The sequence below is a fragment of the Silanimonas sp. genome (assembly GCF_044377035.1).
GTDB lineage: Bacteria > Pseudomonadota > Gammaproteobacteria > Xanthomonadales > Xanthomonadaceae > Silanimonas.
This window is the reverse complement of sequence record NZ_JBILJW010000015.1, coordinates 1-57671: the sequence shown is the minus strand read 5'-3', so window position 1 is coordinate 57671 and position 57671 is coordinate 1. Positions and strand designations below refer to the sequence as shown.

At 70.5% G+C, this 57671-nt stretch carries 42 protein-coding genes and 1 pseudogene (1 of these 43 running past the window's edge); 24 read left to right on the top strand and 19 right to left on the bottom strand.

Annotation, left to right across the window (positions count from 1 at the left end; all coding sequences use genetic code 11):
* Nucleotides 1-911, bottom strand: partial view of an alpha/beta hydrolase gene (locus ACIQ6S_RS09800; RefSeq protein ID WP_397608200.1) — the 5' portion only. Its footprint begins 322 nt before the window's first position; the window shows 911 of its 1233 coding nt (coding positions 1-911); the start codon lies at nt 909-911; its stop codon lies off the left edge, out of view.
* Between the two features lie 304 nt (nt 912-1215).
* Here ACIQ6S_RS09800 and ACIQ6S_RS09795 point away from each other — a divergent pair, with 304 nt between their 5' ends.
* The 3 genes from ACIQ6S_RS09795 (at nt 1216) to ACIQ6S_RS09785 (ending at nt 4037) form a co-directional block, all read left to right on the top strand.
* A complete protein-coding gene (locus tag ACIQ6S_RS09795) occupies nt 1216-2118 on the top strand; it encodes a LysR family transcriptional regulator (RefSeq protein WP_297876652.1) in 903 nt (300 codons plus the stop codon).
* A 158-nt stretch (nt 2119-2276) separates the two neighbouring features.
* Complete coding sequence (locus ACIQ6S_RS09790; protein ID WP_397608199.1) at nt 2277-3050, top strand: DUF3313 family protein; 774 nt, start codon at nt 2277-2279, stop codon at nt 3048-3050.
* Nucleotides 3051-3161: 111 nt separating this feature from the next.
* A complete protein-coding gene (locus ACIQ6S_RS09785) occupies nt 3162-4037 on the top strand; it encodes a LytTR family DNA-binding domain-containing protein (protein ID WP_397608198.1) in 876 nt (291 codons plus the stop codon).
* Nucleotides 4038-4070: 33 nt separating this feature from the next.
* Here the strand turns inward: ACIQ6S_RS09785 and ACIQ6S_RS09780 are convergent, their stop codons facing one another.
* Nucleotides 4071-5852: a CocE/NonD family hydrolase gene (locus tag ACIQ6S_RS09780; RefSeq protein WP_397608197.1), complete on the bottom strand. Its 1782-nt coding sequence runs from the start codon at nt 5850-5852 to the stop codon at nt 4071-4073.
* A gap of 240 nt (nt 5853-6092) precedes the next feature.
* On the opposite strand from ACIQ6S_RS09780, the gene hrpA reads away from it, so the two are divergent.
* Complete coding sequence (hrpA, locus tag ACIQ6S_RS09775) at nt 6093-10052, top strand: ATP-dependent RNA helicase HrpA (protein WP_397608196.1); 3960 nt, start codon at nt 6093-6095, stop codon at nt 10050-10052.
* A 3-nt stretch (nt 10053-10055) separates the two neighbouring features.
* On the opposite strand, the gene ACIQ6S_RS09770 is transcribed toward hrpA, so the two are convergent.
* Together ACIQ6S_RS09770 and ACIQ6S_RS09765 are read right to left on the bottom strand one after the other, a co-directional pair.
* On the bottom strand, nt 10056-10526 hold the full coding sequence (locus ACIQ6S_RS09770; protein WP_397608195.1) for a hypothetical protein: 471 nt from the start codon (nt 10524-10526) through the stop codon (nt 10056-10058).
* A 41-nt stretch (nt 10527-10567) separates the two neighbouring features.
* On the bottom strand, nt 10568-11068 hold the full coding sequence (locus ACIQ6S_RS09765) for a hypothetical protein (RefSeq protein ID WP_397608194.1): 501 nt from the start codon (nt 11066-11068) through the stop codon (nt 10568-10570).
* Between the two features lie 81 nt (nt 11069-11149).
* Here ACIQ6S_RS09765 and ACIQ6S_RS09760 point away from each other — a divergent pair, with 81 nt between their 5' ends.
* Together ACIQ6S_RS09760 and ACIQ6S_RS09755 are read left to right on the top strand one after the other, a co-directional pair.
* Complete coding sequence (locus tag ACIQ6S_RS09760; protein ID WP_397608193.1) at nt 11150-13228, top strand: RelA/SpoT family protein; 2079 nt, start codon at nt 11150-11152, stop codon at nt 13226-13228.
* Nucleotides 13228-14127 carry a hypothetical protein gene (locus ACIQ6S_RS09755; protein ID WP_397608192.1) on the top strand — a complete coding sequence of 300 codons (900 nt, stop codon included), beginning with the start codon at nt 13228-13230 and terminating at the stop codon, nt 14125-14127. The genes ACIQ6S_RS09760 and ACIQ6S_RS09755 overlap by 1 nt, the downstream gene beginning before the upstream one ends.
* 5 nt (nt 14128-14132) lie before the next feature.
* On the opposite strand, the gene ACIQ6S_RS09750 is transcribed toward ACIQ6S_RS09755, so the two are convergent.
* Together ACIQ6S_RS09750 and ACIQ6S_RS09745 are read right to left on the bottom strand one after the other, a co-directional pair.
* Entirely contained in the window at nt 14133-16211 is a 2079-nt protein-coding gene (locus ACIQ6S_RS09750; protein WP_397608221.1) for a glycosyltransferase, read from the bottom strand.
* Nucleotides 16212-16832: 621 nt separating this feature from the next.
* Nucleotides 16833-17336 (bottom strand): annotated as a pseudogene (locus ACIQ6S_RS09745) (glycosyltransferase); the annotation flags it as partial.
* Between the two features lie 1184 nt (nt 17337-18520).
* On the opposite strand from ACIQ6S_RS09745, the gene mrcB reads away from it, so the two are divergent.
* Genes mrcB through tsaB form a run of 4 tightly spaced genes read left to right on the top strand, consistent with a single transcriptional unit; the run spans nt 18521 to nt 24166 of the window.
* On the top strand, nt 18521-20821 hold the full coding sequence (mrcB, locus tag ACIQ6S_RS09740) for a penicillin-binding protein 1B (protein WP_397608191.1): 2301 nt from the start codon (nt 18521-18523) through the stop codon (nt 20819-20821).
* A gap of 8 nt (nt 20822-20829) precedes the next feature.
* Nucleotides 20830-21366: a tetratricopeptide repeat protein gene (locus ACIQ6S_RS09735; protein ID WP_397608190.1), complete on the top strand. Its 537-nt coding sequence runs from the start codon at nt 20830-20832 to the stop codon at nt 21364-21366.
* A 41-nt stretch (nt 21367-21407) separates the two neighbouring features.
* Complete coding sequence (locus ACIQ6S_RS09730; protein WP_397608189.1) at nt 21408-23432, top strand: ATP-dependent DNA helicase; 2025 nt, start codon at nt 21408-21410, stop codon at nt 23430-23432.
* Entirely contained in the window at nt 23429-24166 is a 738-nt protein-coding gene (gene tsaB / locus ACIQ6S_RS09725) for a tRNA (adenosine(37)-N6)-threonylcarbamoyltransferase complex dimerization subunit type 1 TsaB (RefSeq protein WP_397608188.1), read from the top strand. Before ACIQ6S_RS09730 ends, tsaB begins: the two co-directional genes overlap by 4 nt.
* Here the strand turns inward: tsaB and ACIQ6S_RS09720 are convergent.
* Both ACIQ6S_RS09720 and gshB read right to left on the bottom strand, forming a co-directional pair.
* Nucleotides 24163-25071 carry an energy transducer TonB gene (locus ACIQ6S_RS09720; RefSeq protein ID WP_397608187.1) on the bottom strand — a complete coding sequence of 303 codons (909 nt, stop codon included), beginning with the start codon at nt 25069-25071 and terminating at the stop codon, nt 24163-24165. The two genes, tsaB and ACIQ6S_RS09720, sit on opposite strands and share 4 nt — an antisense overlap.
* Nucleotides 25068-26015 (bottom strand): glutathione synthase, encoded by a 948-nt coding sequence (gshB, locus tag ACIQ6S_RS09715; RefSeq protein ID WP_397608186.1) that lies wholly within the window; start codon nt 26013-26015, stop codon nt 25068-25070. The genes ACIQ6S_RS09720 and gshB overlap by 4 nt, the downstream gene beginning before the upstream one ends.
* A 183-nt stretch (nt 26016-26198) precedes the next feature.
* Here gshB and pilG point away from each other — a divergent pair, with 183 nt between their 5' ends.
* The 6 genes from pilG to ACIQ6S_RS09685 all read left to right on the top strand — a co-directional run bounded on the left by pilG (nt 26199) and on the right by ACIQ6S_RS09685 (nt 38224).
* On the top strand, nt 26199-26600 hold the full coding sequence (pilG, locus tag ACIQ6S_RS09710; RefSeq protein WP_297876667.1) for a twitching motility response regulator PilG: 402 nt from the start codon (nt 26199-26201) through the stop codon (nt 26598-26600).
* Complete coding sequence (locus tag ACIQ6S_RS09705; protein ID WP_397608185.1) at nt 26597-27124, top strand: chemotaxis protein CheW; 528 nt, start codon at nt 26597-26599, stop codon at nt 27122-27124. Before pilG ends, ACIQ6S_RS09705 begins: the two co-directional genes overlap by 4 nt.
* Nucleotides 27125-27189: 65 nt before the next feature.
* The gene (locus ACIQ6S_RS09700; RefSeq protein ID WP_397608184.1) at nt 27190-29223 is read left to right on the top strand and encodes a methyl-accepting chemotaxis protein; all 2034 of its coding nucleotides are present in this window, start codon (nt 27190-27192) and stop codon (nt 29221-29223) included.
* Between the two features lie 56 nt (nt 29224-29279).
* Complete coding sequence (locus ACIQ6S_RS09695; RefSeq protein WP_397608183.1) at nt 29280-35705, top strand: response regulator; 6426 nt, start codon at nt 29280-29282, stop codon at nt 35703-35705.
* A complete protein-coding gene (locus ACIQ6S_RS09690) occupies nt 35698-37725 on the top strand; it encodes a chemotaxis protein CheB (RefSeq protein ID WP_397608182.1) in 2028 nt (675 codons plus the stop codon). The genes ACIQ6S_RS09695 and ACIQ6S_RS09690 overlap by 8 nt, the downstream gene beginning before the upstream one ends.
* Before the next feature lie 25 nt (nt 37726-37750).
* The gene (locus ACIQ6S_RS09685; RefSeq protein ID WP_297865845.1) at nt 37751-38224 is read left to right on the top strand and encodes a chemotaxis protein CheW; all 474 of its coding nucleotides are present in this window, start codon (nt 37751-37753) and stop codon (nt 38222-38224) included.
* Between the two features lie 44 nt (nt 38225-38268).
* Here the strand turns inward: ACIQ6S_RS09685 and rlmM are convergent, their stop codons facing one another.
* The 5 genes from rlmM to ACIQ6S_RS09660 all read right to left on the bottom strand — a co-directional run bounded on the left by rlmM (nt 38269) and on the right by ACIQ6S_RS09660 (nt 42533).
* Nucleotides 38269-39360 carry a 23S rRNA (cytidine(2498)-2'-O)-methyltransferase RlmM gene (gene rlmM / locus ACIQ6S_RS09680; RefSeq protein WP_397608181.1) on the bottom strand — a complete coding sequence of 364 codons (1092 nt, stop codon included), beginning with the start codon at nt 39358-39360 and terminating at the stop codon, nt 38269-38271.
* Nucleotides 39361-39364: 4 nt separating this feature from the next.
* Nucleotides 39365-39922 carry a nucleoside deaminase gene (locus ACIQ6S_RS09675; protein ID WP_397608180.1) on the bottom strand — a complete coding sequence of 186 codons (558 nt, stop codon included), beginning with the start codon at nt 39920-39922 and terminating at the stop codon, nt 39365-39367.
* Complete coding sequence (locus ACIQ6S_RS09670) at nt 39922-40356, bottom strand: hypothetical protein (protein WP_397608179.1); 435 nt, start codon at nt 40354-40356, stop codon at nt 39922-39924. The genes ACIQ6S_RS09675 and ACIQ6S_RS09670 overlap by 1 nt, the downstream gene beginning before the upstream one ends.
* A gap of 1 nt (nt 40357) precedes the next feature.
* Nucleotides 40358-42100 carry a glutamine--tRNA ligase/YqeY domain fusion protein gene (locus ACIQ6S_RS09665; protein ID WP_397608178.1) on the bottom strand — a complete coding sequence of 581 codons (1743 nt, stop codon included), beginning with the start codon at nt 42098-42100 and terminating at the stop codon, nt 40358-40360.
* A gap of 82 nt (nt 42101-42182) precedes the next feature.
* A complete protein-coding gene (locus tag ACIQ6S_RS09660) occupies nt 42183-42533 on the bottom strand; it encodes a hypothetical protein (protein ID WP_397608177.1) in 351 nt (116 codons plus the stop codon).
* A gap of 182 nt (nt 42534-42715) precedes the next feature.
* Here ACIQ6S_RS09660 and ACIQ6S_RS09655 point away from each other — a divergent pair, with 182 nt between their 5' ends.
* Genes ACIQ6S_RS09655 through ACIQ6S_RS09645 form a run of 3 tightly spaced genes read left to right on the top strand, consistent with a single transcriptional unit; the run spans nt 42716 to nt 46457 of the window.
* Nucleotides 42716-44920 carry a hypothetical protein gene (locus ACIQ6S_RS09655; protein WP_397608176.1) on the top strand — a complete coding sequence of 735 codons (2205 nt, stop codon included), beginning with the start codon at nt 42716-42718 and terminating at the stop codon, nt 44918-44920.
* Between the two features lie 3 nt (nt 44921-44923).
* A complete protein-coding gene (locus ACIQ6S_RS09650) occupies nt 44924-45565 on the top strand; it encodes a glutathione S-transferase family protein (protein ID WP_397608175.1) in 642 nt (213 codons plus the stop codon).
* Nucleotides 45555-46457: a DMT family transporter gene (locus ACIQ6S_RS09645; protein WP_397608174.1), complete on the top strand. Its 903-nt coding sequence runs from the start codon at nt 45555-45557 to the stop codon at nt 46455-46457. Before ACIQ6S_RS09650 ends, ACIQ6S_RS09645 begins: the two co-directional genes overlap by 11 nt.
* Here ACIQ6S_RS09645 and ACIQ6S_RS09640 read toward each other — a convergent pair.
* Nucleotides 46427-47098 (bottom strand): hypothetical protein, encoded by a 672-nt coding sequence (locus ACIQ6S_RS09640; RefSeq protein WP_397608173.1) that lies wholly within the window; start codon nt 47096-47098, stop codon nt 46427-46429. The genes ACIQ6S_RS09645 and ACIQ6S_RS09640 overlap by 31 nt on opposite strands.
* A complete protein-coding gene (locus ACIQ6S_RS09635; protein WP_397608172.1) occupies nt 47095-48024 on the bottom strand; it encodes a LysR substrate-binding domain-containing protein in 930 nt (309 codons plus the stop codon). The genes ACIQ6S_RS09640 and ACIQ6S_RS09635 overlap by 4 nt, the downstream gene beginning before the upstream one ends.
* A gap of 170 nt (nt 48025-48194) precedes the next feature.
* On the opposite strand from ACIQ6S_RS09635, the gene ahpC reads away from it, so the two are divergent.
* The 4 genes from ahpC to prmC all read left to right on the top strand — a co-directional run bounded on the left by ahpC (nt 48195) and on the right by prmC (nt 51929).
* Nucleotides 48195-48758 carry an alkyl hydroperoxide reductase subunit C gene (gene ahpC, locus ACIQ6S_RS09630; RefSeq protein WP_297865856.1) on the top strand — a complete coding sequence of 188 codons (564 nt, stop codon included), beginning with the start codon at nt 48195-48197 and terminating at the stop codon, nt 48756-48758.
* A gap of 99 nt (nt 48759-48857) precedes the next feature.
* Nucleotides 48858-50453, top strand: a complete 1596-nt coding sequence (gene ahpF / locus ACIQ6S_RS09625) for an alkyl hydroperoxide reductase subunit F (protein WP_397608171.1) — start codon at nt 48858-48860, stop codon at nt 50451-50453.
* Nucleotides 50454-50511: 58 nt separating this feature from the next.
* Nucleotides 50512-51075, top strand: a complete 564-nt coding sequence (locus tag ACIQ6S_RS09620) for a Pycsar system effector family protein (protein WP_397608170.1) — start codon at nt 50512-50514, stop codon at nt 51073-51075.
* Nucleotides 51066-51929, top strand: a complete 864-nt coding sequence (gene prmC / locus ACIQ6S_RS09615) for a peptide chain release factor N(5)-glutamine methyltransferase (protein WP_397608169.1) — start codon at nt 51066-51068, stop codon at nt 51927-51929. The genes ACIQ6S_RS09620 and prmC overlap by 10 nt, the downstream gene beginning before the upstream one ends.
* A 30-nt stretch (nt 51930-51959) precedes the next feature.
* Here the strand turns inward: prmC and ACIQ6S_RS09610 are convergent, their stop codons facing one another.
* The 4 genes from ACIQ6S_RS09610 to ACIQ6S_RS09595 form a co-directional block, all read right to left on the bottom strand.
* Nucleotides 51960-52793, bottom strand: a complete 834-nt coding sequence (locus tag ACIQ6S_RS09610; protein ID WP_397608168.1) for an HDOD domain-containing protein — start codon at nt 52791-52793, stop codon at nt 51960-51962.
* 32 nt (nt 52794-52825) lie between these two features.
* Nucleotides 52826-54208 (bottom strand): leucyl aminopeptidase family protein, encoded by a 1383-nt coding sequence (locus ACIQ6S_RS09605; protein WP_397608167.1) that lies wholly within the window; start codon nt 54206-54208, stop codon nt 52826-52828.
* Between the two features lie 32 nt (nt 54209-54240).
* On the bottom strand, nt 54241-54984 hold the full coding sequence (locus ACIQ6S_RS09600) for an HAD family hydrolase (protein WP_397608166.1): 744 nt from the start codon (nt 54982-54984) through the stop codon (nt 54241-54243).
* Between the two features lie 71 nt (nt 54985-55055).
* Complete coding sequence (locus ACIQ6S_RS09595; protein WP_397608165.1) at nt 55056-56513, bottom strand: Do family serine endopeptidase; 1458 nt, start codon at nt 56511-56513, stop codon at nt 55056-55058.
* 437 nt (nt 56514-56950) lie between these two features.
* Here ACIQ6S_RS09595 and ACIQ6S_RS09590 point away from each other — a divergent pair.
* On the top strand, nt 56951-57671 hold a 721-nt coding region (locus ACIQ6S_RS09590), incomplete at its 3' end, for a ribonucleotide reductase N-terminal alpha domain-containing protein (protein ID WP_397608164.1).

The window sequence follows — 57671 nt, the reverse complement described above, 5'->3', positions numbered from 1 at the left end:
AGGTGCGAGAGTCCCGCCACCCGCGACGCGACGTCGGCCGCGGGAAGCCAGATCACGCGCTCGTCCGTTCGGTCCTCCGGCTCCGCGGAGAAGTAGTTCAGGAACACGCTCCGGGGATCGACGGCCCTGGCTGCGAAGATGCGCCTATTCCCGGCGACATCGATCACCTCGTCGTCCTCGCTCTGGACCACCATCCAGGGGGACTGGAACGCCCCTTTCCCCTTCAGGCCGGACTCCATTCTGCTGAGGAGCGCCATGGTGGAGGCGATGCCGCGCGTCGGCATCGCCTCGTACCTCGCGAATTCTTCCCGTGGGCCTGAGTCGAGCCATGGGCGGAAGGCGGAGAGCCATCGCGCTTGACGGGCGAGGAGGGACGAACTGATGCGGTAGGCGGGCGAGACCCCGATCACTGCATCGACACTCCCGGGGGATTCGGTGGCGACGGTGACCGCAAGCGCCGCGCCGAGCGAAAAGCCGGCCACCACGACGACATCGTTTTCCCGCCCTGCTTGCAGCACGGCGGCTTGGACGTGCCCGACCCAGTCCTTTTCGTCGACGACCATCAGGTCTGCGGGGCGGGTCCCATGCCCGGGCAGCAGAAGGACGCGTGCCTCGAAGCATTGGCGGGACAGCGACTCGGCGAGATCGCGCATGGCGAACGCGGTGTCGGACAACCCGTGGACGAGGATCGCGATGCCTCGTGGTGTCGCGGCCCCGCATCCCGGGGCGGGTGGCCTGCGGAAGGGCGCCACCGACGCGAGTTCAGCCTCGGCCATCGACGGGTCGAAGGGCACTCGATGGGCGCGAAGTTCTGTTCTGACCGCCGCCACGTAGGCATCGAAATCGCCGACGGGCGCCAGGGCGGCGGGGTCGCTCCATCCGCTGGTGACGAGTTCCGATGCCGGCGCCATCGGGCCGTTCGATGCACATCCGCACAACAACGTGGCGAGAAGGATGCCGGCGGCGGTCCTCGGTCGGCGCCCGCGGCCGTTGTCTGTGGGAAACATGGACACACCTCATCCCTTGCAGCTTCGAGGGCATCGAGCCTCGCTTGGGCTATCGAGGGGGATCAAGCCAAAAACGTGCATGGCTGGATTGCAGGACTGCCGAAGTGGCCGACGAGGCGAGCACCCGACGGGATCCGCTCGCGTGAAGGTGAACAGCGCAGCGGATCATCTATGCTCGATGCATGGCAGTGCGTCGAGGCATCGTCCAGTGAGTGAGCCGGATTTCGATTGGACCCTGATCCGGTCCTTCCTTGCCGTGATGGAGGCCGGGAGCCTCCTGGGGGCGTCGAGGCGTCTTCATGCGTCCCAGCCCACGATCGGGAGGCATGTCGCGCAGTTGGAAGCACAGCTGGGATGTGCGCTGTTCGAGCGTACCGGCCGTGGCCTTGCGCCCACTCGGGTGGCGTACCGGATCGCCGAGGACGCGCAGCGGATGGCGGAGGGTGCGCACGGCGTCGCCCGCGCGATTGCCGGCACCCGCCAGAATGTCTCCGGGTCGGTGCGGATCAGCGCCAGCCAGACCATGGCTTTCGTCGTCCTGCCCGAGATCATCGGCAGGTTGAGGGCCGCGAACCCGCAGATCCAGGTGGAGCTCCAGGCCACCGACACGGTGGCGAACCTGCTCCGCCGGGAGGCGGACATCGCGGTCCGGATGGTGATGCCCGAGCAGGGCAGCTTGATCGCCCGCAAGCTGGGGACGTCCAAGATCGGCGCCTATGCGTCCCGTGACTACGTCCTGCGTCGCGGCCAGCCGGTCGCGCCGCCGGAGCTGCTCCAGCACGACCTCATCGGGCTGATCGATGACGATGTGATCCTGCGGGGATTCGCGGCGGGTGGCATCCCGGCCACGCGCGAGAGCTTTGCGGTGAGGACCGACGATCCCCTGGTGGTGTGGCAACTGGTCCGGGCGGGGCTGGGGATCGGGTTCCTCGCCGACAAGGTCGCCAAGAGGGATCCGTCGCTGGTTCAACTGATTCCCGAGGTGGGGCCGACGATGCCGGTCTGGCTCGTCGTCCACAACGAGATCCGCGGCAACCCTGCGATCAAGGTGGTCTTCGATTTCCTTGCCGCCGAGTTGGAGCGCGAATTGGCGCCGGTGCGGGTCGGCTGACGCGGCCTCCCTCCCCAAGGCAAGGTCGCATAGCTGGGTTGCAGCGCTTGGCAATAGCGCATCAAGCAGGAGCCGATGAAGCTTCGGCGACCCCCAGCGAGGCCATTGCCATGAGCCATTCTTCCTTGTTCCGCGTGACTCCCCTGATCCTCCTCTCGATGGCTGCGATCCTTTCCGGCTGCGCCACGGCCCCGAAAGGGGGGGCGGGAAGCCTGATCGCCTCGGACGTTCGACTGGAGGTCGAGCGGGACCGCCCCCAGTCGTCGCGGCAGCAACGTATCGACCGCGCCGCGATCGCCCAAGCGAAGACCCTCCATGTCGCGCCGCCTCGCTTCGCGGACGGCGCCGACACGGCCTTGTCCCCCCGCGAGCGCGAGGTGATCCTGGCGGGCGTGGGGCGCGCCCTGTGCACGACGACCTCGGAATTCTTCGAGGTCGTCGCCGCGGAGCAGCCGGCGGACATCGTGCTCAGGAGCGAAGTCACCGGCGTCGGCTTGACGAACCGTGGCGTGGCGGGAGCATCGTTGGTTGTAGGGGCGCTCTCCCCGATCCCGTTCACCCCGAGGCTGCCCGCGGGCATGGGCGGACTCAGCGCGGATGTCGTCGCCAGCGCGGCGGATGGGGCCCGCGTTCTCGAGTTCCGCTGGGCGCAGGGTGCCAATGCCTTCACCACCGATGCAACGCCATCGCGGCTCGGTGATGCCTATGCGCTCACCGACGTGCTCGCACGCGACGTGAGGCGCCTCCTCCGTGACGAGGGCGACGGACGGCGCCGCGAGCGCGTCGATGCGCCCGTACGCCGCCGAAGCAAGGAGGCCTGTCTCGCCTCCTTCGGTCGCATCGAGGCCGGTAAGCGGTTGGCGCGTCTTGCGTTGCCGCTCACCCCGGAGTTCGTCGAAGCCAAGGCCGGCGGGGGCGACTCGGGAAGGTGAGATCCTCCGGTTCGTGGACGTCGTGCCGAGGCCCACGGAACAAGGGACGAGGACCGGTGCCCGCTCCGCGTGCGCCTATACTTCCGCCCCTGCGATGCGAGGGGGTTCGACATGCCGCGATTGAAGGTCTGGGTCTGGTGGATCGCGGTGTCCTGCGTTCTCGCCCTTCTGCTCATGCGGACCGACTCGGACGTCGCCCTGGGCCTTCCGCCGGTCGCGGCGTTCCTGGTGTGGTTCGTGCAAGTCGCACTGGGTCTGGGCGTCGCCATCGCCGCCACGTGGTGGCTGGGCGGTTTCCGCGCGATCGCCGCCCGCCCGCCGCTGTTCCAGCTGTTTGTCGGGGGGCTCATCGGCAGCCTGGTGTTCGCGCCCTTGTCGCTGGGGCTGGAGGCGGTTTTCCCGTCGCCCGGTGAAGATCCCGCGGACGGATGGCTGGATGCCCTCGAGCAGAGCGGTGGCGTGTTCGCGCTCGTTGCCGAGTGGCTGCAGCTCGCGCCGGCCTATCTGACGAGCTGGGCGATCCTCAATGTGCCACCGACCTTCGCCGCCGTCGGTGCGCGGGACACGGTCGCCGATTCCCCGCCCGCATCCGCTGTGTCCGAGCCGGAGCCGCAGCCCGAGGCCACGTCCGGCACGCTGTCGGCCCTTTCGAAACCGCTGCTGGCGCGGATTCCTGCCGCAATCGGGACCGATCTGGTCTTCGCGCGGTCCGACCTGCACTACCTCCAGCTGCGGACCACGCTCGGCAGCACCACCCTGCTCGGCACGATCGCCGAAATCGAAGCCGAAATGGGCGACCGCGGCCTTCGCGTGCACCGCTCGTTCTGGGTCGCCCTGAGTCACGTCCGGCGCGTGCGGCGTTCGGCCAGCGGTTGGTACTGCCTGATGTCCGACCAGACCAAGGTGCCGATCAGCCGGCGACGGCTGTCGGTCGTGAAAGACAAGCTCGGGGTTGATTTCGTGCGGGATAGCCCGTCCGGCGATTGACGGGCGGCCATCGCCGCCCGTCGTTCGCGTTGTTCAGGGCGTCGGACAGCCCGCGTCGCGTTGCTCGCGAGCACGCTGTTCATCGCCCGTCACCGTCTCGCAGCGCCGCTGCGGGCGCGGAAGGCGTGCCAACGAGGCATCCGGCATGACCAGCCGTGCTCCGGCGACGTCCACGGTCCCGGTGGCGGGTCGCTCGAAGATCCATGCGGGGAAGCTGCTTCCCGCGATCATCAGGCCGGGCCTGCTGCCGGCGTCGAAACGATAGGCGATCGGCGAGAAGCGCACGTCGATGACCCGCCCGTGGGCCCGTGTGACCGGCGTTTCGCGCACCAGCCGGACCTCGCCGTCGGGCCGAACGTCGACGAGTTTCACCACCAGTGGCCCGCTGTAGATGCTCTTGAGGCGGATCGTGGCCTGGATCGGCCCGGCGATCGGCAGCGTCCTGGACAGGGGGGCGCCCTGCAGCAGGCCGATGTCCGTTCGATCGAGCAGCGGTGACTGGTCCAGCATCCCGGCCGGGGCGATGAGGTGGTTGCCGCCGAGTGTCGGCACCGGCTTCGCCGGGTCGATCTGGATCGTGGCCGTCGGCGCCTGCAGTTCCGCGATGATGGGCCGCGCCGGGATCGGCCAAAGCGCGCTTCCCACCACCGACTCCGCACCTTCACCGGCCCAGGCGAACTGCACCTTCGGCCACCGCGTCACGTCGTTCCAGCGCTGCTTCAGCCAGAAGTCGAACCAGGTGAACATCGGGCGGATCGGCCAGAGTTCCGGCTCGTCCACGTCGTAGTGGGTCCCGTCGAGCATGATCAGCCGATCATTCCGGCCCAGGCCCGAGATGCCGCGCTGGTTCCACGCCTCGATCGCGCTGTCGTGGAAGAAGTCGTGCCACAGCCCGACCTGGAGCACCGGCGCTCGAAGCCGACGGGTGACATTCCCCGCCTCCAGAAGCGGCGTCCTGGTGCGAGCGGCCAGCAAGTCCGGCCAGCGTGGCTGGAGGTCGCTGACGATCGGGAAATCGGCGACGGGCGGCGTGGTCCACCACTCAGAGGTGGAGGCATCGCCCTCCTCGAGCGCCTCGAACAGGTCCTCAAGGCCCTCGCCCGCCATCTCTTTCAGCGCCTCGAGTTCGGTGTCGTCGATGCCCAAGCGAGCCTCATGGTCCTCGCTGCTGTCGAGCGACTGCGACAGGACGAACGGAAGCAGCGCCTCCCATTTGATGGCGCGATCCGGGAAGATCACGCCGCCGAGGAAGTCCGGGCTGGTCGCCTGCGCATAGATGGCACGGACCGACGGCCTGCCGCTGGCGGCGGCTTGCAGCGCGGCCACGCCGCTCGCCGAGTCGCCGAAGACCCCGAGCCGGTCGTTGGACCACGGTTGGGCCTCGACCCAGCGCAGCAGGGCATCGCCATCGGCGCGCTCGTCAAGGAAGAGGCTGAACGTGCCATCGGATTCGTTGCGGCCGCGGACGAACTGGATCACGAGGGCGTAGCCCCGGTCGGTGGCTTCCGTCCAGCCGACGTCCTTCTCGTCGGCCTCGATGTCCGCGTTCGGGTGCTCTTCCGGAAAGCCGCTTACCGGCGTGAGCGGCAGGTCGTAGGGACTGCGGGTGACCAGGGTCGGCCATGGGCCGGGCCCTGTGCCGGGCAGATAGACCAGCGTCTGCAAGGTGGTTCCGTCAGGCGCGGGGACCCGGAATTCACCCACCAGGTGGCCCGCCGCGGCGCGGTGAAAGCCTGGGGGCAGGGCCATGGCCGCCGAGGCGGGAAGGTAGGCCAGGAGAAGGGCGGTGACCGCCCTTCGGATCGTGAGGTTCATCGTTGTTGTCCTCGTTGTGCACCCGCCGTGGGTGCTGACGTCCCGGTGGAGGTCGCCGGGCGGGGGAATGCTCGGCGGCTGGCCCGACCGCTGGTGCAGGCCGGAGCGCCGTTCTGAATGTGCGGTGCGGTTGGAGCAGCAGCGGTCGTTGACGATGTTTCCGCACGGCGTCGACGCCGTGGGCCGCGTTCCGTCAGTGGCCCGGTCCGATCGGAATGCAGGCGCTACACTGCGCGCCCCATGCGCGAGCCCGCCGAAACTCCAGCCGCGCCCGCGCCCCGCGCCGTGCGCCCCGACCCGCTGGACCGCGTCCTCGCCAAGGACCGCGGCGCGCTGCTGCGCCTGCAGAAGCGGCTGGCGGAATCGAAAGGCGAGGCGAGGGCGGCGGCGCAGCAGGCGCTGGAACAGGCGCTAGCCCGCTCGCGCGAGGCCTTCGCCGCTCGCGAGGCCCGCTTGCCCGAGCCGCGCATCGACACCGAACTGCCGATCGGCCGCGAGGCCGACGCGATCGTCGAACTGATCCAGAAGCACCAGGTCGTCGTCATCGCCGGCGAAACCGGTTCGGGCAAGACCACTCAGCTGCCCAAGCTCTGCCTCGCCGCCGGCCGCGGCGCCGCCGGCCTGATCGGCTGCACGCAGCCGCGCCGCATCGCCGCGCGCGCGGTGGCCAAGCGCGTGGCCGAGGAACTGCAGGTGCCGCTGGGCAAGGAGGTCGGCTGGCAGGTGCGCTTCACCGAGCAGGTGGGCGAGGACACGCTGGTCAAGTTCATGACCGACGGCATCCTGCTGGCCGAGATCCAGAAGGACCGCTACCTCTCGGCCTACGACACGATCATCGTCGACGAAGCGCACGAGCGCTCGCTGAACATCGACTTTCTCTTGGGGTATCTGAAGGGCCTGCTGCGCAAGCGCCGCGACCTCAAGCTGATCGTGACCTCGGCGACGATCGACACCGAGCGCTTCGCGATGCACTTCGACGGCGCGCCGGTGATCAGCGTCGAAGGCCGCAGCTACCCGGTGGAAGTGCGCTACCGGCCGCTCGAGGACACCAACGCCGACGTCGCCTCGAAGCCCGATGCCGAGAAGTCGCTTTACGAGGGCCTGCTGGCCGCTTGCGATGAGATCACGCGGGAGGATGCGCGCGGCGACGTGCTGCTGTTCCTGCCGGGCGAGCGCGAGATCCGCGAGGTGCACCACCTGTTGGAGCGTCGCAAGTACCGCGAAACCGAAGTGCTGCCGCTGTATGCGCGGCTTTCGGCCAAGGACCAGGACCGCGTGTTCAATCCGGGGCCGAAGCGGCGGATCGTTCTGGCTACGAACGTGGCCGAGACCTCGCTGACGGTGCCGCGCATCCGCTACGTGGTCGACCCGGGCACGGCGCGCGTGAAGCGCTACAGCCCGCGCATGAAGCTCGACCGCCTGCACATCGAGGACATCGCCCAGGCCAGCGCCGACCAGCGCAAGGGCCGCTGTGGGCGCGTGTCGTCGGGCATCTGCTACCGGCTCTTCAGCGAGCAGGACTTCAACAGTCGGCCGCGCTACACCGACCCGGAGCTGCTGCGCTCCTCGCTGGCGGGCGTGATCCTGCGGATGCTCTCGCTGGGCCTCGGCCGGGTGGAGGACTTCCCCTTCATCGACGCCCCGGACCCGCGCGCGGTGGCCGACGGCTGGCAGCAGCTCACCGAGCTTGGCGCGGTCGACAAGCACCGCCAGCTGACGCCGGTGGGCAAGCAGATGGCGGCCTTCGCGGTCGACGTGAAGCTGGCGCGCATGCTGATCGCGGCCAAGGAGCGCGGCGCGCTGCGCGAGATGATCATCATCGCCAGCTTCCTCGGGCTGCAGGACCCGCGCGAACGCCCGCAGGAAGCCCGCGAGGCCGCCGACCGTGCACACGCCGCCTTCGCCGACGAACGCTCGGAGTTCGTCAGCATCCTTAAGCTCTGGGATGCCTACCGCGCTGCGCACGAAGACCTCTCGCAGTCGAAGCTGCGCGACTGGTGCAGTTCGCGATTCCTCAACTTCCTGCGCCTGCGCGAATGGCGCGAGCTGCACCGGCAGCTGATCCTCAACTGCGAGGCCTTGGGATGGGCGCAGAACGAGGCGCCGGCCGACTACGCCGACCTGCACCGTGCGCTTCTGGCGGGCTTGGCCCTCCAGACCGGGCATCGCTCGGAGAAGGGGCTCTACGAGGCCCCGCGCAGTCGCAAGTTCGGCCTCTTCCCCGCCTCCACGCTGGCGCAGAAGCCGCCGCCGTGGTTGCTGTGCGCGACGCTGCTCGACACTGCCAAGGTCTGGGGCATCACCGCCGCGAAGATCGAGCCGGAGTGGGTGATCGACGCCGTGCCGCACCTGCTCTCGCACCGGCATTTCGATCCGCACTGGTCGCGGCGGCAGGGCCGGGTGCAGGGTTCCGAGCAGATCGGCCTGTTCGGGCTGGTACTGCTGCCGAAGAAGCCGGTGCACTACGGCGGTCTGTACCCCGACGAAGCCCGCGAGATTTTTGTTCGACAGGGGTTGGCGACGGGCGAGATCGACACCCGCATCCCGCTGGTCAAGCGCAACCTCGCCACGCTCGAACGCGCGCAGGAGGAAGAGGCGAAGCAACGCCGCGCTGGGCTCGTCGTCGACGAGGACTGGCAGGTGCGTTGGTACCTCGACCGCCTGCCGTCCGACGTGCACAACACCGCGGCTCTAGAGAGCTGGTACGGCAAGCTCGACCCGGCCGCGAAGAAGGCGCTGGAGTGGTCGCTGGCCGACCTGATGTCAGTCGAGGGCAGCGGCGTCGAGCGCTTCCCGAAATTCCTGCCGCTCGGCGACGCGCGACTCGCCCTGAATTACCGCTTCGAGCCCGGCCACGCCGAAGACGGCGTGACGCTGGACGTGCCGCTGCACCTGCTGCCCGCGCTCGACGCCGCGCGACTCTCGTGGCTGGTGCCGGGGCTGGTGGAAGAGAAGGCCACGGAAATGATCCGCGGCCTGCCGAAGGCCCTTCGCCGCAACTTCGTGCCCGCGCCGGATTTCGCCCGCGCCTTTGCGCTGGCCTATCCGAACGGCGACGCCGACAGCCTGCCCGGCGCGCTCGGCCGCTTCCTCGCCAAGGCCACGGGCGTCGAGGTGGGGGCGCTCGACTTCGACGAGGGCGCACTGGAGCCGCATCTGCGGATGAACCTGCGCCTTGGCGAGGTGGAGGGCCGCGATGGCGCGTCATCGGAGGCGGGTTCTCGCGGCACCCGCTTCCGCGTGCTGGGCCAATCGCGCTCGCTCGACGAGCTGAAGGCCCGCTTCGGCGCGGAGGCCGAAAAGGCGTTCGCCGCGCGCGCCGGTGAGCGTCTTGCCCGCGAGGGCCTGCGCGAGTTCCCGGCCGAGCCGATCCCGGTCGAAATCAGCGGTGCGGGCGGTTTGCCGGCCTTCCCGGCGCTGGTGCTCGATGGCGATGACGTGGCCCTGCGCGTGCTGGCCGACCGCGAGGCGGCGGCGCAGGCCCATGGCGGTGGCGTGGTTCGGCTGGCGGAAATCGCGCTGGCCGACGCGGTGAAGTCGGCCCGCAAGCAGCTGCCGCTGAATCCGAAGACCGCGATGGTCTACACCGCGGTGGCGACGGCAGAGCAGCTGCGCGCCGACCTCGTCGCCAAGGCGCTGGCGGCGCTGCTGGATGGCGGTCAGGGCGGCGTGACGCTCGCCGCGATCCGCGACCGCGAGGCCTTCAACAAAGCGATCGGCGCGGTGAAACAGAAACTGTTCGGCGAGGCGATGGCGCGCTTGAAGATCGCCGAGGCCGCGCTCAGCCAGTACGCCGAGATCCGCCCGAAGCTGGAGGCGCCGGTGATGGGGTGGGCGAAAGCGAATCTTGATGATCTCCGGGCCCAGTTGGCGGGGCTCGTGCATCCCGGCTTCGTCCGCGAGACGCCGCCGGAAGCCTTCAACGAACTGCCGCGCTACCTGAAGGCGCTGGCCCTGCGCGCCGAGCGCGCCCTGCGCGACCCGACCCGCGACCAGCAGCGCATGCTCGAGGTGCAGCCCTTCGCGAAGGCCATCGATGACGCGCGCCGCCGAGGCACCGCGCTGGAACCGGGTTGGCAGACCTTGCGCTGGGATCTGGAAGAGTTGCGCGTCTCGCTGTTCGCGCAGGAGCTGGGCACGAAGCGGCCGGTGTCCGCGAAGCGCCTCGCCAAGCAGCTCGAGGCGCTGAACACGCGTTGAGGCTTACTCGACGCGCTCGACCTTCACCGACGCGTTGTAGCCCTCGACCTTCAGGCGCCACGCGCCGAACAGGCCTTTGCTGATGGTGACGCGCGGGTTCGTCAGGTTCACGCCGCGCAGCGCGCTGCCGGGGTCGATCGCGCGCCACACTTGGCCGTTCGCGAGGGTGAAGACCTCGCCGCCCTGCCAGCCGGTGAACGCGCCGGGCAGGGTCGAGATGATGTCGGCCTCGTCGTCCAGCGCCTCGGGGCGAAGGCCACGGGAATCCATCGCCGCATCCGCGGCCACGCAGCGCCGGTCGCGCTGCAGCCAGGCATTGAGCGCCTGCAGTTGCGCTTCCGAAAGCGTGTCGAGGCCGGCTTCGCGGAACTCGGTGGCACTCATGCGCTCTTCGACCGTCGAAAAGCCCTGCGCCGCAGCGGCTCCGGTGACGGTGAACAGTGCGAGGGCGAGAAGGGGGGCGGAGTGGCGCATGGGGATTCCTTGTCGAAGTCGAAGAGAACGGAGGCGGCGGTTCAGCGGACGCGTTCGACTTTCGCCATGCCGCGATAGTCGGTGAGGCGCAGGCGCCAGCCTCCGAACGTGCCCTTGGTGATCTCGACGGCCGGCGATTCCGCCGTGATGCCGCGGAACACCGCGGTGCTGTCGACCGAGCGCCAGACCTGGCCGTTCTCGAGGCGGATCTGCGCGCGCGGCGCCAGGCCGCGGAAGGTGCCGACGATGCGTGACTCGACCCTCGGTTCCTCGGCCTCCGGGTCGGGCGTGTTGAATCCGATGCGGTCCGCCACGGGCGCCGGGGCAGGCGCCGGTGCAGCGGCCGGCGCAGGCATCGCGGCCGGTTCGGTGGCGAGCCAGGCGTTGAGCGCGGCCAGTTCCTCGGGCGTCAGCCGGGCGATGCCCGTGCGCTGCTTCGTTGCGTCGTCCATCCGCGTTTCGATGGCCGGCGGCGGGGTGTCGGCGGCCTGTGCCGCGAGCGGTGCGGCGAGAAGGAGCAGGGCGATCGCGAAATGGCGCATGACGAAATCCGTTGGGCCGAGTTGTGGGGGATCGTTGCGGAAGTCTACCCTCGGGGCATCGTGAAGCCCGCATCCCCCGCCATGCCCAACGCTGCGCACGCCCTGGCCGAATGGCCGGCCCTGGCGTCGGCGGCGGCGGGTGATTCGCCGGGCGCTGTGTTCTGCCGCCGCGCGCTCGAGGTGCTGGCCGCGCTGTCGCCGGACCGCGAGATGATCTGGGCGACCGCTTTGGTGGCCCTCGGGCCCGAGGCGCCCGACGTCACGGGCGCACCGACGCCCGGCCGGCTGCCGGCCATGCTGGACGGCGTGCGCGCCGCGGAGCAGGTGTGGGCGCTGCATGCGCGGGCGGAGGGACGTGCCGATGCCGAAGGCCTGAGGCGGCTGCTGCTCGCCATCGTCCGCGACCTGCGCGTGGTGCCGGTGCTGCTGGCCCTGCAGCTGGCCCGGCTTCGCCACGCCTCGGCCCTGCCCGAAGCCGAGCGCACCGAACTCGCGCGGCTTGCTGCCGACATTCTCGCGCCGCTGGCGAACCGGCTGGGCATCTGGCAACTGAAGTGGGAGATCGAGGACCTCGCGTTCCGCTTCCAGCAGCCCGAGACCTATCAGCGCATCGCCCGCCTGCTCGACGAGAAGCGCGGTGCGCGCGAGCAGTACATCGAGGACGTCAAGTCGCAGCTGCGCGCGGCGTTGCAGGAGTCCGGCATCGACGGCGACGTGGCCGGCCGGCCGAAGCACATCTACAGCATCTGGAAGAAGATGCAGCGCAAGGACGTGCCCTTCGGCGAGCTCTACGACATCCGCGCCGTGCGCGTGCTGGTCGGCGATGTCGCCGCCTGCTACGCGGCGCTCGGCGTCGTGCACCAGGTGTGGACGCCGATCGCGAAGGAGTTCGACGACTACATTGCCCGCCCGAAAGCGAACGGCTATCGCAGCCTGCACACGGCCGTGGTCGGCCCCGAGGGCCGCGCGCTCGAGGTGCAGATCCGCACGCGCGAAATGCACGAGCAGGCCGAACTCGGCGTCGCCGCGCACTGGCGCTACAAGGAGGGCGGCGGTGCCGATGCGAGCTTCGAACGCAAGATCGCGTGGATGCGCCAGCTGCTCGATTCGAGCGAGGGCGACGAGCAGAAGCTGCAGGAAGGGCTGAAGGCCGATCTCGTCGAGGACCGCGTCTACGTGCTGACGCCTCAGGGCAAGGTGGTCGACCTGCCGCGCGGCGCGACCGTGCTCGATTTCGCCTATGCCGTGCACACGGAAGTGGGGCACCGCTGCCGCGGCGCGAAGATCAACGGCCGCATCGTCACCCTCGATTCGAAGCCGGCCACTGGCGACGCCGTGGAGATCCTGACGGCCAAGGTCGGTGCGCCGCGCCGCGACTGGCTGCAGCCGGCGAGCGGTTTCCTCGTGACCGGTCGCGCCCGCGACAAGGTGCGCGCGTGGTTCCACAAGCTTGATCGTGCGCACAACCTCGCTGAAGGGCGCGAGTTGCTCGACAAGGAACTCCGTCGCCTCGGCCTGCTCGGCGCCGACCTCGCGCCGGTGCTGCCGCGATTGCGGCTCGCGACGCAGGACGACCTGCTGGTCGCGCTGTCGCTCGGTGATGTCAGCCCGGCGCAGGTGAGCCGCGCGCTGCATGAGGCGCAGCAGCCGAAGGAGGCCCCGGCGCTGCCGCCCATCCCGGCCGCGGCGTCGCGCGACAAGGTCGGTGCGCGCAGCGACAGCTTCGTGGTCGATGGCGTGGGCAACCTGCTGATGCAGCTCGCACGCTGCTGCCAGCCGGTGCCGGGCGACGCCATCGCCGGCTATCTGACGCGGGGCCGAGGCATCAGCGTGCATCGCGCCGACTGCGTGGCGCTCTCGCGCCTGGTCGCGCGCGATCCGGACCGCGCCATGCCTGTCTCCTGGGGCCGCGCCGGCGGCACCTATGCCGTCGATGTCGCCATCCACGGGCTCGACCGCAAGTCCTTGCTGAAGGACATCACCACGCTGATCGCGCAGGAGGGCATCCACATCAATGCCGTCGCCTCGCGCAGTGACGACAGCCGCGGCCTCGCCGACCTCAAGCTCACCTTGAAGGTCAGCGATTTCGAACAACTCTCCAAGCTGCTGGCCCGCCTGACCGCCGTGCCGGGCGTGCGCGACGCGCGGCGGGTCGGCTGATGACCGTTCGGCCCTCGCGCTGGGCGGTGGTCGCCGCGCTCTTGGCATCGCTGCTGGTCGGCGTGTTGCTGCTGCGCGAGCCGATCGGCCGCGCCGTGTTCCCCGACGCCGCCCTGGCCGGTCTCGTCTCACAGGCCGAGCAGGCGCTGGCGACGGGTGATCTCGACACCGCGGCGTCACGTTTCGAAGCGGCGCAGGCGCGTGCACCAGACCATCCGCGCATCGTCGAGGGCTTGGCCGCGACGGGCGAACGGTCCTTGGCGCAGGCGGCGACGGCTGTCGCGGCAGGCGACTCGGCGCAGGCGGAACAGGCGCTGGCGCGGGCGGTTCGTCTCGGCATGCCGGGTGAGCGCATCGAGACGCTGCGGCAGTCCCTGCTGGCGCGTGCGGAGCCTTCGGTGGAGGCGGTGCTTCAGCGGGCGACGGTCCTGGAGGGCGCCGATCCCACGGCGGCCCTCGCGCTCTACCGGCAGGTGCTGCAGCGGGAACCGGACAATGCGTTGGCGCGTGACGGCCGCAGTCGCCTGCTGGCCGCGACGCTGGCGCACGCCATGGTGGCGCTCGACCGCGGCGAAGCGGACACGGCGAACTCGCTGGTGGCCGAAGTGCGGGCCATCGACCCGGCGCACCTGCAATTGCCCGAACTCGAAGCCCGCCTCGGCGCGTCCGGCGTGGGCCGCGTTGGAGGCCCAGTTTCGCCAGCCACGCCCTCGTCGACCGACAGCGCCGAAGCCATCCGCTGGCGTGGGCTCGCCGACGAAGCGATCGGCCGCGGGGCCTTTGTCGAGGCCCGCCGCGCGCTCGCGGAAGCGCAGCGCCTCGCCCCGCAGGCGCCGGAGTTGGCAATGCTTTCGCAGCGGCTGCAGCGCGCCGAGACGGCGCGCCCGGAAGGGCGCTGAGGCGGTCAGCGCAGCTGGTTGAAGATGGTGCGCAGCGTGGTGCGGGCGCGCTCGGGAGAGAACTCGCGCTCGGTGTTGGCGAGGCCGCCGTCGACCAGCCGCTGCCACAGCGTCGCGTCGTCGTAGGCGGCGAGAATCGTCGCGGCGAGTGATTCCGCGTCGTCCGCCACCAGGGCGTCGATGCCATGGGTCAGGCCCATGCCTTCGACGGCGCAACGCGTTGCCACCACCGGCAGGCCATGCGCCAAGGCCTGGTTGATCTTGCCCTTCACGCCGGCGCCGTAGCGCAGCGGCGCGACCGAGAAGCGATGCGTGTCGATCAGCGGCTCGAGATCGGGCACATGGCCATGCACGGTGATGCCCGGGCGTTCGCCGAGGGCGAGCACGGAGGCCGGCGCGTCGCTCCCGACCAGTGAGAGCGTGATCTCCGGCCGCTGCGCGCGGATGCGCGGAAGGATCTCGTCGGCAAGCCACTGCGCAGCGTCCACGTTCGGCGGGTGGCGGAAGCCACCGACGAAGAGCAGGCCTTGCCGAGCGGCCATCGACGGGCCGGCGCCGCGCACGCGATGGATGTTCGACACGACATCCACCACCGCACCGGGTGCGCTCTCCGCCAACAGGGCCTTCTCTACCGGGCTCACCACCCAGGTGCGGTCGACGCTGCCGATCAGCGCCAGCTCGTCGGCGCGGGTTCGCGCCGCGGCGCGCAGCAGGGTGGCGTCGTTGCGTTCTTCCGCTTCGCGCTGCTCGCGAAGGTGGTGCAGATCGACGGTGTCGAAGACGATGCGCGCCTGCGGCGCATGGCGGCGCAGCAGCGGCAGCAGGGGCGAGAGGATGTAGTGGCGGCTGACGATGACGAGCTGGAAGCGCGGCCCGTGTTTCGCCAGCCAGTCGGGGATCGCGCCGAGCCACGGATGCGTCCAGGCCTCGACGCCGAGATCGCGAAGCGACTGCGTGTAGCGCCCGTCGTCCAGCCCGTTCTCCGGGAAGAAGGTCACGGCACAGCCCTCGTCGACCAGCAGGCGCAGCAGTTCGAACAGGCGCACCGAGCCGGAGTCGCGATCCGGCATCGGCGTCGTGGCGTCGATGACGAGCACGCGGGCACGGGCGCGATGCTGCGCCGCGTAGTGCACGGCCTGCGTCGGCGCTGGATGGCGGCGCAGGAGCGTGTCGCGCCAGCGCTCGAGGAAACGCTGCTGGTTGCGCACCTGGTAGGCCTTCACCCCGCTGCTGGTGTCGGTGCCGGCGGTGATGCCCTCGTGGTGGACCACCATCGACGCCGGCTGCACGCGCACCTTGAGCCCCGCCTCACGAACCTTCATCGCGAGGTCGGTGTCTTCGTAATAGGCGGGGGCGTACCGCTCATCGAATCCGCCGAGGCGCTTGAACAGCGCGCTCGGCAGGGCGATCGCGGCCCCGGAGCAGTAGTCGGCCTCGCGGACGAAGGTGTACGCCGGGTGCTTCGGGTCTTCGAAACGCCCGAAGTTCCAGCCCGAACCATCGGAGAAGACGATGCCGCCGGATTCCTGCAGGCGCCCATCCGGGTAGACCAGCTTCGCGCCGGCGAGTCCGGTGTCCGGGTGTGTCTCAAACGTGCGAAGCAGGGCCTCGAGCCAGCCGGGCGTCAGCGTGGTGTCGTTGTTGAGGAACACCACGAACTCGCCCCGCGCCATGGCTGCGCCTGCATTGCAGCTGCCGACGAAGCCGAGGTTGGCGGCGTTGCGGTGGTAGCGCAGGCCGGGGATGGCGGAAAGCACCTTGCCCGATTCGTCTGGAGATGCGTCGTCGACGACGATCACTTCGACATCGGACGACAGGCGGGTTTGGACGAGGCTGCGCAGGCAGGCCAGCGTGTAGTCCAGCTTGCCGTGCACCGGGATGACCACGCTGGCGCGCACCGTCGCCGGCGTTGCGAAGGCGAGCGGTGCGTCGGGGGCCTCGTCAGCACCCGGTGCCGCGGCCGTCGTCGTCGCGAATCGGCGCACCACCGCCGCCCACGTGGCCCCGGCGCCGCGCGTGTGCAGGCTTCGCAACCCGCGAAGGGCGAGGTCGATGCCGCGGCGGGTTCGATAGCGCGCCGCCACCCAGCCGTCGCCGACATGCCGGCGCAAGCGCAGGACGATGCGCAGCAGCGGGTGGGCGAGGGTGCGTCGCGCTTCGGCGAGCTGGTCCATGGCGGCGTCGCGCTGGCTGAGGGCGATATCGCGCTGGCGGATCAGGTCGGCGGTGTCGCGCTCGTAGTAGTGGTAGGCCGAGTCGCGCTCGCCTTTCAGCTCGAGCGTCGATTCGCGGAGCGATGCCGCCTCGCTCTCGAGGCGGTCCATTTCGGCTTGAAGGGCGAGAGTCTGTGCGCGATCCCTTGCACCGTCGGCCTCCAGCGCAGCGATGTGTTCCGCGACGCGATCCCGCTCTTGCGCCTGCTCGCGCAGGAGTTCATCGGTCTGATCCATCGCGGCGCTGCGCTGGCTGATCAGATCCGCGGTGTCGCGGTCGTAGGCCCGGTAGGCGTCGTCACGTTCCTGCACCAGGGCGTCGGAAGCGGCGCGCAGCAGGCCGGCGACGTGCTGCGTTGTGGCGGCCACGGCGGCCTCGCCGGTGCCGAGCAGGCGAGGGCGGGCTGTTCGCAGCGGATGGAGCATGCGCCAGCCGGCGCGCGATTCCGCCATCGACGTCGGCACAGGGCGCGGGCGCGGTTGGCGTTCCGGCTGCGCCACGCGCTCGGCGAGGGCCGCGGCGATCGCGGCCGCCGTGCCGGGTACGACCGTCACGCCGGGTTCGCCGGCGGCCGCACGCTCCGCGTACGCGCCGAGTTGTGCCGCGAGCACGGGCACGCCGAGCGCCTGCATTTCGGAAAGGACGTAGCCGAAGGTCTCGGGCAGGGTGGAGGGCAGCAGGGCGAGGTCCGGGTCGAATGCCTCGACCAGTCGCGGCAGCTCGTCCGTTGCGTAGTCGTCGATCGCCCGGCCGCCCAGCGCCTGCGCGTAGCGCGCCGCCAGCGCGCCGCCGCCGGCGAAGCACCAGTCGATGCCGGCGGGGCTGAGCGGAACAAGCGCCTCCAGCAGCCATTCGCCCTTGCCGCCCTTCAGCCGTCCGGGAACCAGCACGCGAAGCGGGCCGGGGCGACGCCTCGTCTCGCGTGACGGAACCTCGCCCGCAAAGGGAGGCAGGCCGTGCGGCAGGACCGTCGCGTTGGACAGCGTCGGCGCCATGCCCCGCAGCCGCTCCGCGGCGAACGTCGAGGGCGCGACGATGCGCACGTGTTCCGCATCCAGCGCCGCGACGGCGGCGGCGGCGCGCGCTTGCCAGACCTCGGGACGGCGCTCGCCGAAAGCGAAACCCGGCCGTTCGGCGAACTCGGCGAGGCGGGCCGCGTCCCACCGCGGCCGGGGTTCGACGTCGTCGAGCACCGGCCAGAAGGGAAAGAGGTCGTGCACGACGAACGTGGTCGGCAAGCCGGTGCGCAGCACGTCGAGCGTGGTGCCGATCAGCGAGGAGACACGCACCGCCGAGACGCCGAAGCTGGCGATGCTTTCGGCGAGGGCCGCGCGCACGGCGGGGTGGGTATCGCCGGTGTCGCCAACCGCCGGGGTGCAGGCCCAGGCGCGGATCGGGCAGGTGTCGAGGCCGAGATGCAAGGCGATCCGTTGGCCGTGGCCGCGGCGCTCGTCGCCGTGGCTGACGAGGGCGAGGTGGTCGGCGTCCGGGTCGTCGCGCATCTGGTCGGCGACGAAGCGAGCGACGCCGCCGCCCCAGTCGTGGAGCACATGCAGCACGACCGGCCGGCCGCGGCGTCCCGCAGCGGTGGGGGCCGGACGCCGCAGCGCGAGGCGGTTCGGACGCCACTCGGGGTCGATCCGGAACGGCACTCCGTCGTGGGCTTCGGCGGTGGTGTCGCCCAGTGCCACGGCGAGGTGGGGCAGGCGGGCGCCGTGGATCGCTGGCGTGGTGGCAGGGCTGGTGCGCAGCGCGCGCTCGGCCGCTTCGCGGCGCCACAGCGCGCAACGCGCATCCGGCGCCGCGGGCAGCGCCACGTGCGGGGCCCAGGTCCAGGCCTCCAGCACGGCGTCGTCGTGGTCGTCGAGGGCCCATGCGGCCGCGATGTCGCGCACGCCTACGGGGCTAACGGCATCGAGGCCGGGCGACTCGGCCAAGGCCCCGGCCATCTGCGCGAGCGTGAAGGCGTCCGGTGCCACGCCGGGCGCCACCAGAAGGAGCAGGGCGGCATCGCTCGCCGCCAGCGCGGCGCGCAGGCGTCCGTCCCAACCCTGCCCCGGATCGCCTTCGATCGTCCCGATCGGGTCATGTCGTGCCGTCGGCAACGTCGCGGTGTTCAAGCGGGGGTCAAGGGGGGCTGCGCTAGACTGCGGGACCCGGATTATCGCTTGGTTGACGCTTGGTTTCGCGCCCATCCCCTAATGCCACCGCCCGCTTCAAGCCGCTGCTGCGCTACGGGCTGTGGGGCGCCCTGTTCCTGCTGGCCCTCGGCCTTGGCTTCGGCATCCCGGTCGGGGTGGTACTCGACCGCGAGGTGCGGGCCGAATTCGAGGCCCTGACCTGGCAGATCCCGACGCGGGTCTTCGCCCGCCCGCTGGCCCTCGTCGAAGGGGAGCCGATGAGCGTGCCGGCGCTGCAGCAGGAGCTGGAGGCGGCGGCCTTCAGTGAAGGCGATGGCCGCACGCCGGGCACCTTCAGCCGCGAGGGCGGCGTGTTCCGCATCGCCACCCGCGGCTTCCGCGATGTCGACGGCGCGGTCGACCCGGCGCGCGCCGAGGTGCGCCTCGCCAACGGCCGCGTCGCCGGCCTGCGCCGCAACGACGGTGGCGGCCCCGGCTTCATGCTGGATCCGGCGCGCATCGCCACGCTGTACGGGGCGAAGCAGGAAGAACGCGAGCTGATCCGCCTCGATGATGCGCCGCCGCTGCTGGTGGCCGGCCTGCAGGCCGTCGAGGACCGCAACTTCAAGCACCACATCGGCATCGACCCGTGGGGCGTGCTGCGCGCGATGTTCGTCAACATCAAGGAAGGCGAACTCGAACAGGGCGGCAGCACGCTGACCCAGCAGCTCGTGCGCAGCCTGTTCCTGAGCAATGCCAAGACCGCGACCCGCAAGGCCAAGGAAGCGGCTTACGCGCTGATCATCGAGGCGCGCTTCGACAAGCGCCGCATCCTCGAGACCTACCTCAACCAGGTTTATCTCGGGCAGCAGGGTGGGCAGAGCATCCACGGCGTCGGCGCCGCCTCGCGCTTCTGGTTCGGTCGCGACGTCGCCGACCTAAAGGCCCACGAGATCGCGCTGCTGGTGGCCATGGTGCAGGGCCCCTCGCACCATGACCCGCGCCGCCATCCGGAGCGCGCGAAGACCCGTCGCGACCTCGTGCTCGGTGTCTTCCACGACACCGGCCTGCTCACCGAGGTCCAGCGCGATGCCGCGCGGCGCCAGCCGCTGGGCGTGCTCGCGCGCCCCGGTCTCGCGCGCAATCGTTATCCCGGCTTCCTCGACCTCGTGCGCCGCCAGCTGGCGAGCGATTACGACGCGGATGCGCTCACCGGCGCCGGGCTCACCGTGCACACCACACTCGCGCCCTCCGCGCAGCGCGATGCGGAAGCCTCCGTCGCCCGTTCGCTGGGTGCGCTGGACAAGGCCGACCGACCGGCGCTGCAGGCTGCACTGGTGCTCACTGATGCGCAGACCGGCGACGTGCGTGCCATCGTCGGTGACCGCAACGCCAACCAGCCGGCCTTCAACCGTGCGCTCGATGCGCGGCGTCCGGTCGGCTCGCTGCTCAAGCCGATGGTGTACCTGCTGGCCCTCGCGCAGCCGGGCCGCTGGTCGCTGGCTTCGCCGATCGACGATGGCCCGGTGTCGATGCGCCTGCCCAACGGGCAGGAGTGGGCGCCGAAGAATTCCGATGGCCGCAGCCATGGCGTGTTGCCGCTCGAAGACGCGCTGATCTACAGCTACAACCAGGCCACGGTTCGGCTGGGCATGGATGTTGGACCGGAGCGGCTGGTCGCGCTGCTCAAGGCGCTCGCCGAGATCGATGCCGAACCGAACCCCTCCCTGATCCTCGGCAGCGTCGATCTCTCGCCGTATGCCATGGCGCAGGCTTACCAGTTCCTCGCCTCCGGCGGTCGCATCCAGCCGCTGCGTGCGGTGCGCGGCGTGCTTTCGCCGGAAGGCGAACCAGTGGCCCGCTACGACGGCCGCAAGGACGAGGCGCAGGAGGGCGATGCCGTCGCGGCGCGCCTCGTCACCCTCGTGCTGCAGGACGCCGCCCGCCGCGGCACCGCCCGCGCGCTGGCCAGCGGCGAAACGGCGGGCCTCGCCGCCGCGGGCAAGACCGGCACCAGCAACGACGGCCGCGATTCGTGGTTCGCGGGCTACACCGGCAGCCACCTCGCCGTGGTGTGGGTGGGCAACGACCGCAACGAGGCCACGGGCCTGTACGGCGCCACCGGCGCGATGCGCGTCTGGCAGGGCCTGTTCTCGACCCTGCCCAGCGCGCCGCTGCAGCCGGGCGAGCAGGGTATCGAATGGGCTTACGTCGCGCAGGGGCAATTTGCCACGACGGAATCCGAATGCACCGGTGCCCGTCGCTATCCTTTTGTCGCAGGCTTCCTGCCTGCCGAGCACCTGAGCTGCGTCGAACGCGGCCTGCTCGATTTCTTCGGTTTTGGAGCGGACGGCGAGTGAAGGACAGGATGAACCCGATGCATGCCGCGGCGCTTCGTGGCCTGGCGATCTTGGGCGGCGCGCTGCTGCTGGCCAGTTGCGCCACCCCGCCGCCGGCCCCCGTGGTGCCGGCCGGCCCGCCGCCGCTCACCGACGCGCAGATCGTCGAAGCCACGCAGGCGGCCGGCCGCGATGGCGTCGAGCTGGTTGTCACGCCGCTGGTCGATCCGCATGTCGAGGACCTGCGCGAGCGCGCCGAAAAGGCCCAAGCGGCGAATCGCCCGCAGCGCGCCGATCGCGAGCTGTTGAAGGCGCTCGCCATCACGCCCGACGACCCGGACCTGCTGCAGTGGCGCGCCGAGCTCGCCGTGCTGCGCAAGGCCCGCGATGAAGCCGAGGCCCTCGCCAAGCAGAGCATCGCCTTGGGCCCGAAATCCGGCCCGCTGTGCCGCCGCAACTGGACGCTGGTGAAGCTGCTGCGCGAATCGCGTGGCGAAGCCGAGAACGCCGCCTCCGCCGCGGCCATGCTCGAACGCTGCACCATCGCGCCGCCGGTGCGGATGTGACGGCCGAGGCCGCCACGTCCGGCGGCCGCGGGGTGCTGCCGATGCTGACCGCCCGCGCGCTCGACGAGGGCGGCGCGCTGGCGAACGCGATTACCGGCTACGCGCCGCGGCCGGCGCAGCAGCGCTTGGGCGTGGCCATCGCCGAGACCATGGCCGAGCGCGGTGCGCTGGTGGCCGAGGCCGGCACCGGCACCGGCAAGACCTATGCCTACCTCGTGCCGGCGCTGCTGTCTGGTCAGCGCGTCATCGTCTCGACCGGCACCAAGGCGCTGCAGGACCAGCTCTACCACCGCGACCTGCCGAAAGTGCGCGAAGCGCTCGGCCTCGGCCTGCGCACCGCGCTGCTGAAGGGCCGCAGCAACTACCTGTGCCTGCAGCGCACCGAGCTCGCCAAGGGCGCGCCGGTGTTCAGCGGCCGCGAACAGATCGCCCAGTTCGAGCGCATCGTGCAGTGGAGCAAGCGCACGCGCCGCGGCGACCTCGCCGAGATCGAAGACCTGCCGGAAGACTCGCCGCTGCGCGGCCTCGTCACCTCCACGGTCGAGAACTGCCTCGGCAGCGAGTGCCCGTTCTGGCAGGACTGCTTCGTCGTCAAGGCGCGCGCCGAGGCGCAGGCCGCCGATCTCGTGGTCATCAACCACCACCTGTTGCTGGCCGACCTCGCCATCAAGGAGGAGGGCTTCGGCGAAATCCTCCCCGGGGCGTCGGCCTTCGTCCTCGACGAAGCCCACCAGCTGCCCGACCTCGCCTCGCAGTTCTTCGGCGAATCGGTCTCGGCGCGCATGCTCATCGACCTGACGCGCGACGCCATCGGCGCCTGCGGCAAGGTTGCGGGCAGCCTCGCGGCCGTCTCGCCGGCGGTGCGCGAGCTTGAAGCGGCGATCCGTCTGCTGCGCGCGCAGTGCGAAGGCCTGCCGCAGCGCGGCACGCTGGCCCTTCTGCTCGACCACCACGCCGACATGCCGGCACTGGTGCGCACGCTCGACGCCGCGATGGCCGGGCTGGCCGCCGCGGTCGCGCCGATGAAGGAGGCCGCGCCCGAGTTCGCCGCCGTGCTCACGCGCCTCGAACTGTTCCAGACGCGGCTGCGCACTTGGGCGGAAGGCGCGCCGGGCTTGCTCGAAACGGACGATGGCGATGAAGCGTCGAACGAGCACGCCGGCCCGACTGATGGCGCGGAGGACGAGGATCGCGCCGACACCGCCTCGCACGGCGAGGTCCGCTGGTTCGAACTCACGCAGCGCGGCTTCGCTTTCTCGATCACGCCGCTCGACGTCGCCGGTCCGCTGCGCCGCTACCGCGAGCAGAGCAAGGCGGCGTGGATCTTCACCTCGGCCACGTTGGCCGTCGGTGGCGACCTCAAGCACATCGCGTGGAAGCTTGGTCTGCACGAGCCACGCACCCTGCTCGAGCAGAGCCCCTTCGACTGGAAGACGCAGTCGCTGGCCTATTTCCCGCCCGGCCTGCCCGAGCCTTCGTCGCGCGACTACACCGAGCGCGTCGTCGCGGCGGTGCGGCCGGTGCTCGAGGCCTCGAAGGGCCGAGCGTTCCTGCTGTTCACTTCGCACCGCGCGCTGCGCGAGGCTGCAGCGCTGTTGGCCGGAGGGCCGTGGCCGCTGTTCGTGCAGGGCACGGCGCCGCGCTTGCAGCTGATTGAGCAGTTCCGCGCCAGCGGCAACGGCGTGCTGCTCGGTGCCGCGAGTTTCTGGGAAGGCGTCGATGTCGCTGGCGATGCGTTGTCCGTCGTCGTCATCGACAAGCTGCCCTTCGCCGCACCGGATGATCCGGTCCTCGAAGCGCGGCTGGAGGCCGTGCGCCGCCGCGGTGGAAATCCCTTCCTCGCCGAGCAGGTGCCCACCGCTGCCATCGCGCTCAAGCAGGGGGTGGGACGCCTGATCCGCCGCCACGACGACCGCGGTGTGCTGGTGCTCTGCGACCCGCGCCTCGTCAGCAAGCCCTATGGCCGCGTGTTCATGGCCAGCCTGCCGCCGCTCACGCGGACCAAGGCCCTGGCCGACGTGCAGGCCTTCTTCGATCCCTCGCTGGTCCCGGAGCCCGCGCCTTGATCTTGCTCGCCTTCGAGCTCGCCACTGAAGCCTGCTCGGTCGCGCTCTGGCACGACGGCCGTCTGCTCGCGCGCCATGAGGTCGCGCCGCGGCGGCATGCGGAACTTGCCTTGCCTTGGGCGGAAGCCCTGCTGTCCGAGGCGGGTCTCGCGAAGTCGCAGCTGGATGCGCTGGCGGTCGGCGTCGGCCCGGGCGCCTTCACCGGTGTGCGCTTGGCCATCAGCCTCGTGCAGGGCATCGCCCTCGGGCTGGACCGGCCGGTCGTGCCGGTGTCCACGCTGGCCGCGCTGGCCGAGCCCTACCTCGCCGAGGGCCCGGTGTTGGCCGCCATCGACGCCCGGATGGGGGAGCTCTACATCGGCGAGTTCGCCGCCGATGCCGACGGTTTGCCCAAGGCATTGGCGGAGGAGGCCCTGCTGCCGGTCGGCGAGGCCGCTGCGGCGCTTCCGGCCCGTTGGCCCGTGACCGATCTTGGGCGAGTCGGCGTCGGTACCGGCTTCGCCGCGGGTGGCGGTGTGTGGTGCGCCGAACTCGCCGGTCGACTGGTGCGGGTCGAGGCCGAGGCCCTGCCCACGGCCGCGGCCGTGGCCCGGATCGCGGCCGGGGCGTTCGCCCGTGGGCATGCCGTGGCGCCGGAGCGCCTCGAGCCCACCTACCTCCGCGACAAGGTTGCCCTGACGTCGGCCGAACAGGCCGCGGCCCGCGCGGCGAAGGCCGGCGCTGGCGGAGCCTAGTCCTCGCTGCTCACCGCGCCGTTGCGGAAGTGCCAGGTGCGGGTGATGTGCAGCACGTCGACGGGTTCCCCGTTCTGCGGCACGGGCGGGTAGGGGCCGGCCAGTTCCACGATGCGCCGGGCCGCCTGGTTCAGCACCTCGTAGCGGCTGGGCGTGTTCAACACCACCGATTCGACGCTGCCGTTGCGGCGCACGGCCACCGTCATCACCAGCCGGCCGTCCAGCCGGTCGGCGCGGGCGCGCTCGGGGTAGTTGGCGTTGCCGACCCGTTCGACCCGCTCCACCCAGGCCTTCAGGTACTGCGCATAGGCGTACTCCTGCGTGCTCGCCGAGACGAACTTGCGCTTCGGTCGCCGCGCGTACTGCGCCTCGCGGCGCTCCACCTCGGCCGCCAGCCGGGCCATTTCCAGCTGCTGCTCCAGCAGCTGCTCTCCCAAGGGCAGGGGTGTCGGCGGGGTTTCCGGGGTCGGGCGTTCGCGCGGCGCGGGCTCGGCGCCCGTGGCCACGGTGGTCACCACGGGCATCGGCGTCGCGTCCTGCGGGCGCGGCGACTGCGCGCGGATCGGGATCGGCGCGATGCCATCGTCGAGCTTGGGCACCGGTGCGCTCACCGCGTCGCGCGGGCGTTGGCTCTCTTCGCTGTCGCCGCCGCCCTGGTGGCTGGCCTGGGCGAGGAAGTCGGCCTTTTCCGGCGCCGTGCGGCTGGCCGTCTCGGTGAGGATCACGTCCAGCGTCGGGGTCACCGGGGCCGCGTCGTCGCGGCCGAAGCTGATGCCCAGCACGACGATCCCGATCACGACCGTTGCGAGCAGGGTGGTCGCGGTCAGGCGCTGGGCCGGGCCGACGCCGTCCAGCGGGGGCGCGGCGTCGCGCTCCTCGGCAGGCAGGGTGCTGCGGGCGCTCACGCCGGGCCGCGCTCCAGCGCGTCGAACAGGGTGCCTGCGATGTTCAGGCCGGCGCCGGCGTCGATCTCGCGGATGCAGGTCGGGCTAGTCACGTTCACTTCGGTGAGGTGCCTGCCGATCACGTCGAGGCCGACGAAGCGCATGCCGCGACGCTTCATCTCCGGCCCGACGATGGCGGCGATCTCGCGGTCGCGCTCGGTCAGCGGCCGCACTTCGCCACGCCCGCCCGCCGCGAGGTTGCCGCGGAACTCGGTGCCCTGCGGGATGCGCGCCAGGCAGTGCGAGACCGGTTCGCCGTCCACCAGCAGCACCCGCTTGTCGCCGTCGGCGATCTCCGGAAGGAAACGCTGGGCCATGGCGAGATGCTGGCCGTCGGCGGTCAGGGTCTCGAGGATCACGTTGAAATTGGGGTCGCCGTGGCGGCTGCGGAAGATCGAGCGCCCGCCCATGCCGTCCAGTGTCTTCAGCACCACCTCGCCGTGTTCTGCAGCGAACGCCTTGAATTCGGCGGCTTCGCGGCTCACCAGGGTGGGCGGGATACAGGCGGGGAACATCAGTGCCGCCAGCTTCTCGTTGAGCTCCAGCAGGCCGGCCGGGTCGTTGGTGACCGCCGCCCCCTGCCGCTGGGCCGCCGACAGCACCTGGGTGTCGTGAAGGAAGTCGGCATCCACCGGTGGATCTTTGCGCATCAGCACCTGGTCCATCTCGGCCAAGGGGCGCCAGACGGCCTCGCCGCGCTCGAACCAGCCGGCCTTGTCGTCCTTCACCGACAGGGCGGCGAGCCGTCCCCCCGCCACGCCGCCGCGGAACCCGAGGCTGCCCGGAACGACGTAATGCAACGCCCACCCGCGACGCTGGGCCTCCAGCAGCATCGCAAATGTGGAGTCCTTCACGATTTTGATGGACTCGATCGGGTCCATCACCACGGCCAGCCGACGCTGCATCCGGAACCGCCCTTCGGTGCGAGAATGTGAAACAGGGTATCAGGGGGCCGCAGGCACCGCTGAGCGTGGAATCATGAAGCGGGGCGCGGGCTTGACACGTTTTGTTGACACTGGGATATAGGTTGCGTTGCGGCGCGCCATGGCCTGCCCGGGCCTCCGCCGACGTCATTTCTGGGGATAGCGATGAGTGAAAGCAACGAGTCCGGCGCACTGGCGGGCCTGAGGGTCATGGTCATCGATGACTCGAAGACCATCCGCCGTACGGCGGAAACCCTCCTGAAGAAGGAAGGTTGCGATGTCGTGACCGCGAATGACGGCTTCGAGGCGCTCGGCCGCATCGCCGAGGTGCAGCCGCAGGTGATCTTCGTGGACATCATGATGCCGCGCCTCGATGGCTATCAGACCTGCGCCCTCATCAAGTCCAACCAGCTCTTCAAGAACACGCCGGTGATCATGCTGTCGTCGAAGGACGGCCTGTTCGACAAGGCGCGCGGCCGCATCGTCGGTTCCGAGCAATACCTCACCAAGCCGTTCACCCGCGACGAACTGCTCGACGTCGTCCGCCGCTACGCGCCCGCCGCATGAGCGCCTTCGACCTCCTGCTCGACTACGAGCGCCGCTCGCTGGCCCACCAGCCGGGCCGCCCCGAGCTCGTCGAGGCGCCGGGCCACTGGCGTGGCGTGGGTTTCCGCATCGGCAAGCACCGCCTCGTCGGCGCCTTCGGCGACGTGGTCGAAATCATCAGCCTGCCTGCGATCACCGCCGTGCCCGGCTCGCAGCCCTGGATGCTCGGCCTCGCCAACGTCCGCGGCAGCCTCTACGGCGTGGTCGACCTCAAGCAGTTCCTCGAAGGCGAGCGCAGCGCCGTCAACGAGGGGCAGCGCTGCCTGCTGGTCAGGCAGCCCGGCGGCAACGTCATCCTGCTGACCGACGAGCTGTACGGCCAGCGTTCGTTCAACGACTCCCAACTCATCGAACGCCCGGAATCGCTGGAGGGCCGCTATGCCGCCGTCATCGCCCGCGCCTATCGCGTCGCCGAGGTGACGTGGGGAGTCCTCGATATCCCGCTGCTGTCCCGCACCCCCGAATTCCGACAGGCCGCCGCCTGACCGCCACACCCCCTTGAGCCGCGCCCCAGCTTGAGTCAACCCGTTCCAATCCGAGGTCCGATGTAATGAGCGCTTCGAAAGTCACCTTCCAAGACCGCCTGACCAAGGTCGGCCTGCGCGTCTGGGCCTTCCTGCTCGCGGTGTCGCTGCTGATCTTCGCGGCGAACTTCTTGGCCGCGACGTGGTTCGCCGGGCAGATCAACAGCGCTTCGGCACTGTCCTTCGGTCTGCAGGTGGACGCGCAGAAGCTCGGTCGATATGCGACGGAAGCCATCGCCGGCCGTGAAGAGGCTTTCGCCGAACTCCAAGGCACGCGCGATGCCATCGTCACGGCGGTCGGCGCACTCAACGACGGCACCGGCGGCAAGGGAGTGCCCGGCTACAAGGGCGACCTCAACATGCCTCAGGTGAACGCGGCGCTCGGCCAGGTCACGGAGACCTGGACGCGCATGTCGACCGACACCGACAAGATCCTCGCCGCGCAGGGCGAGATCATCGCGCTCGCCCAGACCGCGGACTCGTTCACCGGACGCATCCCGCGCCTGACCGCCCGCCTCGACGAGGTGGTGCGCGCCATGTCGGACGCCGGCGCCCCGGCCTCGCAGATCAACATCGCCAACCGCCAGATCGTGCTGGCCAACCGCATGGCGCAGCGCGTCGCGGAAATCCGCTCCGGTTCGGACCAGTCCGACGCGCTCTCGCGCGACGCCGCGGTGTTCGCCCAGGTGCTGGCCGGCCTGAAGCAGGGCAACTCGGACCTCGGCGTCGCGGCGCTCACCTCGCCGAACGCCCGTGCCGCCGTGGAAGCGGTGGAAACGCAGTACGCCGACGCGCAGAAGGAAATCGAAAGCATCCTGACCACCGCGCCGAACCTCTTCGCGGTGCAGGCCTCGGGCGACGTCCTCTCTGGTGACGCCGAGGTGCTCGGCGAGAACAGCGCGGCGCTCGCCGGCGCCTTCGCCAACGCCAACGTCACCCGCATATTCCCGAACAACTGGTGGGCCATCGGTGGTGGCTTGGGCCTGCTCGTCGGCGTGGTCGGCCTGTTGCTGACGATCTTCTCGGACGGCCGCAAGCGCGAACGCCAGGCCACCGAGCTCAACCAGCGTAACCAGGAGGCGATTCTGCGCCTGCTGGACGAAATGGGATCGCTCGCCGAGGGTGACCTGACCGCCAAGGCGACGGTGACCGAAGACATCACCGGCGCGATCGCCGACTCGATCAACTTCGCTATCGACCAGCTGCGCACCCTCGTCGGCACCATCAACGAGACCGCCGTGCAGGTGGCCGCCGCCGCCCAGGAAACGCAGGCGACCGCGATGCACCTCGCCGACGCCGCCGAGCACCAGGCGCAGCAGATCACCTCGGCCTCCGCGAAGATCAACGAAATCGCGGCGAGCATCGACGAGGTGTCGAAGAACTCCGCCGAATCGGCCGACGTGGCCCAGCGCTCCGTGCAGATCGCCGCCAAGGGCGCCGAAGTGGTGCGCCAGACGATCCAGGGCATGGACAACATCCGTGACCAGATCCAGGAAACCTCGAAGCGAATCAAGCGCCTCGGCGAAAGCTCGCAGGAAATCGGCTCGATCATCGAACTGATCAACGACATCTCGGAACAGACGAACATCCTCGCGCTGAACGCCGCCATCCAGGCGGCCTCCGCGGGTGAAGCGGGCCGCGGCTTCGCGGTCGTGGCCGACGAAGTGCAGCGACTCGCCGAACGCGCCTCGAACGCCACGAAGCGAATCGAAGCGCTGGTCGCCACCATTCAGAGCGATACCAACGAAGCGGTGTCCTCGATGGAACAGACGACCGCGGAAGTGGTCGCCGGTGCCCGCCTCGCCGAGGACGCCGGCCTCGCGCTGGTCGAGATCGAAAAGGTGTCGAACGACCTCGCCGACCTCATCCAGAGCATCTCCGAGGCCTCGCGCCAACAGTCGGCCGCCGCGACGAACATCACCGCGACCATGACCGTCATTCAGGAGATCACCACGCAGACCTCGCAGGGTGCGAGCCAGACGGCCGAGTCGATCGGCAACCTGGCCCAGCTCGCTGCCGACCTGCGTCGCTCGGTCGCCGACTTCAAGCTGCCGGACTGATCCGCTCTCCCGCGGCATCCGCCGCGGCGTGACCCCCGTACTGCCGAGAGCGCACGATGCGTCTGCAAGACCAGAACGACTACACCACGCTGACCTGGGTCAAGCCGGAGATCGACGAAACCCTCAAGCTGGCCCGCCAGGGCCTCGAGGACTACGTCGAGAACGGCCAGGACCCGGCCCAGCTCGAACTGTGCTCCAACGGGCTCGCCCAGGTGCATGGCGCGCTGCGCATGGTCGAGCTCTACGGCGCGGCGATGGTCGCGGAGGAAATGCACGCGCTGGCGAAGGCGCTAATCGCCGGTGGCATCGAGGATCGCGACAACGCCTTCAGCGCGCTGATGCGCGGCATCGTGCAGTTGCCCGACTATCTGGAGCGCCTGCAGACGGGCTTCCGCGACATCCCGCTGGTGCTGCTGCCTCTGCTCAACGATTTGCGTGGCGCCCGCGGCGAGAAGAGCGTGTCCGAGGCGATGCTGTTCTCGCCGAACCTCGGCGTCGAGCTTCCTGCATCCGCCCGCGGGCCGAGCGCCCCACTGCCGCTCGACCAGGTCAAGCGCCGCGCCGAAGTCGCCAGCCAGCTGTTCCAGGGCTCGCTGCTGAAGTGGCTGAAGGACGGCGATGCCGGCTCCGCGCGCGACCTCGCCGACGTCTGCCTGCAGATGGTCGAGTTCACCAGCGCCGAGTCGGCGCGCCGGCTGTTCTGGGTGGCGTCCGCGCTGCTCGACGCCGCAGCGCGTGGCGCGTTCCCGGTGGAGCGTTCGCTCCAGCAGGCCATCGCCCGCATCGAGCGCGAGATCAAGCGCCTCGCCATCGAAGGCGACGCGGCCTTCCGCACGCAACCGCCAGTCGAACTGACGCGGCAGCTCCTGTACTTCATCGCCCATGCACCGGAGAAGTCCGGCCGCCTCGGCGAGGTCAACGCCGCGTTCGCGCTCGAGAGCTACATGCCGAGCGAGCGCGAGGTGGAGCATGCCCGCAGCGCGATGGCCGGCCACAACCGCGCCCTGCTGTCGACGGTCACCAACGCCATCAAGGAAGACCTGCTGCGCGTGAAGGACGCGCTCGACCTGCACATGCGCGCCCCCGCGGGCGTCGTCGCCGAACTCGGCGCGCAGATCGACACCCTCGACCGCGTCAAGGAAACCCTCGGCGTGCTCGGCCTCGGCGTGCCGCAGCGCGTGGTGCGCGACCAGCTCGCGACCATGCATGCCATTGCCGGCGGCCACCGCGCTCCGGATGAATCCGCCCTCCTCGACATCGCCGGCGCGCTGCTCTACGTCGAAGCCATGCTCGACGACCAGGTCGCCCGCCTCGGCGAAGGCGAGGTCGACGCCAACGCGCCGCAGCCGCTGCTGCCGGCCGCCGAAGCCCGCGCGGTGCTCGATGTCGTTGCCCGCGAGGCGCTCAACAACTTCAGCAATGCCCGTGGCTGCTTCGTCGCCTTCGTCGAGACCCATTGGGACCACGCGCGCCTGCAGGACGTCTCTCCGCTGCTGTCCGAGGTCGCCGGCGCCCTGCGGATCCTCGAAGTGCCTGCGGCGGTCGACCTGCTCACCGCCATCTCGCGCTTCACGGTGGAAGAGCTCATCGCCAAGCGTCGCGTTCCGACTGGCCACCAGCTCGATCGCCTCGCCGACGCGCTGGCCTCCGTCGAGTACTTCCTCGAGGCGATCCGCGATCGTCGGCCCAATCCGGACCAGATCCTCAACATCGCCCGCGAAAGCCTGGCCGCCATCGGTTACTGGCCGCTGCCGGCCGCGCTTGCACCCGCGATGGCGCCGGCGACGCCCGCGGCTCCGGCGTTCGAGCCGCCGATCACCGAAGTGACGGCGGAATCGGTCGTCCCGGTCGATCCGGCCCTTGTCGCCGCTATCGAGGTCCCGGCACCCGCCTTCGCCGAGCCGGCCGCACCCGTGCCATCGGTTCCGGCGCCACGCTTCGACGTGGCTGCCGCCGTTGACACCCCGGCGCCGGCGCCGGCCGTGGTCGACGCTCCGGCCCCCACGCCCGCCGCGCCCGCGGCCAAGCCCGCCGCAGCGGTCGTCGGCGAGCGCCTGCCGGGTTACGACGTCGCCGCGAATGAGGACGTCGACGCCGAGATCCAGGAGGTTTTCCTCGAGGAGTTCTCCGAGGAGATCGACAACCTCGATACGCTGCTGAAGTCCTGGGGCGCGAAGCTCGACAACGTCGACGCCCTGCGCCCGATCCGTCGCGTCTTCCACACGCTGAAGGGCTCCGGCCGACTCGTGGGCGCCAAGGCGCTCGGCGAGTTCAGCTGGAAGATCGAGAACATGCTGAACCGCGTGCTCGATGGCACGCGCCCGCCGACCCAGGCGGTGTACGACATCGTCGCCGAGTCCGCGCGCGTGCTGCCGGACCTGCGCGCCGCGCTCGCTGGCGAGGAGCGCTACGCCGATCTCGACGGGCTGAAGGCCATCGCCGACCGCGTCGCTGCCGGCGAGGAAGCGCACTACGTCGCCCCGGCAGCACATGCGCCGGAGCCTGAGCTGCCGATCGAGGCCACTGCGCCGACCATCGAGCCGGCGCCCGCCGTGCCGGTGGCCGTCGAGCCGCCGCCGCTGCCCGACGTGCCCGAACCGTCGCCCTACGTGCCGGTCGTTCGCACCGCGAGCCATTGGCCGATGCTGCCGGCCTACGAAGCGGTGCCGGAGGCGGTGTCCTTCGCGCTGGATCCGGTGCTGCTCGAGATCCTCCGCCCCGAGGTCGAAGGCCACCTGGAAGTGGTCGACGAGTGGCTGGCCCGCTCGGAAGCGCAGGGCCCCCAGCGCGTCGAAGAGCGCCTGCTGCGCTCCGTGCATACGATGAACGGCGCGTTCGCGATGACCGAGGTCAGCGCGATCACCGGCGTCACCTCGCCGCTGGAAGGCTTCCTGAAGCGCCTGATTTCCGCGCAGGCCCTGCCCTCCGCGGAGGACGTCGTGCTGGTCCGCCAAGCCACGTGCGCCGTGCGCCAGACCCTCGACGCGTTGGCCGACCCCGAGGCGCGCCTGCCGCAGTTCCCGGCCCTCGCCGCGGCGCTGCAGGCCGTGCGCGACGCGCTGCCGGAGCCCGGTTCGCCGGTGCTCAGCCTCGGCGACGACGACATGATCGTCGCCGTCGACATGGGTGGCATCGACACGGCGGAAGTGCCGCGTTTCGACGCCCCATCCGAGCCGCTCGCCGAAACCACCACGGCGGACGCCGGCGTTGAGTTCGCCCCGGCCGACGCCGAGGATCCCGAGCGCTTGACGCTCGATTCCTTCCTCGAGGCGCCGCTGCCGGTGGCGTTCGACATCGCCGAGGAAGCGCCCATCGCCGCCGCCTTGCCGCCGGTCGATGATCGGGCCGAGGAAGCCGCCTACGCCGCCGAGTTGGCGGCACTGCAGGCCCTCGCCGATGCCGAGGCGGCCGCCGCAGCCGAGCAGGCCGCGCGCGCGCAGGCCGAGCGGGACGCCCGCGTCGCCGCCGAAGCAGCCATGGCCCTGGCCATCGCCGAAGCCGCCGCCGCCGAGGCAGCAGCCGCTGAATCGGCAGCAGCGGCGGAAGCAGCTGCAGCGGAAGCCGAAGCCGCAGCAGCGGCGGAAGCACAAGCGGCCGAACGTGCCGCTCAGGATGCCGAGGCGGCCGCTCTGGCTGCCGAGCTGGCGGCGTTCGAGCAGGCGGAGCGCGAGGCGCGCGCCGCGGCCGAACTGCGTGCCCGCGAGCAGTCCGAGCGCGAGGCTGCCGCCTTCGCCCAGATGCAGGCCGAGCTGGCCGAACAGGCCGCTCGCGCCCAAGCCGAGCAGGAAGCGCGCGAGGCGGAAGCCCGCGAGGCCGAAGCCCGCGAAGCCGCTGAACAGGCGGCTCGCGAACAGGCGGCGCGTGATGCCGAAGCCGAGGCACAGCGCCTCGAAGCGGAGCGCGAAGCCGAGGAAGCCCGGCAGGTCGCCGAGCGTGCCGAGCGCCAGCGCATCGCCGAAGAAGTGGCCCGCCGCGAGGCGGCGCGCCTCGCCGCCGAATCGCCGTCCGACGCCGTCGCCGACGCTGCCGCCACCGGACTGGTCCTCGATGCCGCCGCCGTGCCCGACGCCGGGGATCCGGCCGATCCGGACGAGGTGCTCGACACCACCGACATCGACACCGACCTGCTCGAGATCTTCCTCGAGGAGTCGAACGACCTGCTCGACCACAGCGACGGCCTGATGGCCCGCCTGCGCGACGAGCACGAGGACCGGGAGCTCATCACCGGCCTGCAGCGCGACCTGCACACGCTGAAGGGCGGCGCCCGCATGGCTGGCGTCTGGGCCGTCGGCGAACTCGGCCATGCGATGGAATCGCTGCTCGAGGCCGTCGCCGACGGCAAGCGCAGCCTCGACGCCCGCGGCGTCATCGTCCTCGAGCGCTGCTTCGACCGCCTGCACGCGATGACCACCCGCGTCACCGAGCGCAAGGCGATCGTCCAGCCGAACGGCCTCATCGCGCAGGTCAACGCCCTCGCGCTCGGCCAGCCGCTGCCGGGTGCGGTCGCAGGCGATGCCGACGCCGGCACGCCGTCCGCCGCCGTGCCGGTCGCCGTCGATGCCCGCAAGCCCAAGCTCGCCGAGCTGTCCCGCCCGATCGACGACGTCCTCGACGACGACGACGGCGGTGCGCTGCGTGCCGCGCAGGAGCAGGTGCGCATCCGCGCCGACCTGCTCGACAAGCTGGTGACCTACGCCGGCGAGGTGGCCATCTACCGTGCCCGCCTCGAACAGCAGCTGGGTGCGTTCCGCGGCAACCTCAACGAACTCGAGCAGACGACCTCGCGTATCCGCGACCAGCTGCGCCGTCTCGAGATCGAGACCGAAGCGCAGATCGCCTCGCGCTACCAGCGCGAGGAAGAGACCAGCAAGCAGTTCGACCCGCTCGAATTCGACCGCTTCTCGACGCAGCAGCAGCTCACCCGCTCGCTGGCCGAGTCGACGAACGACTTGGGCAACCTGTACGACTCGCTGGACGAACTGACCCGCGGCTACGAGGCCCTGCTGCTGCAGCAGTCGCGCGTGAGCTCGGACCTGCAGGAAGGCCTCATGCGCACGCGCATGCTGCCCTTCGAATCGCTGGTCCCGCGCCTGCGCCGCGTGCTCCGCCAGGCCTGCACCGACACCGGCAAGCAAGCCCAGCTCAAGGTGGACGGCGCCAGCGGCGAAATGGACCGCTCGGTGCTCGACCGCATGACGGCGCCCATCGAGCACATGCTGCGCAACGCCATCGCGCACGGCCTCGAAACGCCGGAAGAGCGCCGGCAGGCGAAGAAGGACGCCGAGGGCACCGTCCGCATCGCGGTGGCGCGTGAAGGCTCCGAAGTGGTGCTGCGCCTGACCGACGACGGCAAGGGCCTGGATCGCGAGCGCATCTTCGCCAAGGCCGTCGAGCGTGGCCTGACCACCGCCGACGCGCAGCTCAGCGACGAGCAGGTGTTCGGCTTCATCCTCGAATCGGGCTTCTCCACCGCCGAGACGGTCAGCAAGCTGGCCGGCCGCGGCGTCGGCATGGACGTCGTCTACAGCGAAATCCGCCAGCTCGGCGGCTCGCTGCAGATCCGCTCCACGCCCGGCAAGGGCAGCGAGTTCACGGTGCGCCTGCCGTTCACCCTCGCGGTCACGCAGGCGGTGTTCGTCAAGATCGGCGAGACCCGTTTCGCGGTGCCGATCGCTTCGGTGCAGGGTGTCGCGCGCATCGGACGCCAGGAGCTGTCCGAGCAGGAAGCCACCGGCAGCCCGGTGTTCCGCTACGCCGGCGAGGACTACGGCATCTACGACCTCGGCCGCTTGGTCGGCCACGCGCCGGCCAATGCGGAAGGCAGCCTGCAGATGCCGCTGCTGCTGGCCCGCTCCGGCGACCTGCGCGCGGCGATCTGCGTCGACCAGGTGCTAGGCAGCAAGGAAATCGTGGTCAAGCCGGTCGGCCCGCAAGTCAGTTCGGTCACCGGCATCTTCGGCGCCACCATCATGGGTGACGGCTCGGTCGTGGTGATCCTCGACGTCGCGCCGCTGGCCCGCCGCTTCAACGCCATTACCGCCGAGGCCATCGCCGAGGATCGCCCGGTCACGCCGGTCGCCGCGCCGCTGGCCGAGCGCAAGGTGCCCTTCGTGATGGTGGTCGACGACTCGATCACCATGCGCAAGGTCACCGGCCGCGTGCTCGAGCGCCACAACTTCGAGGTGGGTACGGCGAAGGACGGCGTCGACGCCATCGAGAAGATGGCCGAGCGCGTGCCCGACCTGATGCTGCTCGACATCGAAATGCCGCGCATGGACGGCTACGAGCTGGCGCAGACGATGCGCGGCGATGCCCGACTGCGCGACGTGCCGATCATCATGATCACCTCGCGCACGGGCGACAAACACCGCCAGCGTGCGTTCGAGATCGGCGTGAACCGCTACCTCGGCAAGCCCTACCAGGAGCCGGAGCTGATCCGCCACGTGTTCGAACTGCTGGCCGAGGTGGCCGCGCGTGGCTGACGGGTCGCGCCTGAAGGTCGCGCTGCTGGCCCGCGCCGGCGACGCCCGCGAGCAACTGAAGCGTGCGATCGCGGAGCTCGGCGCCGAGCTCGTGGTGGAAGCCGACCCGAACGAGCTCGCACCGGGGGCGCTGGCCGCCGCCGGCGCGACCACCGTGCTGGTGAGCGTCGAGCCGGCCGTCGAAGCCGCCCTCGACCGTCTCGATGACGACCTGCTCGCGCCGTCGCTCAACGTCATGTTCGACGAGGCGGAGACGACGGCGAAGCTCAGTGGTTGGGATCTGAATCGTTGGGCGCGCCATCTGGCCGCCAAGTTGCTCGGCTGTGGCGTGCTGCCGCCCGGTGCCGAGCCGGAGGCGCACCAGGAGGCCGCCGCGTTCCTCGAACCCGGCGTACCGACCACGCCGGCGGCGCTGGCGGACGAGGCCCGGATCGACGATTTCGCCGCCGAGATCAACGCGTCGGCGGCGGACGTGCCCAGCGCCTACCGGCCGAGCGATGCGCCACTCGCCGTCGAGACCGCCGACACCGCCCCCGCCACCGAGATCGCGCCGGCCGCCGACTGGGTGACGCCGCCGGTGGAAGAGGGTGACCCCGAACACCTTGAACTCGACCTCGCCGCGCTGGAGCAGGCGATGCACGCGCCGGTCGTCGATGTCGGCGCCGCGGAGACGGTTTCGCACACCGCCCCAGCTGCCTTCGCGGTGGCTGATGACCTCGATGTCGGCATGATCGACCTGCGCGGCCTCGAACTGGTCGACGATGTCGAAGCGCCTGCGCCGGAACGCCCGTCGCAACCCTCGGTTTCCCTGCTGTCGGCGAAAGAGATCAGCTTCGACGCGCCGGTCACTTCGTCGTCCTCGATCGAGGCCGACGCGTTGTCGATGGACGTGGAAGAGCTGACCCTCACCGAGGAGGAGCTCGCGGCCTTCGGCGAAGGCGGTGGCTTCCGCTTCTCCAGCGGTGACACGTCGTCCGCCAAGGACGAGGAGGTCGGCGACGACACGCTGTCCATGGACCCCGAGCTGGCGAAGCTTGCCGCGTCCTTCGACGAGAACCTCGATTCGCTCAGTTTCGAAGGCAGCAGCGAGGACCTCGACGACGACTTCGCCGATTTCGATCGCCGCGAAACGCCGCTGGCGCTCGGACCGCAGGGCGAGACGCCGCTGGAGCCGGAGCGCGCTTTCGCCGAGCCGCCGCCGATCCCCGATTTCGATTTCGCGGAAGGGGCCTATGTCGCTGCCCCCAAGCCGGCCGCCGCGGCGATTCCGGACACCAGCGCCCTGAGCCTCTCCGCCGAGGATGCCGCGCCGATAGCCCCGGCTCCGGCCGCCGCCAAGCCGGCCTTCAACTTCTCGGGGCTGGGCGGCCTGGAGCTGGCGCCGATTGATGACGTGCCCGCCGTGGCGCCGCCGCCGCTTCCGATGGCCGAGCCGGTGGTGATGCCCGATGTCGCCCACCTCAGCCTGAGCCCGCTCAACGAGGACGGCGCCGAGGCCGCCGCGGGAACGCGGACGGTACTGGTGCTTTCGGGCATCGGTGGCCCGGATGCCGTGCGCCAGCTCGTGCGCGCGCTGCCCGCCAGCTTCCCCATCGCCGTGCTACTTCAGCAGAACCTCGACGGCGGCCGCCATGATCGTTTCGTGGAGCAACTCGCGAAGATCAGCCGCCTGCCGGTGGCCCTTGCCGAGCCCACCGAAACGCCGCCGCCGGGTGCGGTCCGCGTGTTGCCGGAAGGTCTGTCCAGCGCCGGTGCCCTGAGCTTCCCCAAGGCCGAAGGCGTCGCTGCGCTCATCGCGGCAGCCACCGCGGTGCAGGGTGCCGTGGTCGTGCTCAGCGGTGCCGACGAAGCCGTGGTCGAGCCGCTCGTGCAGGCCATGGCCAAGGGCACGCGCGTGGTGGTTCAGGACCCCGCCAGCTGCTTCGACGCCAAGGCCATCGTCGCGCTGCAGGCCGCGGGCGCGTCGCCGGTGTCGGCTGCCGACATCGCGGCGCGGCTCGATGCCTATTTCCCCAATTGATGATGCCAACCGACCGGAACACGCCATGAGCACCGAGCTGAACGATATCCGAGGCGTGATGATTGCCGTGGGCGGCGGTGGTCGCCTGCTGCTGCCGAACGCGAACGTGGCGGAAGTGATCTCGTACTCCGAACCGGAGCGTGTCGACGCGGCGCCCGAGTGGCTGCTGGGCGTGGCGCGCTGGCGCGGTTGGCGCTTGCCGGTGTTGAGCTTCCCGCAGCTGGTGGGCTGGCCGTCCGAGACCGTGCAACTCGGCGCCAAGCTCGCCGTCTTGAAGGCGCTGGGCGGCAATCCGCGCCTGCCGTACTTCGCCGTGGTGTCATCGGGCTTCCCGCGACTCGTCAGCGTCTCGCGCGAGCGCCTGCTGCCCGTCGAGGACATGCGCGAACACCCGCTCGGCGTGCAGGCGCGCGTGCAACTCGGCGAGGACATCGCCGTGATCCCCGACTTGATGACGGTCGAGCTGCTCGTCGACGAAGCGCTCTCGAAGGTCGCCTGACGAAGGGCTCCAGCCCGTCGCGATGCGCTTGAGAACCGCGCGGCTCAGCGCCGCGCGAAGACCGTGATCTCTTCGCGGTCGTGGTAAAGCTGGCGCGCGCGCAAAGCCTTCAACTCGCCGGCCTGGGCGCGGAACAGGTCGAGGCACATCACTGTCTCGTCCCAGCGCTTCTTCATGGGCAGCTTGAGGTTGAAGATCGCGTTGCGGCACCAGCCTTCGCGGAACCACTCGGCCATGCGCTCGGCGACCCGGCGCGGCTGCTCGACCATGTCGCAGACCATCCAGTCGAGGGGACGCGCGGGCTGCCATCGGAAGCCGTCGGCGCGCAGGTGCTCCACCTGCGGATGCCCGGCCACCGGCTCCTTCAGCGGGCCGTTGTCGACCGCGGTGACGCGAAGCCCCGCACGCACCAGCACCCAGGTCCAGCCGCCCGGCGCCGCGCCGAGGTCGGCACCGCGCAGGCCGTCGCGCAGCAGCGTCTTGCGCTCTTCGTCGGTGAGCAGCGTATGGATCGCTTCGTCGAGCTTGGCAGCGCTGCGGCTCGGTGCATTCGGCGGCTGGCGCAGGCGCGGGATGCCACCCGGCCACGGGCTGCTGTCCTCCACGCGCGAGAGCGCAAGCTCCATCCGCGTGCCGGAATGCAGCAGCACATGCAGGCGCGGCTTGCGCGCATCGGGTTTGTCGGTGAGCCAGCCCGGCTTGCGGAGTGCGGGGCGCAGGGCGTTGCCGAAGCCGCGGGCGAGGCCGGCCAGTTCGCGGCCTTCATCGGCATCGCTGTGCTCGACCACGAGGTCGCCGAAGCGCAGGGCCCCGCCCGACGCCGCGGCGACCGTTTCGCGGGTCGTCTCGAGGGCGGCCAGCAGTGGCGTGATGCGGTCCTGCGGATCGAGGCCGTCCAGACGCACGAGGCCCAGCAGTTTCTGCCGCGCGAAGATCAGGTCATCGAAGGCGAGCTGCCGTTCCAGCAGCGCGGCGCTGGCGCACACGTAGCGAACGACGCCGCTGTTGCGCTCTGTGGCGGCATGCCCCCAGTGGTCGCGTTCGCCCGCACGCGCGGTGAGTTCGGCGGCGAGCTCGGGCTCGAAGCCCGGCCGGCAGTAAGCGAGCAGGGCCGGTTCGGGCTTCGCGGTGCTCATCGGTTCAATAGACCTTGCCGGCGCGGCCGTACTCGGCGAGCACGGCGCAGGCCTCGTCGCGGCGCAGGTCGGTGACGACGGCCATGCCGCGCTTCACCAGCTCCCCTTTCCAGTCGGCCGGCAGCGGGCCTTCGTCGAAGCCGGCGAGCGACTCGACGTCCTCGGCGCGGGCGCCGATGAGCAGGCGGTCGATGCCGGCCCAGACGCTGGCGCCGTAGCACATGCAGCAGGGCTGCGAGGACGTGGCGAGGGTGATCGGGCCGCGCTCGGCGTTGAGGCGGAACTGCTGTGCGCGCTGCTGGCTGGTGGCGAAGGCCATCATCTCGGCGTGCGCGATCGAGGTGCTGTGCGGCACCACGCGATTGACGCCGACGCCGATCAGCCGTCCCTCCGGCGAAAAGACCGCGGCGCCAAAGGGCCCGCCGCTGGAGTGCTCGACGTTCAAGGCCGAGAGGCGGATCGCCAGCGCCATCTTGGCATCGTCATCGGCGTAGTCGGCCGAGGCATCGACGGCCTCGTGCACCCAGGCAGGCAGCGTGAGGTGCACTTGCGCGTAAAGCATCAGCGCACGGCCTCGCCACTGGTGGCTGGGCCGGCTTCGCAGCGACCCTCGATGCAGGTGCAGCCTTGGATGTCGCGGAAGCCGCAGACCGACTGCATGTCGTTCTTCGCGCACTCGGCCTTCACCTGCTCGGGGAAGGTCGGACTGTCCTTGTTGACGCAGGCCGGGTAGTAGCCGCAGCAATTGCCCACGTCCTTGACGGCGCAGTCGGCGTCGGTGGTGCAGGAATAGTCGACCTCACCGGGCTTGCCTGCCTCGGCGGCGGGGGCCGGCGCGCTCGAGAGCGGCTGCTCGATCAGCGGCTTGCCGCTCGCGTCGGTGGCGGCACTGCCGTTGCCCGACGTTGTGCTGCCGCAGGCGCCCAAGACAAAGGCGCCGAAGGCGACGGTGAGTGCGAAGGCGAGATGGCGGAGCGATCGGCGGGGCTGCTGCATGTCAGGCTCCTTTCGCGGCCCAGCTGTCGCGCAGGGTCACGGTGCGGTTGAACACTGGTCGCTCGGCCGCATGGTCGTAACGCTCGGCGGCGAAATAGCCGAGGCGCTCGAACTGCACGGCGGATTCGTTGGCCAGCACGGCGGCGGCGGGCTCGATGTATCCGGTGACCACGCGAACGGAATCCGGATTCAGATGGTCGCGGTAGGTCTTGCCGCCCTCGTCGTTGTCCGGGTTCTCGACCGAGAACAGACGGTCGTAGAGGCGGACCTCGGCCTTGATGCCAGCGTTCCCGCAGACCCAATGGATGGTGCCCTTCACCTTGCGGTTGGCGCCCTCCATGCCCGGCCGGCTCTCCGGGTCGAGCGTGCAGCGCAGCTCGACGACGGCGTCCCCGTCCTTGATGACCGCGTCGCACTTCAGGATGCCGGCGCCGCGCAGGCGCACTTCGCCACCGGGGACGAGGCGATGGAAGCCCTTCACCGGCGTTTCCATGAAGTCCTCGCGTTCGATCCACAGCGCGTTCGAGAACGGCACGTCGCGCTGGCCCTTGCTCTCGTCCTTCGGGTGGTTGGCGAAGCGGAGCGTCTCGCGGTGGCCTTCGGCCAAGTTGGTGATCGTCACCTTGAGCGGGTCGATCACCGCCATGCGGCGCTCGGCCTTGGCATCGAGCACGTCGCGGATGCAGCCCTCGAACACCGAGAAGTCGATGACCGAGTTCTGCTTGGAGATGCCCACGCGCTCGGCCAGCAGGTGCAGGGCCTCGGGCGGTACGCCGCGGCGGCGGATGCCCTGCAGCGTCGGCATGCGCGGGTCGTCCCAGCCGGCGACGAGGTTCTCGTTGACCAGCGCGAGCAGCTTGCGCTTGCTCATCACCGTGTAATTGATGTTGAGTCGCGAGAACTCGATCTGCCGCGGCTTGGCGGCTTCGTTCGGCACGCCGCGGTCGGTGAGCGGCTTCAGCAGCTCGGGACGCTCGTGCAGGCGCACGTGGTCCACGGCCCAGTCGTAGAGCGGACGGTGGTCCTCGAACTCCAGCGTGCACAGGGAGTGCGTGATGCCCTCGATGGCGTCGGAAAGCGCGTGCGCGTAGTCGTACATCGGGTAGATGCACCACGCGTCGCCGGTGGCCTGGTGGCTCACGGCCTTGATGCGGTACAGGGCCGGGTCGCGCAGGTTGATGTTGCCCGAGGCCATGTCGATCTTCGCGCGCAGGGTGCGCGCGCCATCGGCGAATTCGCCCGCGCGCATGCGGCGGAACAGGTCGAGGTTCTCCTCCACGCTGCGGTTGCGGAACGGCGATTCGCGGCCCGGCTCGGTCAGGCTGCCGCGGTACTGGCGCACTTCCTCGGCCGAGAGATCGCAGACGAAGGCCTGGCCGTCGCGGATCAGCTGCTCGGCGGCGAGGTAGAGCACCTCGAAGTAGTCGGAGGCGTGCCGGAGTTCATGCCACTCGAAGCCCAACCAGCGCACATCGGCCTTGATGGCCTCGACGTACTCGACGTCTTCCTTCTCGGGGTTGGTGTCGTCGAAGCGCAGGTTGCAATGGCCGCCGAACTCGGCGGCGATGCCGAAGTTCAGGCAGATGCTCTTCGAATGCCCGAGGTGCAGGTAGCCGTTCGGCTCCGGCGGGAATCGGGTGTTGATGTGGCCGTGCTTCCCGCTGGCGAGGTCCTCGCGGACGATGTTGCGGATGAAGTCGGTGCGGGCCGGGACGGTCTCGGCCGCGGTGGACGGTTCGCTCATGGCGCCTTGAAACGGAAACGGGGCAGACCGCGAAGTCTACCCCGCCGGGCACCTCGTCGCCCCCGCGCGGGGGCGGGACGCCTTACTCGGTGAAGCGGAAGCTGGAGATCTCGCAGACGTCGATGCCGTTCTTGACCACTTCGTCGCCGTCATCGAACTCGGCCTTGAAGTCGAACTTGCAGTAGCCCGTACCGTCGTCGAAATTGACCATGACCGACTGGCCCGGCTCCAGCACCTTGTCGCCGAGGATGTCTTCTTCCCAGTCGGTGGTGCCGGCATTCGAGCCGAAGAACCGGACGATGGTGTGGCTCGTCTCGTTGATGATGCGGACCCGGCGGTCTTCCTGGGCGCTCGCCGTGCCGCTGGCCAGGCCGGTGAGGGTGAGCACGACCAGGAGGATCGTGGTGCGGAGGGCGGAGAGGGTGGACTTCACGCGGGGACTCCTCGGTTGGGAGCCCCGATCGTCGCGTATTCGCCGCGTGATGGGGAGTCACTTTCTGTCAAAGGCGAGGGGCCGCCGCCGGGTGGGGGCGGCCGGGGCACTCTGTCAAAAACCGTCAAAGGTGGCGGTCCTTCCGCTAGAGTGGGGGTCCTCTCCGCCCGCTCCCGCCCCGCATGCATGTGCGCCTGACCACCCTGGCCTTGGCCGCCATTGCCCTGCTGCTGCTCGCGGCGGTGGCGGTGGCGCCGGCCATGCGCGTGGATCTGGCGCGCAGCAGCGTGCCACTGCAGGTCGCGTCGACGGCGGCGCCCAACGACGTGCCCCTGGCCGACATCCTCAGCGGGCGCTACCAGCCCGGGTTCTTCCCGGCGCTCGACGGTTCGGTGCAGGCCTCCCCGCGCGCGGACCGCATCGTGTGGTTGCGCTTGCAGGCCAACGTGCCGCCGCGCGAGGCCGGCGAGCGCTGGTACGTTCGCCTCGAACGCGCGCCGGTGGACCGCGTGGCCGTCCTGTTGCCGGGCGCGCCGGACCGCGAGGTGGCGGAGAGCCGCTACTTCCGCCTCGGCACCTGGGATGCGCGCTGGCCCGACGGCTTCGTGCTGCCGCTGCCCGACGCAGTCGTGGGCGACGTGGCCCTGTACGTGCGCGTGGAAGGAAATGTCGATGCCGACCTGCGGCCGCAGCTGATCGACGGCCGGGCGCTCGCCGAGCGCGAGGCGGCCGCGCTGCGCCTGTTCGCGCTCGTCTACGGCGTCCTGCTGGTGTCGCTGGCGCTGTGCATGGTCCCGGCCGTGCGGCGTTCCGGTGCCGGCGGATGGAGTATGGCCGCGCTGACCGCCGTCTCCGCGATGGCCATCGCCCTGATCAACGACCACCTGCCGCTCCCGCTGCGTGCGGTGCTCGATCCCTGGTTGGCCGGCGGGCTCGTCTACGCGGTCACCATCCTGCTCGCGGGGGCCCTGCTGATCGTCGCGCGCCGCCAGTCCGGGCTGAAGGCGAACTCGGCGACGCTGGCGCACTGGTACCACCGCGTCGGTCTCGTGCTGATCCTCCTGGCCTTCGCCGGTACGCGCGTGCCGCCGGAATACGCCGACCTGCTGAGGCGTGTGGCGGAGCTCGTCTGGTCGCAGGCTTGGCTGCTCGTGCTGGTGGCGTTCGCGCTGGACCGCCGCCGCCTCCGCTCGGTGCCGATCACCCTGATGGTGCTGCTGATCGCGGCGCTGGTGGTGCGCGCGCTGGCCGCCGGTGGCGCCGTGCCGGCCTCCGCACTGGCGCTTTACGGCTACCAGTTGCTCATCGCCACCTTGATGTTCGCGCTGGTCCTGTTGCCGTGGATGCGTGACCTCCCGGTGGAGGCGCCGAAAGTCGCCGCCCCGGAGCCCGAGGTCCCGGTCGAGGAGCGATGGTCGCGCGCCGAAGCGAAGATGGTCGCGGCCATCGACGCGGCGCTGCGCTACGGCGGCGGGGCGGAGGCGGACTGGGTGGTGGCACGCCGGCTCATCGAGACGCTGAAGCCGCTGCTGGAAGCGCGCTCCGTCGCCGTGGCGCGTTCCTCCCTGCACGGCGAGGACACGATCATCGCCGAGCCGGGGGAAACCGAATCGGTCTACGCGATGCTGCTGCGCGATCGGGCCCGCGTGCTGCGCTCGCTGCTCCGCCTCGGCACCCCGCAGCAGCTTGTCCTGCCGATGGGCATCGATGGCCCGAGCCAGGTGGCGATGGTGCCGTACCTCGTCACCGAGCGCGGTTGGACGGCCCTGTTCGTCGAGCGTCGCGGCCGTGGCTTCGAGCCGGACGAACTCGCCCGCATCGAGATGATGGTGGCTTCGGCGCGTCGGATCGCCGCCAGTGCGCTCGATGAGCGCGAGGCCGCGATCCGCGCCGACCTCGACCCCGTGCTCGAGGTGCTGAACGCCGAGGCCCTGCAGCGCGACCTGCGCACGGCGTTCGAACGCTGCCGCGACAACAACGAGCCGATCGCCCTGCTGCGCATCCCGCTGGCGGGCGAGGGCGGGTTCGAGGGGCGCGCCAAGGCGCTGATCGGCGCCCTCGAGGTGCTCGATGCGCTGCCGTCCCACCTGCTGGGCCGGCCGGGGCCCGACGAACTGTGGATGGTCCTTCCGGGCCTCGACGTGCCCGCCGCGAGGGCCTTCGCCGAAATCCTGCATCAGCGGCTGTCGCCGGCCGCCGCGCCGGTGTCGGGGCTCGCGCCCGCGGGCATCCGCCCGATGGTGGCCGAGTGGGTGATCGGCATCGGGGCGATCGTGGTCGGTGAGCGCGTGCCTCGCCCCATGATCGAACGCGCGGGTGAAGCGCTCAATCGGGCCCGCGTGCCCGGCGCACAGGCCGTCCAGGCCGTCGTGCCGGCGCTACACTGAGGCATGCTCCGGCTCGTCATCGGCAACAAGAACTACTCCTCGTGGTCGCTGCGGCCCTGGCTGCTGCTGCGCCATTTCGAAGTGCCCTTCGACGAGGTCCGCCTGCCGCTCGACACGCCCGAGTTCCAGCAGCGCATCCCCGATTACTCGCCCACGGGCCGCGTGCCGGTGCTGCATGACGGCGCCCGCGTCGTCTGGGATTCGCTGGCCATCTGCGAGTACGTCAACGAGACCTTCCTCGACGGTCGGGGCTGGCCGTCGGATCCTTCGCTGCGCTACCTCGCGCGCTGCGCCGCTGCGGAGATGCACTCCGGCTTCGCGCCGCTGCGTGCGCAGCTGCCGATGAACTGCCGGCGCAAGCCGAACGCCTACCGCTGGAAGGCCGACGCCGAGGCCGACATCCGTCGCGTGCTCACGCTCTGGCGCGAGTTGCGTCGTCGCGCCGACGGTCCGTTCCTGTTGGGGAGCTTCGGCATCGTCGATGCGATGTTCGCGCCGGTCGCCATCCGCTTCCGTGGCTACGGCGTGGTGCTGGACGACAACGCGAGGCACTACAGCGAGGCGCTGTTCGCGTTGCCGGCGATGCGCGAATGGCAAGCGGCGGCTGAAGCCGAGACCGAGCGCCTGGGCGACGATGCACTCTGACCGGGGTGCGCTGCTGGCCATGGCCGGCGGTGCGAGCCTGATCAGCCTGACCGGCGTCCTGGTGCGTTTCGCCGACGTGCCGCCCACGGTGGCCGGCTTCTGGCGCATGGCCTTCGGCGGTTCGATGCTGGCGCTCGTGCTGTTCGCGCTGAAGCGCTGGCGCCACGTCCCCGCCCGCGCCTGGGCGTTCTGCCTGTGGCCAGCCTTTGCTTTCGCCGCCGATCTCTGGCTCTGGCATCGCAGCATCCATGCCATCGGTCCGGGGCTGGCGACGCTGCTGGCGAACACGCAGGTGTTCTTCATGGTGGCTGCGAGCGTGCTGTTCTTCGGCGAGCGCCTGCATGCGCGCTTCGCGCTCGGCGTCGCGCTGGCCTTCGGTGGGCTCGCGCTGATCCTTGGCGATGGTTGGTCGACCTTGGCCGCCGAGTCGAAGGCGGGCGTATGGCTCGGTTTCGCCACGGGCATCGCCTACGCCGCCTACAACCTCGGCCTGAAGCGCAGCCAGCGCGAGGCACCCATGGCCGCCGAGCCGATCCTCGTCGTCTCGACGCTGCAATGCGCGGTGATCCTCGGTCTTGCCGCGTGGGTCGAAGGGGTGTCCTTCGCCATTTCCGACACCCGCAGCCTCGTCGCGCTGCTGGCCCTCGGGCTGATCGGCCAATGCCTCGGCTGGGTGCTGATCGGTCGCGCCCTGCCGCGCATCAGCGTGGCCAGCGTGGGCCTGCTCCTGCTGCTTCAGCCGCTGCTGGCCTTCGTGTTCGATGTGCTGCTGTTCTCGCGCCCGACCGCCACGCACGAGTGGATCGGCGTGGCCATGTCGCTCGCCGGCATCTTCGTCGCCGGCTTGAAGCCCGCGCCCGCTCAGGGCAACGCGGCGACTTCGCAGACGTAGACGATCTCGCAGGCACCGTCGCCGCTGTCGTCGCGGCGCAGCGAGGTCGACCAGCGGTAGCCCTCTGCCGTTTCGATATCGACCAGCCAGCCGGTGAGGCGCACGCGCCGGCCGGTCTCGAGGTCGGCCAGGCGCTCCGCGACGGCCGGCGTGGCCGGGATCATGTGCATGTTGCTGCTGCTGGTGATGATGGTTTCCAGCGGCAGCGGCGGTCCTTCCGGGCCCCAGCGGTAGTGGTACCAGCGGCCCGACTGCGAGATGTCGAGGGCCTCGTAGACGGCGGGATCGGACATCGGGCCCCAGCCCAACGCGAGGTCGAGCGGTGAGACCGCGGCCTCGCGGCCGAAGCGGTAGCGCTCGACGCCGAGCACGGTCGCTTCGACGGCGAAACCGGCGCGCGGCGTGGCCCGGTGCTCGTCGAGCTCGAACGGCGGCATCGACGGCGGCGTTCCCAGCTGCACCGGTGACGGGGCGGGGCCGATCCGCGGCATCACGCAGGCGGCCGGCGCGCCGCTCGGGTCGCGCGCGGGCACGACCGATGGCGCCCGCGACTGCCACCAGCCGAACGCGACGCAGCCGGCCATCACCAGGAGCAGGGCGCGGGGCACGGGCCCCAAGCCACCCGCGGAGAGCCCGCTCATTCGCGTGCCTCGAGGCGCAACAGTTCAGCGGGCAGGCGCGCCAGCACGTCGGCGAAACCGCGCAGGAAGGCCGCGCGGGCCGAACTCTTGCGCCAGAACAGGGCGATGCGGCGCTTGGGCGCCGGGGCCGCGAAGGGCAGCAGGCGCAAGTTGGGCTGCGGCGGCACCGGCGGCTTCACCGCCAGCACCGGCAACAGGGTCATGCCCACTCCAGCGGCCACCATCTGCCGCAGCGTTTCCAGCGAGGTGGCGCGGAAGCCGTCCTTCTCGCTGGCGCCGGCGAGGTGGCAGACATCCAGGGCCTGCTCGCGCAGGCAGTGGCCGTCCTCGAGCAGCAGCAGGTGCTCGTGCTGCAGTGTGTCCAGGCTGAGCGCCGCGCGCTTGCGGCCGCGCGGCGTGGCCAGCGGGTGCTTCTCCGGCACGGCCAGAACGAAGGGTTCGTCGAACAGCACCGCGTGCTCGAGGCCCTCGTCGTCGACGGGCAGGGCGAGCACCGCGGCGTCGATGCGCCCCTCGCGCAGCCGGGCGATCAGGGCTTCCGTCTTCTCCTCGACGAGCAGGAGCTCGAGCTTGGGGTAGCGCGCGCGCAGCGGGCCGACGACGTGCGGCAGCAGGTAGGGCCCGAGCGTGGGGAACAGGCCGAGGCGCAGGGTGCCGGATTCCGGATCGTGCGCGCGGCGGGCGATCTCGCGCATCTGCTCCACTTCGGCGATGACGTTCCGCGCGCGCTGGGCGATCTCGGCGCCGGCCTCGGTGAGCATCACTTTGCGTGGGGCGCGCTCCACAAGGGCCACGCCGAGTTCGTCCTCCAGCTTGCGGATCTGGGTGGACAGGGTGGGCTGGCTGACGTGGCTGGCCTCGGCCGCGCGGCCGAAATGCCGGTGGTCGGCGAGGGCGAGCAGGTAGCGGAGGTCGCGGAGGTTCATGGAGATAGCCTACAGCTATCAAAGCCATGCGTTCAATTCATTTCATCTTTTTGTGCAGTGCGGCTACATTGCGCCCCGTGGCCGCCGCCCCCATCTCCCCCAGTGATGCGCGGCCCCCCCTTCGCCGACTTCCCTTGTCCACCCGACCTTCCCCACCAGGAGTTGCAACCATGTCCCTGATCAATACGCACGTCCCGACGTTCAAGACCACCGCCTTCCACAACGGCAAGTTCGTGCCGGTGACGGAAGAGAGCTTCAAGGGCGAGTGGTCGGTGCTGGTGTTCATGCCGGCCGCCTTCACCTTCAACTGCCCGACGGAAGTCGAGGACGCCGCCGAGAACTACGCCGAGTTCCAGAAGCTGGGCGCCGAGGTCTACATCATCACGACCGACACCCACTTCTCGCACAAGGTGTGGCACGAGACCTCGCCGGCCGTCGGCAAGGCCAAGTTCCCGCTGGTCGGCGACCCGACCCACACGCTGACCCGCGCCTTCGGCGTGCACATCGAGGAAGAAGGCCTGGCCCTGCGCGGCACCTTCGTCATCAACCCGGAAGGCGTCATCAAGACCGCCGAAATCCACGACAACGCCATCGCGCGTGACATGAAGGAGACGCTGCGCAAGCTGAAGGCCGCGCAGTTCGTCGCCAAGAACCCGGGCCAGGTCTGCCCGGCCAAGTGGAACGACGGCGCCAAGACGATCGCTCCGTCGCTGGACCTCGTCGGCAAGATCTAAGCCGCACGGCCACCCGGTCGCCGCGCCCGCGCGGCGGCCCGGGTGCTTGCCCAAGCCGCGGCGCGCGGCTTCGGCAAGTACCTGGAATTGGAGTCCACCATGTTGGATGACGCCCTGAAGACCCAGCTCGCGGCCTACCTCGAGCGCCTTGTCGCCCCGATCGAACTGGTCGCCTCGCTCGATGGCAGCGAGTCCTCCGCCGAGCTGCGCGCGCTGCTCGAGACCGTCGCTTCCCTCTCGCCGAAAATCACGCTGCGCGAGTCGGCCGATGCCCGCACCCCCTCGTTCGCGATCCAGCGCGCCGACGACGCGTCGGTGGCCGTGCGCTTCGCCGGCATCCCACTCGGCCACGAGTTCACCTCCCTGGTGCTGGCCCTGCTGCAGGTGAGCGGCTACCCGCCGAAGGTCGAGCAGGCGCTGATCGACGCGGTGAAGGGCCTCGAGGGCGAGTTCCACTTCGAGAGCTATTTCTCGCTGTCCTGCGGCAACTGCCCGGACGTGGTGCAGGCCCTGAACCTCATGGCCGTGCTGAACCCGCGCATCACCCACGCGGCCATCGACGGCGCGCTGTTCCAGGCCGAAGTCGAGGCGCGCGAGGTGATGGCCGTGCCGGCCGTGTTCCTCAACGGCGAAGCCTTCGGCTCGGGCCGGATGGAGCTGGCGCAGATCGTCGCCAAGCTCGACACCGGCGCCGAGGCGCGCGCCGCCGAAGCCATCAAGACGAAAGCGCCGTTCGACGTGCTGATCGTCGGCGGTGGCCCGGCCGGCGCGGCCGCCGCCATCTACGCCGCGCGCAAGGGCATCCGCACCGGCATCGCCGCCGAGCGTTTCGGCGGCCAGGTGATGGACACCATGGGCATCGAGAACCTCGTCGCCGTGACCGAGACCGAGGGACCGAAGCTCGCCGCCGAGCTGGAGCGCAACGTGCGCGCCAACGGCGTCGACCTGATGAACCTGCAGCGCGCGGAAGCGCTCCTGCCTGCCGGCACCGACGGCCTCGTCGAGGTGAAGCTCGCCAACGGCGCCTCGCTGAAGTCGAAGACCGTCATCCTCGCCACCGGCGCCCGCTGGCGCACCATGAACGTGCCGGGCGAAGATCTTTACCGCAACAAGGGCGTGGCCTTCTGCCCGCACTGCGACGGTCCGCTGTTCAAGGGCAAGCGCGTGGCGGTGATCGGTGGCGGCAACTCCGGCGTGGAGGCGGCCATAGACCTCGCCGGCCTCGTGGCGCACGTCACCCTGCTGGAGTTCGACACCAAGCTGCGCGCCGACGAAGTGCTGCAGCGCAAGCTGCGCTCGCTGCCGAACGTCGCGGTGATCACGAACGCCCAGACCACCGAGGTGACGGGCGACGGCCAGCGCGTCAACGGCCTCGTGTACACCGACCGCGGCACAGGGGAATTGAAGCGCGTCGACCTCGAAGGCGTCTTCGTGCAGATCGGCCTGCTGCCGAACACCGAGTGGCTGAAGGGCGCGATCGAACTCACCCCGCGCGGCGAGATCGTCACCGACGACAAGGGCCACACCTCGTTGGCGGGCGTATTCGCCGCCGGTGATGCGACGACCGAGCCCTACAAGCAGATCGTGGTCGCGATGGGTGGTGGTTCGACGGCCGCGCTGTCGGCCTTCGACCACCTGATCCGCCACAGCGCACCGGCCGCCGCCGCGCCGGTGGGCACACCCGAGACGGCCTGAGCACGGGCGGGGCGGGCCGCCCGCTATCATCCCCTCCGTCCGACCGGGGGAGGGGACGATGCAGCCGCAGAACGATGACCGGGCCCGATTCCAGGGCATTCCGGAGCGCAACACCAGCGACAACCTGCTGCGCACGACGCAGCAGCACCACGTGCACCTCTCGGCGATGGCCGACACCAAGGCCAACATCGTCATCACCGTCTCGTCGGTGGTGCTGACGCTCAGCCTGGCGCGCCTCAACGACCCCGAGCTGCGCCACGCGATGGCGGTGCTGGCGGTGTTCACCCTTCTGGCCCTGTTCCTCGCGGTGCTGGCCGTGCTGCCGAAGTACCGCCCGCTGCGCTTGCCCAGCCCCGATGCGCCGCTGCCCTCGCAGTTCAACCTGCTGTTCTTCGGCCACTTCGCCGAACTGACGAAGGATCGCTTCCTCGACGAGATCGAGCGTTCGCTCAAGCCTGACGGCAGCGTCTACGCGACGATGGCGAAGGACGTCTATTCGCTGGGCTGGTACCTCTCGCACCACAAGTACCGCTACCTGCGTGGGGCCTACCTGTGCTTCCTGTGCGGTTTCGTCGGCGCTTGCGGCGTGCAGCTCGTGCGCGTGCTGGGCGGATGGTCCTGAGCGTCGGTGCCGCCGTCCGTTCGGCGAGTGCCGGCCTGGCAGCCGCCGACGGCGAACGGGACGCCACCGAGGCCCGCGCCGACGCCGAGCTCCTGCTCGCTCACGTGTTGGGCAAGGACCGCACGTGGCTGTTCACGCATGCCGGCGATCCGCTCGACGACGCGGCTGCCCTGCGTTTCGAAGCCTTGGTCGAACGGCGTCGTGCCGGCGAGCCGGTGGCCTATCTCGTCGGCCAACGGGGCTTCTGGCGCTTCGACCTCGAGGTGACGCCGGACACGCTGATCCCGCGCGCCGACACCGAGTGCTTGGTGGAGCAGGCGCTGGCGCGGCTGCCGAATGATCGGCCGCTCCGCCTGCTCGACCTTGGCACCGGCACCGGCGCGATCGCACTGGCGCTGGCGAACGAGCGGCCGCGTGCGGGCGTCGTCGCGGTGGATCTCAGCCCGGGGGCCGCCGCCGTGGCGCGCCGCAATGCCCTGCGCGTGGGCGTGGCCGAGCGTGTCGAGGTGCGCGAAGGCGCGTGGTTCGCGCCCGTGGCCGGGGAGCGCTTCGACCTGATCGCCAGCAACCCGCCCTACATCGAGGACGACGATCCGCATCTCGCCGAAGGCGACCTGCGCTTCGAGCCCCGCAGTGCCTTGGCCTCGGGTGCCGACGGCCTCGACGATCTGCGACTCATCGTGCGCGATGCCCCGGCACATCTTCGGCCCGGCGGATGGCTGCTGGTCGAGCACGGTTGGCAGCAGGGCACGGCGGTGCGCGCGCTGTTCGACGCGGCGGGCTTCAACGACATCGGGACGGTCGGCGACCTCGAAGGTCGCGACCGGGTCACGCTGGGGCGGCATCCCGCCTGAGCGGCGCCCGCCCAGCGCGGCAGTGGGCGATCAGTCGAGCAGGGCGTCCATGTCGTTGCCGATGGCGGCGACCTCGTCCCAGTGCTCTTCCAGCGTCTCCTGCTCGAGCTCCAGCCACGAGGCGACCGGCGCCGCGGCGCTCGAGAACAGGCGATCGAGCGGCTGCTTGCCGATGACGAGCAGGTGGCAGGCCCGGGCGACATGCACCAGTCCGGCGTACTCGTTGGGCACCCTCGCGGCCATCGGTGCCGCCTGGTTCACCACCGCCTCGCACAGCGCGTCGGGGAAATGCCAATGGCTGGCGAGCGCACCACCGATTTCCACCGAGGTGTAGCCGAGGATCATCTGTTCCGTGTCGCCGCGCGGCGCGCCGGCGGCCACCGCGGCATCGACTTCGCGCATGCGCTCGCCGTCGAGGGCGTGCATGAGCAGGTTGCCCACGTCGTGCAGCAGGCCGGCGGTGAAGGCGGTTTCGGCGTTGAGGCTGCGCAGCTTGCCGCGCTTCACCAGCCAGCGGCACAGGCCCGCCACCATGAAGCTCTTGCGCCAGAACGCCCGCAGGTCGAAGCCCTCGGGGGCCTTGAAGGCCGCCACCACGCCGCCGGCGGCCACCATCGTCCGCAGCGAGTCGACACCGAGCAGCACCACCGCATCGTTGACCGAGCTGACCTTGCGCGTTCCACCGTAGAAGGAGGAGTTCGCCAAGCGCAGCACCTTGGCGGTGAGCGCCTGGTCGAGCTGGAGTTTCGCGGCGATCTTCCCGGCGTCGACGTTCGGGTCGTCGAAGTCGCGCAGCAGCTCCTGCACGACCTTGGGGATCGACGGCAGCTGGTGGGCCTGTTCGAGCATCTTCTGCACGTGCATGGCGAGCTCCGTCCTGGCGTGGTGGGTGCAGCTTAGGGGGCGAACCGGCGTTTCAGGAAGCACCACGCGGCGCGCAGGCCCTGGGCCTCCCCCCCGGCGGGCTTGCCCGGACGGTCGGCGTCGTTCCAGGAGTACACGTCGACGTGCGTCCACGGCTGAGCATCGGGGATGAAGCGCTCGAGATAGAGGGCCGCCGTCACACATCCCGCCATCCGCGACGCCCCCGAGTTCGCCATGTCGGCGATGCCCGACTTCAGGTAGCTGTGGTACGGCCGCCACAGCGGCATGCGCCACAGCGGGTCGCGCTGCTCCGCGCCGGCATCGAGGTAGCTGGCGGCGAGGTCGTCGCGGTTGCAGAACAGGGCCGGCAGGTCCGGGCCCAGTGCGATACGCGCCGCGCCGGTGAGCGTGGCGAAGTCCATCACCAGGGCCGGCGACTGCTCGGCCGCGTAGCTGAGCGCGTCGCAGAGGATGACGCGGCCTTCGGCATCGGTGTTGTCGATCTCGACGCTCAATCCCGCGCGCGTGGCGATCACTTCGCCGGGGCGGTAGGCGTCGGGGCCGAGCGCGTTCTCCACCGCCGGGACGAGCAGGGTGAGGCGCACCGGCAGCGCGCGCTCGAGCACGAGGCGCGCGAGCGCGATCGCGTGCGCGGCGCCGCCCATGTCCTTCTTCATGTTGCGCATGCCGTCCGGCGGCTTGACGTCGAGGCCACCGGTGTCGAAACACACGCCCTTGCCGACGATCACGAGGTGCGGCAACGACGCGTCACCGTGCGTGAGTTCGATCAGCCGCGGGGCGCGATGGCTGGCGCGGCCCACGGCGTGGATGGCCGGGAAGTTCTGGGCCAGCAGCTCCGGCCCGCGGACGCTGCGGAAGCCAGCCGCGTGCGTCGTCGCCAGCGCCTGCACCGTGGCCTCGAGGTCGTCCGGGCCCATGTGTTCGGTCGGCGTGTTGACGAGATCGCGCGTCAGGATCGACGCGGCCAGCAAGGCCAGCGCCTCGGGCTGCGATGCCACATCGACGGCGAGCTTGGCCGTCGGCTTCACCGACTTCAGGTAGCGGGAGAACTTGTAGGCGCCGAGGCCCCAGCCGAGCAGTGCGTGATCCGACGACACGGCCACCGGGCTGTCGTCGGCGATGCGGAAGGTGATCGGGGGCAGCATCGACGGCAGGTTGCCGAGGCTGGCCGGGTCTTGCGGGTCGCCGATGCCGGCCACCGCGGCCGCTGGCGCGCCATCGGCGCCAGGGATCACCAGCTGGGTGAGCGCATCGCCCCGGAACCCGTGGGCGTCGATCCAGGCCTGCACGGCGGCGGGTTGGGCCGCCTTCCACGCCGGGAAGCGCGTGGCGTCGACGAGGTGGAGCGGCAGGGCCGGGGCATCGGCCGGGACGAAGCAGGTGGGAAGCGACATGGGCGACAGCACAAAGAGGTTGGGCGCGATGATCAGGCGAGCTTAACGGGTTCGCCGGGGGCGGCTTGCCGCGCTGCCGCAAGGCGGCCATCGGGCTCGAGGGCCGCCAACAGCGCGTCCAGCGTGGCCACTTCGAGGTCCGGCGGCGGCAGTTCGGCCGGCCACGCGGCGCCGTGCCGGTTCACCCAGCAGGTTCGCAGCCCGGCGCGCGCTGCGCCCTCGACATCGAGCCAAGGGTCGTCGCCGACGTGCAGCACCTCGGCGTGGGCCACGTCGAGCGCGCGCACCGTGTGTTCGAAGATGCCGCGCTCGGGCTTGGCCATGCCCATCTCGCGGGCCGCGACGCGCACCGCGAAGCGCTCGGCGATGCCGATGCGGTGCAGGTCGGCGTTGCCGTTCGTCAGCGAGGCGAGGAGGAAGCGCGCGCCCAGGGCGTCGAGGGCCGGGAGGGCGTCGTCGTAGAACGTCACGCGGTTGCGCTCGAGGTACAGCGCTTCGAAGGCGGGCTGCGCATGGGCCAAATCCTCACCCCCCTCGGCCAAGGCGCGCTCGAGGCAGATCAGGCGCTGCGCGGTGAAATCGTGGGCGAGGTGCGGGTGCTCGTGCGCCACCTGCTCGCGCAGCGCACGCATGCGCGGCAGCGGGTAGGCCGCGGCGGTGCGCGGGCAGTGGGCGTCGAGGTAGGCGTGCAGGGCGGCTTCGGCGCGCTCGATCACCGGCCAGATCGGCCACAGGGTGTCGTCGAGGTCGAAGCTGATGGCGCGGATGGTCGTCATCCGCGCATTGTCCTCCAGATGGCGTGAAGCCGGGCCTCGCGGTAAGGCGAGGCCCGCCCTTGGCCGCCCGCTCAGCGCAGTTCGAGGTCGCCCTGCTGGGCGCCGCGCTGCACCCGCAGGATCAGCCGCGCCGGCGGCTGCGCCAGCGCGCTGCGCAGCGCGGGCAGGTCGTCAACCCGACGGCCGTTGACGCCGTAGATGCGGTCGCCCGGCATCAGGCCGTTCTGGCCGGCGCGCGAGTCTGGCGCGACGTTGACCACCGCGACACCGGCCAGGCCGCCGCGACGGAACTTCTCCGCCAACTCACCGAGCGTGGCGCCGCCGAGGCGCGCGTCGATGTCGGCGCCGGGTAACTGCTTCGGCTGCTCGCGCAGCGTGGCGGAGAGCTTCAACGCCTGCGCGCCGCGGCGGACGTCGAGCGCGGCCGCTTCGTTCACGGGCAGCAGGCCTTCCGCGTTGCGCAGCGCCTGCGCACTGTCGACGCGCTGGCCGTTGATGGTGGTGACCACGTCGCCGGGACGCAGGCCCGCGGCCTCGCCCGGGGCGTTGCGGTAGACGCGGGTGACGATGGCGCCACGCACGGTAGCTTCGAGGCCCAGCTCCTGCGCGAAACGCGGCGTCAGGTCGACGAGTTCGATACCGAGCGAGCCGCGCTTCACTTCGCCGTAGACGAGCAACTGGCGCATCACCTCGTGCGCGAGGTTGGCGGGGATGGCGAAGCCGAGGCCGATGTTTCCCGCCGCGCTGCCGCGCGGGTTGAAGCTGGCGGTGTTGATGCCCACGAGCTCGCCGCGCAGGTTCACCAGCGCGCCGCCGGAGTTGCCCGGATTGATCGAGGCGTCGGTCTGGATGAAATCCTGGAAGCCGAGGCCGGTCAGGCCGCTGCGGCCCACCGCCGAGACGATGCCCGACGTCACCGTCTGTCCAAGGCCGAACGGGTTTCCGACAGCCACGACGAAATCGCCGACGCGCAGGCTTTGTGAGTTCGCCAGCGGCAGGGCGCGCAGGTTCTCGGCCGGGATGCGGATCAGCGCGACGTCGGTGCCCGGATCGCTGCCGATGAACTCGGCTTCCACGGTGCGGCCGTCGTGCAGCTGCACGCTCACTTCGGTCGCGTTGTCGACGACGTGGTGGTTGGTGAGCACGTAGCCGCGCTGCGCATCGACGATCACGCCGGAGCCCAGCGATTGCGACTCGCGCTGCTGCGGGCCTTCCGGCATGCCGAAGAAGCGGCGGAAGAAGGGGTCGGCGGCGAGCGGGCTCTGCACTTCGACGACCTGCCGCGTGTAGATGTTGACGACCGCCGGGGTCACGCCTTCCAGCATCGGAGCCAGCGACGGCAGGGCCGGCAGCGCGGCGACGCTGCGGGGCGTCTGGGCGGTGACGGGCGCGACGGCCGCCGATGCGGGGGGCGGCGAGGCCGGGCTGGCGATAGCGGCGGGCACCGGGGCCGGGGCGAGGCCGCGGGCGATCAGGCCACCGCCGATGGCGGTTGCGAGCAGGCAGGCGAGGAGGGGCAAGGGGCGCATTTGCAGGCGGTCCTCGAAGGATTCGATGACGACGATAGATGCGGATTCCGGCCGCTTTCCGCAAGGGCCGAAGGTCGCCACGGCATCGCTCGTTTCGTTCGCGTGAAATTACGCAAGCTGTTGAAGATAAAGCGGAAAAAGCGCGTCATCCGGATGCCGCGCCGCGGCATTCAAATCCGTTGACAGGGTTGGGGGGCGGGCGTACCGTTGACCTCCGCCGCGCCCTACATGTTGGGGTTCCGGCGGGGAGGGGCCCCAAGATTTTGGGGCTTGAACACAGCTGATGACGCAGGCCGGACGGTTCGTCATGGGGCAGGTCGACTGAAAAACGGAGTTCCGCCGGCGCATCGCGCCGAGGGCGGCCGTCTTTCCGTCTTCGAGGCCCCGGCGCCGAGCCGGTCGACAACGACGCCCCCCGGGCGGAGGAGAGACGAGGAATGAGCACGGTTCGCCTGGAAGCGGTCAAGACGGAAGGCCCGGTGGAGATCGCCATGCAGCCGGCGTCCTGGGACATCTGGGACAAGAAGTACCGCCTGAAGACCAAGAAGGGCGAGCCGGTCGATGCGGACATCGACGGCACCTACCGCCGCGTCGCCAAGGCCCTGGCCGACGCCGAGCCGAGCGTCGAGAAGCAGAAGTACTGGTACGAGCGCTTCCTGTGGGCGCTGCGCCGCGGCGTGATCCCCGCAGGCCGCATCACGTCCAATGCCGGCGCGCTGGAGCACAAGCCCGCCACCTCGACGATCAACTGCACCGTGTCGGGCACGATCCCCGACTCGATGGACGGCATCCTCGAGAAGGTCCATGAAGCCGGCCTCACGCTGAAGGCGGGTTGCGGCATCGGCTACGAGTTCTCGACGCTGCGCCCGCGCGGCGCCTTCGTGGCCGGCGCCGGCGCCTACACCTCGGGCCCGCTGAGCTTCATGGATATCTACGACAAGATGTGCTTCACCGTCTCGTCGGCCGGTGGTCGCCGCGGCGCGCAGATGGGCACGTTCGAGATCAGCCATCCGGACGTCAAGGAATTCATCAAGGCCAAGCGCGAGGACGGGCGCCTGCGCCAGTTCAACCTCTCGCTGCTGATCACCGACGAGTTCATGGACGCGGTGGCCCGCGATGCCGAGTGGCCGTTGGTGTTCCCGATCAGCGACACGGAAA

Coding starts and splice junctions, on each gene's coding strand:
- ACIQ6S_RS09640 (WP_397608173.1), bottom strand. CDS start 47,098: ATGAGCGGGCTCTCCGCGGGTGGCTTGGGGCCCGTGCCCCGCGCCCTG.
- ACIQ6S_RS09770 (WP_397608195.1), bottom strand. CDS start 10,526: ATGCGCCACTCCGCCCCCCTTCTCGCCCTCGCACTGTTCACCGTCACC.
- ACIQ6S_RS09785 (WP_397608198.1), top strand. CDS start 3,162: ATGCCGCGATTGAAGGTCTGGGTCTGGTGGATCGCGGTGTCCTGCGTT.
- ACIQ6S_RS09695 (WP_397608183.1), top strand. CDS start 29,280: ATGCGTCTGCAAGACCAGAACGACTACACCACGCTGACCTGGGTCAAG.
- ACIQ6S_RS09665 (WP_397608178.1), bottom strand. CDS start 42,100: ATGAGCGAACCGTCCACCGCGGCCGAGACCGTCCCGGCCCGCACCGAC.
- ACIQ6S_RS09755 (WP_397608192.1), top strand. CDS start 13,228: ATGACCGTTCGGCCCTCGCGCTGGGCGGTGGTCGCCGCGCTCTTGGCA.
- ahpC (WP_297865856.1), top strand. CDS start 48,195: ATGTCCCTGATCAATACGCACGTCCCGACGTTCAAGACCACCGCCTTC.
- ACIQ6S_RS09600 (WP_397608166.1), bottom strand. CDS start 54,984: ATGACGACCATCCGCGCCATCAGCTTCGACCTCGACGACACCCTGTGG.
- ACIQ6S_RS09765 (WP_397608194.1), bottom strand. CDS start 11,068: ATGCGCCATTTCGCGATCGCCCTGCTCCTTCTCGCCGCACCGCTCGCG.
- ACIQ6S_RS09655 (WP_397608176.1), top strand. CDS start 42,716: ATGCATGTGCGCCTGACCACCCTGGCCTTGGCCGCCATTGCCCTGCTG.
- gshB (WP_397608186.1), bottom strand. CDS start 26,015: ATGCAGCGTCGGCTGGCCGTGGTGATGGACCCGATCGAGTCCATCAAA.
- rlmM (WP_397608181.1), bottom strand. CDS start 39,360: ATGAGCACCGCGAAGCCCGAACCGGCCCTGCTCGCTTACTGCCGGCCG.
- ACIQ6S_RS09735 (WP_397608190.1), top strand. CDS start 20,830: ATGAACCCGATGCATGCCGCGGCGCTTCGTGGCCTGGCGATCTTGGGC.
- ACIQ6S_RS09675 (WP_397608180.1), bottom strand. CDS start 39,922: ATGCTTTACGCGCAAGTGCACCTCACGCTGCCTGCCTGGGTGCACGAG.
- hrpA (WP_397608196.1), top strand. CDS start 6,093: ATGCGCGAGCCCGCCGAAACTCCAGCCGCGCCCGCGCCCCGCGCCGTG.
- ACIQ6S_RS09705 (WP_397608185.1), top strand. CDS start 26,597: ATGAGCGCCTTCGACCTCCTGCTCGACTACGAGCGCCGCTCGCTGGCC.
- ACIQ6S_RS09620 (WP_397608170.1), top strand. CDS start 50,512: ATGCAGCCGCAGAACGATGACCGGGCCCGATTCCAGGGCATTCCGGAG.
- ACIQ6S_RS09605 (WP_397608167.1), bottom strand. CDS start 54,208: ATGTCGCTTCCCACCTGCTTCGTCCCGGCCGATGCCCCGGCCCTGCCG.
- ACIQ6S_RS09595 (WP_397608165.1), bottom strand. CDS start 56,513: ATGCGCCCCTTGCCCCTCCTCGCCTGCCTGCTCGCAACCGCCATCGGC.
- ACIQ6S_RS09780 (WP_397608197.1), bottom strand. CDS start 5,852: ATGAACCTCACGATCCGAAGGGCGGTCACCGCCCTTCTCCTGGCCTAC.
- ACIQ6S_RS09685 (WP_297865845.1), top strand. CDS start 37,751: ATGAGCACCGAGCTGAACGATATCCGAGGCGTGATGATTGCCGTGGGC.
- ACIQ6S_RS09650 (WP_397608175.1), top strand. CDS start 44,924: ATGCTCCGGCTCGTCATCGGCAACAAGAACTACTCCTCGTGGTCGCTG.
- ACIQ6S_RS09730 (WP_397608189.1), top strand. CDS start 21,408: ATGCTGACCGCCCGCGCGCTCGACGAGGGCGGCGCGCTGGCGAACGCG.
- ACIQ6S_RS09670 (WP_397608179.1), bottom strand. CDS start 40,356: ATGCAGCAGCCCCGCCGATCGCTCCGCCATCTCGCCTTCGCACTCACC.
- ACIQ6S_RS09790 (WP_397608199.1), top strand. CDS start 2,277: ATGGCTGCGATCCTTTCCGGCTGCGCCACGGCCCCGAAAGGGGGGGCG.
- ahpF (WP_397608171.1), top strand. CDS start 48,858: ATGTTGGATGACGCCCTGAAGACCCAGCTCGCGGCCTACCTCGAGCGC.
- ACIQ6S_RS09610 (WP_397608168.1), bottom strand. CDS start 52,793: ATGCACGTGCAGAAGATGCTCGAACAGGCCCACCAGCTGCCGTCGATC.
- ACIQ6S_RS09700 (WP_397608184.1), top strand. CDS start 27,190: ATGAGCGCTTCGAAAGTCACCTTCCAAGACCGCCTGACCAAGGTCGGC.
- ACIQ6S_RS09635 (WP_397608172.1), bottom strand. CDS start 48,024: ATGAACCTCCGCGACCTCCGCTACCTGCTCGCCCTCGCCGACCACCGG.
- pilG (WP_297876667.1), top strand. CDS start 26,199: ATGAGTGAAAGCAACGAGTCCGGCGCACTGGCGGGCCTGAGGGTCATG.
- ACIQ6S_RS09760 (WP_397608193.1), top strand. CDS start 11,150: ATGCCCAACGCTGCGCACGCCCTGGCCGAATGGCCGGCCCTGGCGTCG.
- ACIQ6S_RS09645 (WP_397608174.1), top strand. CDS start 45,555: ATGCACTCTGACCGGGGTGCGCTGCTGGCCATGGCCGGCGGTGCGAGC.
- prmC (WP_397608169.1), top strand. CDS start 51,066: ATGGTCCTGAGCGTCGGTGCCGCCGTCCGTTCGGCGAGTGCCGGCCTG.